This is a genomic window from Hymenobacter sp. HD11105 (genome assembly GCF_054051685.1).
Genome location: NZ_JBSWBR010000006.1, coordinates 114476 through 172146, shown reverse-complemented (window position 1 = coordinate 172146; position 57671 = coordinate 114476). Strand labels below are relative to the sequence as shown.

Sequence of the window (57671 nt, the reverse complement as noted above, 5' to 3'; positions counted from 1 at the left end):
TTTTAAGCGATACACAGAGCATAGTTTGCTTATTTCAATGTTTTTTTATGCGATTACGGCTGCATTTTTTCTAGGAATATTTTTAGTCAAAAATCGAATAGAGTTACTCGTCAGCTTTCCGTTTTTCGCTCTTCTATTTTCGTGGTATTTAAAAATAGGTCTCTTAGAGGATTCTCCAGTGCAAGGGTCGGAAAAGCTATATACCCACAAATGGTTTATGCTTTATGTGGTCTTATTCTCTTTACTTTTAATGGGGTTAATGTTCCTAGATATACCTTGGTTGCATCAACTACTCCAGGATCATTACAATCTAAATAAATAAGTTAATCTAGGTTTACGCGCACGCTATTTAGCGCATTTATGCTACTACTCGAACCTTTAGCGTTTACTCATAGCGCCCAGCAACTACAAAGAATTCAACAATTGCCATCTAGCTTCACGAATAAGAGGTACCAAAAGCTTGCACTTGTTGCAGTCATTGTACTAGGCATACTATTTCGCTTATTCCATTTCTTTCATAACCGTTCGCTGTTTATTGATGAGTTATATTTAGATGTAAATATAATAAAGATGACTTTCTGGGAGTTAGCAACTCTCCCTTTCGAATATGAGCAAAAGGCACCTATTGGCTATTTGTGGGCAGCCAAATTGTTTGTAATTTTATTTGGCAAGGGAGAAAAAGCATTACGCTCCTTTTCCCTCATCTGTGGCATAAGCTCTTTATTCTTATTTATACCCGTAGCGCGCTTTTATTTGAAATCATGGGGCGTAGTACTGGCCGTCGGCATCCTATCACTAGGCTGGACATTTATTTATCATTCAGTAGAGGCTAAGCAATATAGCACGGAGTTATTCGCGACTATACTAGCGTTATTTCTCTACATCCGATATCACAAAGCAACCGATGCTGTATCTCTTGTTAAATGGGGAATACTCGGGGGGGGTTTGTTGTGGTTTTCCTTTTCACTAATCTTTATATTAGCGGGGGTGGCTGGTGCTATCAGCTTGAATGCTTTGTTCACGAAGCAATGGAAGCGACTTCTTGTCTATATGCTTCCTTTTTCTTTATGGGCAATAAGTTTTTGCATTATTTATTATTTATTTATAAGTAAATACCAGCAATCTGGTTGGCTAATTGATTTTTTCAAAAAGATATACGACGGCTTTATGCCTTTACCCCCTACCTCCCTTTCAGATGTAGCTTGGTTTATTCGCACGCCGTATTCTATGCTTCACCATCCACTTGGCTTGCTATTAAATCTTGATGGGGATATAGCGACTTCGAATGCGCGCTATGTACTTAAGCTGGGTTGGCTTTCCGTGTTCTTCATAGCTCTTGGAATGTTTACGCTATTGAAAGAAAATAAGGTTAGACTCTTCATTTTGTTCTTACCAATAATCATTACTTTTTTAGCTTCTGGCTTTAAATTTTATCCGGTATATGGGCGCTTCGTTCTATTCCTTACTCCGCTGATTATTATATTTCTTGCAGTTGGAGTAGAGAGAATTAGTATATACTTTTATAATACAAGAGCGATTTACTGCTTAACAGGTGTATTTCTAAGTATAGTAGCAATTAATTCTATACGCCAGGTCATTACACCTTCTTTACTCAGCGGAGCCACTGAACGAGAAACCATACTTTATGTCAATGATAACTTCGAGGAGGGCGATGCAGTGTACATATTTTGGAATATGCGACATGCTTATGGCTATTACAAAGAAGCTTACAAATTAAAATATATAGCCACCCAGGCTAGTTATGTTAAAAACATCTCAACGAGTGCAGAAGATTACATAAAAAACTTATCTCAGGACTTCGAAAACTTTAGAGGAAAAAAAAGACTTTGGTTTGTCTATGACCCTAATAACGTTAATCATATTGGAGACTATGTTGGTCAGCCACAATGGTATCATGACAAAGACTTTCATGCTGAGCAATTAATAGAAAAAGAATTTTTCAAATTTGGCAAAAGGATAAAGCATATTTGCAACAAAAAAAATGGTTTGTCAATCTCGCTTTTTGAGCTAAGTGAACCTGAAGAAACTAAACCAGCTGAAAACAACAAATAGCTGAAAAACAAAAAATGAGAAGGGCAGCCTTGTATGGCTGCCCCTCTCATTTTTTTAATAGTAGTGACTCTAATCAACTACCCTTAGGGCTGAGCGTTACGAATGGAATGATTACTTCTTCCAGCGAAATACCTCCGTGCTGAAACGTGTCCTTATAATAGTTCACGTAGTAATTGTAGTTATTGGGGTATGCAAAGAAGTAGTCACCTAACGTGAAAACGTAAGCCGTGCTTACATTTTCGCGGGGCAGGAAGATGCGCTCCGGTTTGCGTACCACGTATACATCTTTCTCTGTGAAACCCAGATTTTTTCCGTGCTTGTAACGCAGGTTTGTATTTGTGTTTCGGTCGCCCACAATTTTGAAGGGGCGTTTTACTCGAATCGTGCCGTGGTCGGTGGTGATGATCAGTTTGCCTTTCTTATCCGCAATCTGCTGGAGCATTTCGTAAAGGGGCGAGTGCAAAAACCAGGAGCGCGTAAGCGAGCGGTACGCTGATTCGTCGCCGGCCAGCTCGCGAATCATGGCCATGTCGGTGCGGGCATGAGACAGCATATCTACAAAGTTGTAGACAATGACGTTGAGCTTATGGTTGTTATGCAGGTTGCTTATTTTTCCTAGTAAGTCCTTGCCCGCCTGCAGGTTAGTGACCTTGTTGTAGCTGAACTTATACTTCTGATTGGCCTTCTGAATCATGATTTCCATGAACTCGGCCTCGTTTAGGTTTTTTCCTTCGTCGTCGTCGTCCGTTACCCACAGGTTGGGATACTTCTTCTGGATGTCGCCGGGCATCATGCCCGAGAAGATGGCATTACGAGCATAGGCCGTGGTAGTAGGCAAAATGCTGTAGTACATTTCCTCGGTGTCCACGGTGAACATTTCAGCAATGATGGGCTCCAGAATCTTCCATTGATCGTAGCGAAGGTTGTCGATGAGGATAAAGTACACGGGCGTATCGCCGGTTTCTTTGAGCAGCGGAAATACGCGCTTTTGGAATAGCTCGTGCGACATCAGCGGAGCATCATCTACTTCCTTGTTTACCCACTCTTCATAGTTCTCCATGATGAACTTGGAGAAGTAGGTATTGGCCTCATCCTTCTGCATATTGAACACGTCGGCCATGCTCTTGCCTTCCGTTTCATCAATTTCTAACTCCCAGTATACTAGCTTTTTGTATACGTCGGCCCACTCTTGAGGAGAAAGACGGTCGCCGAGCTGCATGCCCAGTTGGCGGAAGTCACGCTGGTAGCCGGTGTTGGTACGCTCGCTCACTAAGCGCTTATTGTCCAGCACTTTCTTGACGGAAAGCAGAATCTGGTTGGGATTTACTGGTTTAATGAGGTAATCGGCAATTTTGGAGCCGATTGCCTCCTCCATAATGTGCTCTTCCTCGCTCTTGGTAATCATAATGACGGGCACCGTGGGACGGGCCGCCTTTATTTCGGACAGGGTTTCGAGGCCGGTGAGGCCGGGCATGTTCTCGTCGAGGAATACGATGTCAAAGCTTTGCTCAGCTACCTGCTCTATGGCATCGGCGCCGCTATTTACGGGCGTCACGTCGTAGCCGCGTTCTTTGAGAAAGAGAATATGAGGCTTGAGTAGATCTATTTCGTCGTCGGCCCAGAGGATGTTGTATCGTTGCATAAGGGTACTTAAGGGAAGTGTATCGCTTGAGTGACATAGACAGCAGAACTGCCTATAGGATTAACCAGAAGCCTGAGGCTCCCGACGACTAACGCCTTACAACTGAAGTTTCGTCAGTAGCTTTACTCCCAATCTGCCAAATTTGATTTTAAAAATTCAGACAACACTATTCTTTTGCCCCCCAGCTCATCTATAACGAAGGCCAAATGAGTTAGTTCTGGTTTCCGGAGACGTTCGCCCAGCCGGTAGCCAGCAACAACTCACGACGCATTTATTTTAGCCGAGCGGTAACTCAGAACTCGTCTGGGGGCATTTTCTGATCTCTGCCACGCGAAACTGCGGCTTCGCGGTCGGTCCACCATCCATCAACTACCCGTTGATGTACCTGCCCTGATGAACAAAAAAAAGATATTCAACGACCCGGTGTATGGCTTTGTAACAGTGCCTACCGAGTTACTGTTCGATTTGATAGAGCATCCGTATTTCCAACGTCTGCGCCGTATACAGCAGCTCGGACTCACGGGGTTTGTTTATCCGGGGGCCTTACACACGCGCTTTCATCACGCACTGGGGGCCATGCACTTGATGAGCATGGCGCTACGAACGCTCAAAGATAAAGGAGTACAAATCTCGGCGGCCGAGGGACAAGCGGCTTTAGCGGCAATTCTGCTGCACGATATCGGTCATGGCCCCCTCTCCCACGCTTTGGAAACGGCTATTTTTGATGAAGTGCCCCACGAACAGCTTTCTCTTTACTTGATGCAACGCTTGAACGCGGAGCACAACGGGGCGCTGGATCGGGCTATTGCCATTTTTCAGGGCAGCTACGCCCGGCCATTTTTTCACCAATTGGTGAGCAGCCAATTGGATATGGACCGGCTCGATTACCTGAATCGGGACTCCTTTTACACGGGTGTGCAGGAAGGAAGGCCTGGCGCTGACCGGCTTATCAAGATGTTGACGGTGGTAAACGAGCGCCTGGCGCTGGAGGAAAAGGCCATTTATTCGGTGGAGAATTTTCTGGTAAGCCGCCGCCTTATGTATTGGCAAGTGTATCTGCACAAAACGGTCACCAGCGCCGAGCAGATGGTTATTCGCATTGTGCAGCGGGCGCGCGACCTAGTTCGCACTGGTCACAAAGTGGAAGCCAGCGCCGATTTGCACTTCTTCCTCTCGAAGCCCGTCACGCTGCATGACTTTGAGAAAGACGATACCATTTTGCAACGCTTCGTGCAGCTCGACGACCATGACATTTGGGGCGCGGTTAAATGCTGGGCTACCCACCCCGACCGGGTGCTGAGCTACCTCTCGCGCAGTTTGCTCGACCGGCGCTTGTTTAAAATAATCTTGCAAACAGAACCGTTTGAAGAAGAGATGAAGGCAGGCGTAGTCGAATTAATTGCGGAACATTTCAATTTGCCCCCCAACGAGGCTAGCCAACTCATGCTTACCGGTCGCATCAGCAATAATGCCTACGACGCTGACGGTAAAGACACGATTGATGTATTAACTAAGTCGGGCCGAGTAGTGAACGTGGCTGAGGCCTCTGATTTGCCCAATATTCGGGCTTTGGGGCAAAGGGTAGAGAAACATTATATCTGTTATCCAAAAGAAATAGCGCAATGAGAAGCAGGTATTTGTTGGCTATTGGTGGGCATATGCCAGCCATATTACAGCACCAGCCTGCCTGCGCCGCGAGTGCCACCATTTCAAGCTCAACTATTCACCAACTGAATTTATCTATTTTTGCCCGATGGAATTTACTGTAGGCCAGATAGCCGAAGTACTGAGTGGCGCCGTTGAGGGCGACGCGACTCAGCGCATTGACCGGCTGGCAAAAATTGAAGAGGCACAAGCCGGTTCTCTGGCTTTCTTAGCTAATGCCAAGTACGAGCCTCATTTATATACCACCGGTGCCTCCGCAGTTATTGTGAGTCGGACGCAGGCCTTGCGGCAACCCGTGGCCTCGGCCCTTATCCGCGTCGATGATCCGTACTTGTGCTTTAGTCGCTTGCTCGAGTTTTATCAGCAGACAGCCCGCACCGGCCGGCGGGGCGTTGAGGAGCCCGCTTTTCTGGGCGCGAACTCTACAATTGGCGAAAATCATTACCGGGGGGCATTTTCCTACATCGGTGAGGGCTGCACCATCGGGCGCGATGTGCTAATTTTTCCGCATGCTACTATCGGCGACCGGTGCCGCATCGGCGACGGCACGATCATCTATGCAGGAGCTCATATTTATGCTGACACCGTTATTGGCGCCCGCTGTACTGTGCACGCGGGTGCGGTGATTGGTTCGGATGGCTTCGGATTTGCCCCCCAGCCTGACGGCTCGTACCGCACAATTCCGCAAATCGGCAACGTAGTACTGGAAGACAATGTGAGCGTTGGAGCCAATACCACTATCGACTGCGCTACGATGGGTTCAACGATTATCCGTGAGGGCAGCAAGATTGATAACTTGGTGCAGGTTGCTCACAACGTCGAAATTGGGCGTCATACAGTAGTGGCCGCTCAGACTGGCATTTCCGGCTCGACCAAAATCGGTGATTTCTGCGTGCTGGCTGGCCAGGCTGGGTTGGCTGGTCACCTGACTCTGGCAAACCGCACGACCGTAACGGCGCAATCGGGGGTTGGCAAGTCAATCAAGGAAGAAGGCCAGTTTTTGCAGGGCTCTCCGGCGTTCAACTTACGCGACAGCTTACGTGCCAACGCTATTTTTCGGCATCTGCCCGAAATAGCGCGTCGCCTTGATGCGCTGGAAAACAACGCAAGCGCGGCAGAAAAGTCCTAGCTTTGTCCCTCCAGATATCAGGTGCCAGTTGCTAGTAGTTGTGCTTAAGCAATAACTAGCTGCCGGACCGGGTTCCTCTTATTCTTGCATTTGATAGTGCCATCTTTCCAGCTTCTAGCTTTCCGCTTCTAGCTCCTCTAATGAACGACAAGCAACATACGATTAAGTCGCCGGTTACCGTGAGCGGCATTGGCCTGCATACTGGCGTAGTGGCAACAATGACCTTCTGCCCGGCTCCGGTCAACCACGGATACAAGTTTCAGCGCATCGATTTGCCCGGCAAGCCCATTGTGGACGCCGACGTAGACAACGTAGTAGACCTCTCACGCGGCACTACCATTGAGCAAAACGGCGCCCGTGTAAATACCGTGGAGCACACGCTGGCAGCCTTAGTTGGGTTGCAGATTGATAACGTCCTCATTCAGCTCGATGGCCCCGAGCCGCCCATCATGGATGGTTCTTCGTACGAGTTTATTAAGCCCTTGCAAGAAGCAGGTTTCGAAGAGCAGAATGCGCTGCGCAACTATTTCGAGATTCCAGAGAGCATTCGCTACGTAGACCATGCCCGCCACGTGGAACTGGCCGTGTTGCCCCTACACGACTACCGGGTAACGGTAATGGTGGATTACAACTCGCCAGTGTTGGGCTCCCAACACGCCACGCTTACTGATATTACCCATTTTGCCACCGAAATTGCTTCCTCCCGCACGTTTTGCTTTTTGCACGAGTTGGAAGCCCTTTACAAGCAAAACCTGATCAAAGGTGGCGACCTGAGTAACGCCATTGTGGTGGTAGACCGCGTGGTAAGCGAAACTGAGCTGCACGACCTGGCCGAAATGCTAGGTAAGCCCAAAGTGGCTGTTAAAAAAGAAGGCATTCTGAATAATGTCGATCTACGCTACAAAAACGAGCCAGCCCGCCACAAGCTACTTGACCTAGTAGGAGACCTGGCCTTAGTAGGTCGGCCGCTAAAAGGCCAGATTTTGGCAGCCCGGCCTGGCCACGCAGCCAACGTAGCTTTTGCTAAGAAGATCAAGAAGAAAATGATGGAGGTGGACTCCGCGCCGGTTCCTACCTACGACCCGAGCCGTGAGCCCGTGATGGACATCAACAAGATTTCCGCCACGCTCCCCCACCGCTACCCATTCCTGCTCATCGACAAGATCATTCACCTCGACGCGACTACCGTGACGAGTGTGAAGAATGTGACGATGAATGAGCAATTTTTTCAAGGTCACTTCCCCGGTAACCCTGTGATGCCTGGCGTCATTCAAATTGAGGCCATGGCTCAAACGGGCGGTATTCTGGTGTTGAACACAGTGAAAGACCCCGAGAACTACTGGACGTATTTTCTCGGAATTGAGAACTGCCGTTTTCGAAAAAGGGTAGTTCCCGGCGACACTATCATCTTCAAATGCCAGCTGCTTGCGCCCGTTAAGCGAGGTATCGCCAAGATGAGCGGCAAGGCATTTGTGAACGGTAAAGTAGTGATGGAGGCTGAAATGAGTGCCGCCATTGTTCGCAAAGATGCCTAGACTACAATTATCAGTTATCAATTACCATTTAACAGAGTTGGGCTTCACTAAAAGGACCGCAGATCAAGTTAAGTAGCATTGATAATTGTTAGATGTTAATTGCTAATTGAATCAAATGAACCAGCCCCTCGCCTATATTCATCCGGAGGCTAAAATTGCGCAGAATGTAGTAGTAGAGCCATTTACTACTATTGATAAGGACGTGGAGATTGGCGAGGGCACCTGGATAGGGCCCAATGTGACCATCATGCAAGGCGCCCGTATCGGTAAAAACTGCAAGATTTTTCCGGGTGCCGTTATTGCCGCTGTACCGCAGGATTTGAAGTTCGCGGGTGAGAAGACCACCGCGCACATCGGTGACAATACGGTGGTACGGGAGTGCGTAACCGTGAACCGCGGCACCGTGGACCGGCTACGGACGGTGGTAGGCGCTAACTGCCTGCTCATGGCTTATGTACACGTAGCTCACGATTGTATTGTGGGTGATAACTGTGTGCTGGCCAACTCCGTGCAGCTCGCGGGCCATGTGGAGATTGGTGATTATGCCATTGTGGGTGGCATGTCGGCGGTGCATCAGTTTGTAAAAGTTGGGCCACACACTATGATTTCGGGGGGCTCTCTGGTTCGTAAGGATGTGCCGCCTTTCGTGAAGGCCGGGCGTGAGCCGCTGACCTACAGCGGCATTAATTCCATTGGCTTGCGTCGGCGTGGCTACTCCGATGTTAAAATCGGGGAGATTCAGCAGCTCTACCGCCTGCTGTTTCTGAGCAAGCTCAACAATGCCGACGCCCTGGATAAAATAGAGTTGGAGCTTTTACCCTCGCCTGAGCGTGATGAGGTAGTTAACTTCGTGCGCAATTCCGGCCGCGGAGTTATCAAAGGCTATTCGCGCAGTAACAACGGCACTGATTACTAGCACTGTATGCAGATTCAGGCTACCGGGCTAGGCAAGCGTTTCAATCGCGACTGGATCTTTCGGAACCTGACTCATACTTTTCAACCGGGTACGGCCACGGCTATTCTGGGTCCAAATGGGGCGGGTAAAAGTACGCTGCTCAATACCCTGTCAGGCCAGCTTCTCCCGACCGATGGCACGCTGGCTTACACGCTGAAAGGCCGGGAAGTGGCGGTGGAGGATATACCTGCTCAATTAGCTTACTGCGCGCCTTATCTGGAGCTGATTGAGGAATTGACACTAAGCGAACTGCTGCACTTTCATACCCGTTTCAAGCCGCTTAAACCAGGCCTAACCAATAAGGCGTTGATTGAATTGCTTTACTTGGAGAAGTCTCGCCATAAGCTCGTGCGCGACTTTTCTTCCGGCATGAAACAGCGCCTCAAGTTGGGTTTGGCCCTTTATAGTGCAGCCCCTCTACTCCTATTGGACGAACCAACTACTAACCTCGACCGGACGGGCGTGGCTTGGTACCAGGAACATATACGAGCTACTGCAGCCGGACGATTGGTGCTCGTAAGTTCCAACGTAGCGGAGGAATACGACTTTTGTCAAGAGCAACTGGATGTAACGAGCTTCGGAGCTAAGGTGGCTCGATGAACCAAAAATTCTCTAAGGTTCAAGCATCCGTTGCCACTCCCAGTGTGGAGGACAAGCTCAACGTAAGTCTATTGGAAGCTGAGCGGTAGAAAAGTAAACAACGAAAAATACGGGCTTAGCGCCAACACAAAAACCATTCGGGCCGTATCTTCGCAGCCGCCCTGCGGTTTTTACAGACGACTTCAACTAGTTTTTTTCACCATCACCTGCCCTCACCCGGCCATGAGACAATACGACGACCTCGACGACGATTCGCTCGATGATGACGAGCTGGACAACTTCGCCAAAAGTGGCGGCCGCGCTGGTATTGGCAGTACTGAAGACCGCCTCAGTGCCAAGTATGCCGACTATCTGATGTGGCGCGACACCGGCTCCTCCCACGACGAGGCCCTAGACCTGGCCAGCATGACGGAGGAAGAATACACGGCCGCCGAAGCCGCCGAAGACCCGGACAGCAGCGGCTTTGCCTCGCTCGACGACGATGACGACTTCGATGTAGCCGACGACGATGATGACGATTTCAGCAGCAGCCGTTCTGGCCGCAGCGGCCGTCTGAGCGACGACGACGATTTTTAAGGACTAGGCTTGCTGAGAAGTAAGCACCTAAGTCATAGAAAAGCCCCCCAGAAATGTTTCTGGGGGGCTTTTCTATTGTTTACGGCTCTAAACAATGGCAGACTCTCTACTTATGATTTGTTGCCAAAAACCCGGCGTAGTAGCTCCGAGCCGCGGGCTATGGGATTCTCCCGAATGTTGGCTTCCTCCTGGGCTATGAGGGTAAAAAGTCCCCCAATAGCTTTGTCAGTAGCATATTGGTTCAGGTCGGTATTGACAGGCTGCACCAGCGGAATACGGTTGTAGCGCGTGGTCAGGTCGGTGTAGTAGCGGGTGGCATTCACTTTGTCCAAAGATTCCTGAATAACAGGCTTGAAGGCCGTAGTGAGTTGGGTAGTGGTGGTGCGACGCAAGTAATTGGTGGCTGCGTCCTTCTCGCCCGTCAGGATTCCCCACACGTCCTGAAAGGTCAGGCTTTTGATGGCTGCTAGGAAAATAGGCTTGGCGCTTTTGGCAGCATCCTCGGCCCCGCGGTTTAGGGATAGCTCAAACCGATCAACTTGTGAACCTAAGCCAATGGAACGCAAGGTGTTTGCCACGCGCTGCGCATCGGGCGGAAACGGAATGCGAATAAGCTTGTTGAGGTTGAAGCCATCTTGCTTGGAAGCTTGGTCGGCACCTTTGCTGATGCCTTGTACCAAGGCTTCCTTGAGGCCACGGGCTGCTTCATCCTGCGTGATGCGCCCGGTTGAGCCCTGGGTAGGAGTTTTGGTACTAGGAGTTGTCAAAACGCCCCCCAGCTTGGGTAAGCGAAATACCTGGGCCGAAGCGGCGACGTGCAAACCAAGCAGAGCAGTCAGCACAAGGGAATAGCGAATCTTTTTCATAACTCGGGGCGGCTAATATGAACCAGCTCATCGGGCTGGCGTACTGGCTAAGGCACAAACCGGACCAAACCATCCTATTTTTTCTTCCCTTATTCCCCTCTATGCAGCAGGTACCTAACGCAGAAATCATTACCATCGGCGACGAACTGCTCTACGGTCAGGTCGTGGACACTAATTCGGCCTTTATGGGCCAAGAGCTGGGCAAGCTGGGGATTCGAGTACGCCAGATTACGAGCGTCTCCGACCGAGCTGCCGAAATTGTGCTGGCCCTGGATGCGGCCCGCGAGCGAGCCGATGTGGTGCTGATTACTGGTGGCCTCGGCCCCACTAAAGACGATTTGACTAAGCATATTCTTACCGAGTACTTTCGCTCCGAGCTGGTGCTGCATGAGCCGTCTTTGCGCGATGTGGAGGGCATCTTTGCCCGCTTCAATCGGCCCATGCTGGAAGTAAACCGCCAGCAAGCTTACTTACCTGCTGCCTGCATCCCTATCCGTAATGCCGTGGGTACGGCGCCGGGCATGTGGTTCGAGGATCGGGACGTAGTATTTGTGTCGATGCCGGGCGTGCCGTTTGAGATGAAGCGCATGATGATCGACATCGTATTGCCCAAGCTAAAGGAGCATTTTCATACGGCTCCCATCGAGCATTTGGTAGTGCAGACGGTAGGCATTGGCGAGTCATTCTTGGCGGAGAAAATTGCGAATTGGGAAGACAGTTTGCCCCCCAACTTTAAGCTAGCTTATCTGCCCCACCTCGGTGCTGTGCGTCTGCGCCTGACCGCCACTGACGATGGCCTTCCCGACCTGCGCGGCCGCCTAGAGGCCCACTTGCCCCTGCTGCGGGAGCTTATTGGCGAGTACATTTTTGCCGTTGGTGAAGTACCCCTAGAAGCTGCAGTAGGTCAACTGCTAACTGAGCGCAACCTCACCATTGGTACAGCGGAGAGCTGCACGGGTGGCTACCTCGCGCACAAGCTGACCAGCGTGGCTGGTAGCTCACGCTACTTTCTGGGGGGCATTTTAGCATATCATAATGATATCAAAGTCAAGCAGCTAGGCGTAAGCAACGAAACCTTAGCTACACATGGTGCTGTGAGTGAAGCGACGGTACGTGAAATGGCCGAAGGCGCCCGCCGCCACCTCGGCGTGGATGTTGCCCTGGCCACCAGCGGCATTGCCGGACCCGGCGGTGGCACCCCCGAAAAGCCGGTGGGCACCGTCTGCATTGCTTACGCCGACGCCCACCAAACTGTAAGCAAACAGTTCACCTTTGACCGGGGCCGCCAGCTCAACATTGAGTACACTACCACGATTATTTTAAATCTACTGCGCCAGAGCCTGCCAAAATAACGACACGGTTGACTGCCACTAACGCCTAGCACATTCGCCTCGCAAGCACTCACGCTTCGGCTACTCGCTAAAACACCTACCTTTGAGGCGGCTTAGCGGGCGTCCACCCAGCGTATCATGGCGCGCGCTGAGCTAGTACTTTGATCTTCAACACCCAACAAACCCAACCCCCGACAACCGCATGGCACGAGTGGAAATGGTGATGCCCAAAATGGGCGAAAGCATTATGGAAGGCACCGTCCTGAAATGGCTCAAACAAGTAGGCGACGCAATTGAGCAGGACGAATCCGTACTGGAAGTAGCTACTGATAAAGTAGATACTGAAGTGCCCGCCATTCACGCCGGCATTTTGCAGGAGATTCTGGTACAGGAAGGCGAAGTGGTAGCCGTAGGTGCTCCCATCGCTATCGTCGAGACTGACGCCAGCGCTGCCACGTCGACCCCGGCAGCGCAAGCCGCTGCTTCTGAGTCAGTTTCTACCGCTGCTTCCGATAACGGCGAGGATATTTCAGCCGATGTTCCCCACTTGCCAGAGCCAGCCCAGGCTTCGGCCAACCAGACCTCGGCTCAGCCCCAGCAGGGTCGCTTTTATTCACCGCTGGTTCTGAGCATTGCGCGTCAGGAAGGTATTTCGATGGCTGACTTGGAATATTTGCCTGGCACCGGCAAGGAAAACCGCGTTACCAAGAAAGACATTCTGGATTATGTGGAAGGTGGCAAGAAGTCGTTGAGCCAAGCTGCTAACGCAACTGCTCCGGCTCAGCAAAATGCCCCCCAGCCCATACCAGCGCCCGCCGCACTGCCGCTCCAGACGCAGACAGCCGCTCAGCCCCAAGCTGCCCCCGCTGAAGCAGCCGCCAAGCCCACCAGCCCCCCTGCTAGCAAGCCAGCACCCTCAGTAAGCGGCAACCAGGAGTTGATCGAGATGGACCGCATGCGCAAGATGATTGCCCAGCGCATGGTCGACAGCAAGCGAATTGCCCCCCACGTTACGTCATTCGTGGAAGCCGATGTGACAGACATCGTAAACTGGCGCAACAAGCACAAGGACGCCTACAAAAAGCGCGAAGGCGAAAACCTGACCTACACGCCTATCCTGATTCAGGCCATTGCGCGCGCTATCCAGGACTTCCCCAACATCAACGTGTCGGTGGATGGGGACTACATCATTAAGAAGCGTGACATCAACATTGGCCTAGCCGTGGCGCTGCCCTCCGGCAACCTGATTGTACCCGTTATTCATAATGCTGACCAGCTGAACCTAAATGGGTTGAGCAAGAAGGTAAATGACCTAGCTAACCGCGCCCGCATTAACAAGCTGACACCTGGCGACCTGGAAGGCGGCACCTATACCGTATCCAACGTGGGCTCTTTCGGCAACGTAATGGGTACCCCTATCATCATGCAACCGCAGGTGGCTATCATGGCTTTGGGTGCCATCAAAAAGAAGCCAGCTGTGATTGAAACAGCCCAAGGTGATTTGATCGGTATTCGGCACTTCATGTTCTTATCGCACTCCTATGATCACCGCGTAGTTGATGGCTCTTTGGGCGGCATGTTCGTGCGCAAAGTGGCCGACTACCTAGAGCAGTTTGACCCTAACACCGTTATCTAACGCAACCCGCGGCACCTTTACCGCCGGCGCGGCTGCACTTGAATAAGCCCGTCTACTGGACGGGCTTTTCTTTTTCTTAATCAGCCAGTTATGAAAAATATACTTTCGCTCGTCGCCCTTATTATTTCATTAGGACTCATCATTTTTTTGTACCTGCAGCTAAGCTCCACTCAGGAGTCGTTGCGTCAGGCCGAGCAGCGCTACGCCGACTGTGAGAAGGTAACTTTTCAACTCCAAAATCAACTCACCACCCAGCAGCGCGCGGCGGAAGCCAAGTGATTTTCGCCTAGTTCGAGCATAAAAAAGCCCCCCAGAAATTTTCTGGGGGGCTTTTTTGCTGGCAAGATTTACGATTTGATTCCCAATAGCATCAGCATGAAAGCCTGCTGCCGGGCTACGTCACGGATAGACTTGAAGCGGCCCGAGGCACCGCCGTGACCAGCTGCCATATCGGTGTGCAAGAGCAGCAGATTATTATCGGTTTTCATGGTGCGAAGCTTGGCTACCCACTTGGCGGGCTCAAAGTACTGCACCTGAGAGTCGTGCAGGCCGGTGGTGACGAGCATATTGGGATACGGCTGCTTCTTCACGTTGTCGTAGGGCGAGTACGAGAGCATGTAGTCGTAATATTCTTTCTTGTTGGGGTTGCCCCACTCGTCGTACTCGCCGGTGGTGAGCGGGATAGTTTCATCGAGCATGGTGGTCACTACGTCCACAAAGGGCACGCCAGCCAGCACGCCTTTGTAGAGGTCGGGGCTCATGTTGACCACGGCGCCCATCAGGAGGCCGCCTGCGCTACCACCTTGGGCGAAAAGCTTGGCGGGCGAGGTATATTTCTGCTGAATCAGGAATTCGGAGCAGTCGATAAAGTCGGTGAAGGTGTTCTTCTTCTTCAGCAGTTTGCCGTCCTCGTACCACTGCCGACCCATTTCCTGTCCACCCCGAATGTGGCAGAGCGCATAGGCAAAGCCGCGGTTGAGCAGGCTCAGGCGAGCGGCACTGAAGGCAGCGTTGGAGGTGATGCCGTAGGATCCGTACGCGTATTGGAGCACGGGCGAGGTGCCGTCTTTCTTGAAGCCTTTTTTGTAAACGATTGAAATCGGCACCTTGGTACCGTCTTTGGCGGTGGCGTACACCCGCTCGGTCACGTAATCTTCCTTATTAAAGCCCCCCAGCACGGCCTGCTCCTTAAGCAAGGTCTTTTGCTTGGTGGTCATGTTGTAGTCGTACGTGGAGTTGGGCGTGGTGAGCGACGTGTAAGCGTAGCGCAGCACGGGCGTATCAAACTCGGGGTTTACGCTGATGTAGGCTGTGTAAGTTGGCTCGCCGAAGTTAATGTAGTGCTCCTCGCCTTTCCAGGGGCGAACCCGCAGCTGCAGCAGGCCCTCCTTACGCTCACTTAGCACCAGGAAATTCTTGAACAGCTCCATGCCCTCCAAAAACACGTCCTTCCGGTGCGGAATAACTTCTTTCCAAGCGGTTTTGGCCGTGTTGCTCACTGATGTTTCGAGCAGGCGGTAGTTAGGCGCACCAGCGTTGGAGCGGATATAAAACTTGTCACCAAAGTGCTCTACATCATACAGATGGTCTTTTTCGCGAGCCAAAAATACCTTAGGCGCAGCGGTCGGGTTGCTGGCCTCGATGTAGCGCAACTCCGAGGAAAGCGTGCTGCCCATACCGATAAAGATGTATTTATCAGACTTCGAGCGGCTAACGCCGAGACCAAAGGTGTTGTCCTTTTCCTCGTATACTAGCACGTCCTGCTTGGGGTCGGTACCTAGGGTGTGGCGGTACACCTGGTAAGGCAATAGCGTGGTGGGGTCTTTTTTGGCGTAGAAAAGCGTTTTGTTGTCGGCGGCCCACACGGCGTTGCCGCTGGTATTCACGATTTTCTCGGGGTAAAGCTTGCCCGTTTTTAGGTCCTTGAAGCGCAGCGTGTAGAGGCGGCGGCTTACCGTGTCGGCTCCGTAGGCCATTACCAGATTGTTGTCGCTCACCTCGTAGCCGCCAATCTGGAAGTAGGTTTTGTCTTTGCCTAATTCGTTGGCGTTGAGCAATATCTCTTCCGTGGCCTTCATGTCGCCCTTCTTGCGGCAATAGATGGGGTACTCGCTGCCGGCCTCGTAGCGGGTGTAGTAGTAGTAGCCCTTGTCGCGGTAGGGCACCGATTCGTCTTGCTCCTTTATGCGGCCCTTTATCTCATTGAACAACTTGTCTTCCAGTTCCTTGGCGGGCGCCATCTGCTTATCGAAGTAGGCATTTTCGGCATTGAGGTAGCTGATTACCTCGGGATTTTCACGCTCGTTGAGCCAGTAATAGTTATCGGTGCGGGTGCCGTGGGGCGAGGTAAGCTGCTTAGGTTTAATGGGCGCGAGGGGCGGCGTAGTCATGGAGTAAGTGGTAGGCTGGGTTTGGGCCTGCACTGCGCCCAACGACAGGACGCAGGCGCCGGCCAGCCATAGTAACGAGTGATTCATAGAGTGTTAGGCTAAGGTTGAGGGTTAGAACAAGCGAAAGATACAGAAATGGCTCCGCCTTAACTCTAGCACGAGTGCATAAATGGTATCGAGGGTAAAGCTCATAAAAAAGCAATACCAGCGCCTGGGCTGGTATTGCTTTTTGCTTGAGTAAGCATTAAATCCTCATAATCTGGGATTAACTACCCTAATACTTCCTAGGTGAGAGGATAATGGCTAAATTTTATTTACGCGTAAGCTTCCTACCCTTCCAGTAGCCGAAGTCAGGAGCACGTGGTACAGCCCGGCAGGAAGTTTCGACAAATCAAGTGTAGGGGTTGAGTTAGATATTTTTTCTTGCTGGCATAAGCGCCCCACGTTATCGTACACGCGCACGACTTCTTCTCTTGCTATCTCCCCTTCCAGATACACCATCCCAGTTGTAGGGTTAGGATAGGCGACCAGACCCGAGGCCTTCTTAATTGGGTTTCGGGAGGCCAAAACGGAGCTCGTGTAGCGTCGTATCATTGGTTGGTTTGGTAAGGACATGTCCGCTCGCTGTATACCTGCCCAAATTTCGTTAGGGCTAGCCGAATGCATTAATTTTATTGCTCCTCCCTGCATGTTGGTCTCGACATCCTGCCAGTTGGCTCCCCTGTCATAACTGATAGCGGTGCGGACGATAGCATTATTGTTGGCGAAGGGATACGTGAAGTCTGTGCTCAGGTAGGTGCCGGGTGCACCTGCTATGGCAATCATTGCAGCTATACCCGGCCGCCCTGTGAAAGCAACGTCTGTCCAAGATGCGCCACCGTCGGTGGTTCTAATCACCTTGGGCTCTACTCGATTACCGGTTGTTAGCGCATAAAAGTAAGATAAGCCGTGCGTTGCATTTTCGAAAGTAACGGCCCCCCTGCTGACGAAACTTGTCCAGGTTAATCCTTCATCGGTGGTGCGGAGCAGCATCTGTGGGCTCGTACTAGTCGACGACGTGGCTGTATTAAGCCACAAGTTAGGACCTATGCTCTGCTTATTACCAATATACTTGTGGCCGGCCACTAGGGGAGCATTGGGTATCAGCGTCCAGGTAAAGCCACTATCAATAGTGCGATAAATGGGCCACGTAGTTGTTCCCGACGCAACATTTCCTACGGCAATCCCGGTCGTAGCCGTAAAGAAGTGAATGGTAGAAAAGTAGACGGGCAAGCTAGCTGCCAAAGGCGCAAATCCCCCCGGCCCCGAGGTTGTATGGAGCAAGGTTTGGACGCCACTGGCCACATTATCTTGTAACATCCAAGCTGTTTGTCCATCTATTGCCGCCAAATCCCTGAAAGCTATACCCATCGGCGCAAGCCTAGAGGAGGAAAACCAAGTAGTTGCGGGCGCTTCTTGCCAACTCTGCCCATTATCAGCGGTACGAAACACCCGATCCTGATAATTACCTTGTCCCACACCAGCAGATTGGAGTTCCAATCCTACCCCCCATAGCACACCCGGTTGGGGGGCGGTCAAATACCTCATTTCGCCCGCAACATACTTGGCGTCGTAGGTGGGAGAACCGGGCGGCACCACCCAAAGGGACTGAGCAACGGCAGAATGTAGCGCTAAACTGGCAATGGTTAAAAGGCAGCATATAGTTTTTTTCATATTTAGAATAGATAAGAAACACACAAAGGAAAAGTCATTTATCTATATTTAACAATCTACAATATAGAATAAAGTATTTTATATTTACCTCTGAACAAAAAGCCCACCAGAGATGCTCTGGGGGGCTTTTTGGTATTGAAGCGCTCAGATTATAACGCTGCTAGGCTTTGCTCAAGCGCCGTTATCTTTCCTTCGGCATCGGCTTGCTTCTGCCGCTCGCGCTCCAGCACGTCGGGCTTAGCATTTTGCACAAACTTCTCGTTGCTGAGTTTCTTCATGACCGATTCCAGGAAGCCTCGGGCATATTCGATTTCCTTGGTCAGGCGCTCCCGCTCGGCGGCTAGGTCGATGTGGCCTTCTAGGGGAATAAAGAACTCGCCCGTGCCCAGCACGAAGCTCACGGCTCCAGCCGGGGCGGCGTCCACGAAGCTGATGTCGCTTAAGGCTCCCAATTTCCGAATAACCGCGTCGTAGTCGCTTAGCAACACTGTTTCCTCCGTTTTGGCCGCCAACGTCAGGGGCTTATTGGGGCCGATGCCTTTCTGGTTGCGCACGTTGCGGATGCCGGCTACCACTTCCAGCACCTTATCCATGCGGCTGAGGATGTTGGCGGCGTCGGTAAGCGGCTGGGGCTTGGGCCAGGCGGCCACGCACACGTACTCCTTCTCGCCCCGCTCGCCTAGCTCATGCCATATTTCTTCGGTGATGAAGGGCATGAAGGGGTGCATGAGCTTAAGCAGCGTTTCGAGATAAGCCGTGGTCAGGCGTAACGTCTCTGGATCGATGGGCGCCTGGTAAGCCGGCTTGATCATTTCCAGATATATGGAGCAGAAGTCATCCCACACGAGCTTGTACACTGTCATCAGCGCATCCGACATACGGAACTTGGAGAAGTGCTCATCCAGCTCGATCTGGGCGCTTTGCAGCTTGGCCCCAAACCACTCAACGGCCTTTTCATTTGCAAAGGGCAACTCATGATTCACTTCCCAGCCCTGGGTGAGGCGGAAGGCGTTCCAGAGCTTGTTGGTGAAGTTGCGGCCCTGCTCCACGAGTCGAATATCGAAGAGTAAGTCGTTGCCGGCTGGCGAGCTGAACAGCATGCCCGTGCGCACGCCATCAGCGCCGTACTGGGCAATGAGGTCCAGCGGATCGGGCGAGTTGCCAAGCTGCTTACTCATCTTGCGGCCCTGGTCGTCGCGCACGATGCCGGTGAGGTAAACGTTGCGAAACGGTACCTCTTTGCGGTATTCCAGGCCAGCCATGATCATGCGGGCCACCCAGAAGAACAGAATTTCGGGGGCCGTTACGAGGTCGTCGGTTGGGTAGAAATAACTGATGTCCGGGTTGTCCGGATCTTTAAAGCCATCGAACACAGAAATGGGCCACAGCCATGACGAGAACCAGGTATCAAGCACGTCTTCATCCTGGCGTAAGTCACTGATTTGCAAATCGACATTACCACTCTGCTCACGCGCCGCTTCAAGTGCTTCTGTTTCCGATAGAGCTACCACAAAGGAGCCGTCAGGTAGGTAGTAAGCGGGGATACGTTGCCCCCACCACAGCTGCCGCGAGATGCACCAGTCACGCACGTTTTCCATCCACACCCGATACATGTTCTTGAACTTGGGCGGATGTAGCTTGATTTCGTCGCTTTCGACTACGGCTAGCGCCATAGCCGCCATGTGGTCCATTTTGCAGAACCACTGCATGCTCAGGCGCGGCTCGATTACAGCGCCGGTACGCTCTGAGGTCTGAAGCACGCTAGCGTATTCCTCGATTTTATCGAGCAAGCCAGCGGCCTGTAAATCTTTGGCTATTTGTTTGCGGGCGGCGAAGCGGTCTTGACCCACGTAGAGCACAGCTTTCTCATTCAACGAACCATCGTCGTTGAGGATATCTATAACGGGCAGCTTGTGCTTCACGCCTAGCTCATAGTCATTCAGGTCGTGAGCGGGCGTCACTTTCAGGGCGCCGGTGCCAAAGTCAATGGCTACGTACTCGTCCAGAATAATGGGAACCTCGCGGCCCAATAAAGGAATGCTGACCTGCGCCCCATGCAGATGCTTGTAGCGCTCGTCGTTGGGGTTTACGGCCACGGCTACGTCGGCCATAATGGTCTCGGGACGCGAGGTAGCCACGGTCAAAAACTGGCCCACCTGCCCTACTACTGGGTAGCGCAGGTGGTACATTTTGGCCTGGGTATCTTTGGCAATTACTTCCTCATCGGAAATAGCAGTGCGGCTCTGGGGGTCCCAGTTTACCATGCGGATGCCACGGTAGATCTGTCCTTTCTGATAGAGGTCTACGAATACGCGCAGCACGGCGTCGGTGAGCTCGGGCTCCATGGTGAAACGGGTGCGGTCCCAGTCGCAGGAGGCGCCTAGCTTCTTGAGTTGCTCCAGGATAATGCCGCCGTACTTTTCTTTCCATTCCCAGGCGTGAGCCAGGAACTCCTCGCGAGTAAGGTCGCGTTTGTCGATGCCCTTCTCCTTAAGCAGGGCTACTACTTTAGCTTCGGTGGCAATGGAGGCGTGGTCGGTACCGGGCACCCAGCAGGCTTCTTTGCCCTGCATGCGGGCCCGGCGCACTAATACGTCCTGAATGGTATTGTTGAGCATGTGGCCCATGTGCAGCACGCCCGTCACGTTAGGTGGCGGAATCACAACGGAGTAGGCAGGCTTGCGCGGATTGGGCTTGGCTTTGAAAAAGCCTTGCTCCTGCCAACGCTCATACCATTTGGCTTCTACGTCGGCGGGAGTATAGGTTTTGGCGATTGACATGGGCAGCAGGGGCAAATTCGGTTCTAAACGAAGACAAAAGTAGGCAATTCAAGCCGGCAAATGGCCTTCTTTAGCCTTAGCTGCAACGGCTAAAAGCGAATGAGCTCGTCATCCATTCTCTTCTATTATTTCATCGCCGTTATTGGCCTTACCTTTGCGCGACGACCAAAAACTACTTCCTAGGTTTAATGCCATAGGTCGTTTTTTTAAATTATTTTTATCTTTTCATTCACACTTCTCCCTCCGTCGGCATGGCCGCATTATTCTCTTTTCGCAAAGCACCTAAAGTTGCTATCTCAGCACCGGAGTCGGCTATTTTGCCCCCCACGGCTTCGTTGCGGATTGGTATGGGCCAATTGCTGGTAGAAGGCGGCGAGCCAGCCCGCAACTTGGAACGTGCCGCCCGTATGATTGGTGAGGCAGCCCAACAAGGCTGTGAACTCGTATTGCTGCCCGAAACGCTGGACTTCGCCTGGACGCACCCCAGCGCCCTACTGGAGGCTCAGCCCATCCCCGGCCCCTTCAGCGACCAGCTCTGCCAGCAGGCCATCTATCACAAAATTTACGTGTGTGCCGGCCTTACTGAGCGCTTGAATGGTCGTAACTACAACGCGGCCATTCTCATTAATCCCGAAGGCGAAATATTAGTTAAATATCACAAAATCAACTTACTGACCGTTGAACAGCCGTTCTACGCTGTGGGTCAGATGCTAAATGTGGTAGATACGCCCCTGGGTAAAATTGGTGTGAACATTTGCGCCGACAACTTCCTAGATGGCTTGCCTATTGGTCATACACTGGCCCGTATGGGGGCCGAATTCATTCTCTCTCCTTCGTCCTGGACCGTCGATTACTCGCTCACGGAAGAAAACGACCCGTACCGAGAAAAATGGGTGAAGCCATTCTCTATTTTGGCCCGCCTGTATAATGTGGTGGTAGTCGGTACGACTTCGGTGGGATATATTGTAGGTGGGCCATATGAGGGTAAGAAAAGTGTCGGCTGCTCCTTGGCCGTCGATGCCAATGGCGTGCGGGCTCAGGGCACCTTCAATGAATTTGCCGGCGAGCTGGTAGTAGCCGATCTGCCCCGCCCAATCCGGACGGAGCAGGGTACGGCCATTGGCGAAATGCTACAGCGCAAAGGTTACCAATTTGACACTCTGCTGTAGTTAACACGTAATGCTTTTTATATGGTGGAGGGACCTAAGCAAAAAAGCCCCCTTACCCTTTTGTAGTACCTCTTGTTTGTTCGCTTGCCTACTCCGATCTGTTCCACTAACAACACACCAATGCCCGTAACCGAGTCAGCGGCGGCGCGCAGCCCCATTTGGCAACCACAAGCGCCGCAGCAGCGCTGTACTCGCTGCATTATGGATACCACGGTGCCTGGCATCAGGTTCGATAGTAGTGGCGAGTGCAGCTTCTGCGCCCTGCACGACAAGCTCGATCAGGCTTTTCCCCTTGGGGAAGCCGGCCGCCTACAAGTACAGAAGCTGGCCGATGATATAAAGCAAACTGGGAAAGGCAAGAAATACGACTGCGTGCTGGGCGTAAGCGGCGGCCGCGACAGCAGCTACACGCTTTGGTACTGCGTCACGAAGCTAAAGCTACGCCCGCTGGCCGTGCACTTCAACGATGGCTTTGGTAACCCAGTAGCGGGCGAAAACATGGTAAAAGCCTGCCGCAAACTAGGTGTAGAGCTGCGCACTATTACCTCCGACTGGCGCGAATCCAAGGACCTCAAAATTGCCTTCCTCAAAGCTTCTACGCCCGATATGGAGGAAGGCACCGATCTAGGCATCGCTACAGCTTTGTATGGCGTAGCAGCTAAGGAGGGTATTCAACGCATCGTCATTGGCCAGAGCTTTCGAACAGAAGGAATTTGCCCCCTGTCGTGGAATTACCTGGACGGGCGCTACCTCAAAGCGGTACACAAGCGCTTCGGAACAGTACCCTTGCGCCCCTGGTCGCCCACAGATCCGGGCTTCAATCTGGATTTGAAAGAAATGTTTTATTACGCCTTCGTGCGACGCATCAAGACCGTGACGCTGCTCTATCACGTGGATTACGTGCGGGCCGACGTAGACGAGTTACTAGCCCGCGAGCTGGACTGGGTTAACCCCGGCGCTCACTACTTCGACGACCTCTACCAAAGCGTCATTTACTACCTGAACCGCACCAAGTTTAACATTGATCGGCGCTTGTTCAACTACTCGGCCCTCATCCGCTCGGGGCAAATGAGCCGCGAAAAAGCCTTGGAACGCACCGCCGAAATCAACTCCATCGAGGATCAGCGCGTGATTGACCTTTGCATCAAGCGCCTAGGCCTGACCCGGGCGGAATTCGACCAGATTGTAGCTGCTCCGCCCAAAACCTTCCGCGATTATCCCAACAACTACTCCCTCATCCGGCGGCTGCGCTGGCCGATCAAAGTGCTCAGCCAGCTCAATCTAATTCCTGAGTCGGCCTACGATAAATACTTCAACTGTGGTGCCTAAGAACGTAGATGAGTGCGGGTGCGCGATTCAAGAGCGCGTTGTCATTACTCAAAAAGCCCCCCAGAACTCTTCTAGGGGGCTTTTTGAGTAATTAAAGTTCATACTAAATGGCAATAGCCAAAAAGTATGTTCTACAGTAAGTTTAAGCGGTCAGGTGCAGCCACTCTTTCTTTCTGAGCAATTCCTCTTGGGTTTCACGCAGGTCGGGGTCGTCAACGCAGCAATCGACGGGGCACACGGCGGCGCACTGAGGTTCTTCGTGGAAGCCCACACACTCGGTGCACTTATCCGACACGATGTAGTAATACTCATCTGAAACGGGCGTTTGGGGCGCCGTTGCCACTACTACGGCACCGCCGTCCACTTCTACCTCTTTCAGCGAAGTGCCATCGGCCCAGCGCCATTGGGCACCACCTTCGTAAATGGCGTTGTTGGGGCATTCAGGTTCGCAGGCACCACAGTTGATGCACTCGTCGGTTATCATTATGGCCATAGCCGAAGTCGTCTGGTTTTTGGGTACTAGTAATTGAACAGATATGCTTACGCAAAGATGCCCTCCAAAAGTTGATCTGGGTGCGCAAAAGTAGAAACTAACCTTGTTTTAATTTTGAATGTTCAGCTTTGAGGGTTTATTAACGAAAATTTCCCCCTCTAGGCCCTAGCCCAGCGTGGCCCAATTTGTCCAGAGTCGTACGATCTATGTCGTTACTGATACCTGCATACCCGTTGGGTTTTCCAACGATAGTGGTCTTACAAACCGCTCGGCGGACTTTGTAGAACCACTTAACCACTCATCAACTAGAAATCTATCCAAGATGAATCATAATGAACGTTTAGCCGCTTTTGTTGCGCTGGGCCAGCGCCTGCGCAATCTTACCGACGACGAAAAAGCCGACCTGTTCAGCCGGGCCCGCAATAACAACTCTTGGTTTGATGCGCCCAATGTAGCGGCAGCTTTAGAGGGAATTGTGACGATGCTCGACGAGAACACGCTCAGCGCATGGGCCAGCCGTTACTCCACCGAGCCCACCACCCCGCGCCAGGTGGGCGTGGTAATGGCGGGCAATATTCCGTTGGTGGGCTTCCACGATTTGCTGTGCGTGCTGCTCAGTGGACATTTGCTACTAGCTAAACCTAGCTCAGATGATAAGTACCTGATGCACTGGATTGTGGACGAGCTGACGCGCATCGATTCCCGGCTGTGCGAGCGCATCACCTTCGTTGAGCGCCTCAATGATGCTGATGCATTCATTGCCACCGGTTCCGATAACACAGGCCGCTACTTTGAGTATTATTTCCGCCATAAACCTCACCTGATTCGCCGCAACCGCACGAGTCTAGGCATCCTTACGGGTCAGGAAACCCCGGAGGAACTAGCCGCTCTGGGCGCCGATATTTTTCAGTACTATGGCCTGGGCTGCCGTAACGTATCGAAGTTAATGGTGCCCAAAGACTACCGCTTTGATAAGCTGCTGGACAACCTCCAGCCTTGGGAGCGAGTGCTAGAGCAGAACCGCTATCAGAACAACTACGACTACAACAAGAGCATTCTGCTAGTAAACCGTGTGCCCCATTTCGACAACGGCTTTGTCCTGCTTACCGAAAGCGCCCAGCTCGTGTCGCCCATCTCGGTGGTCCATTACGGCACTTACACCGACAACACTGACCTTCAGCAGCAGCTAGCCCAAGTAGCAGAGCAAACACAGTGTTTAGTGTCGGCTGGGGGGCAATTTCCGGGCAGTTTCCCTTTTGGCCAAGCGCAATGCCCCAGCGTAAGCGACTACGCCGATGGTGTGGACACGATGGCCTTTTTGGGGAATTTGGGATAAGCTTGTATATAGGTTCTTAGTCCCTCCCAGGGTAGCTAAGCTAGCTGCGTGGGCATATATGGTGATGTCGGTAAATCTTGCCATGGAGGAAACTATGCTTAGAACTCAAATAACAGCTTGCAGACAGCTTCTTATGTAAGGACACTTCTATGCAAACGATAGTCAACTCTCGTTTTGAACGAGAAAAAGCCCCCCAGAACATTTCTGGGGGGCTTTTTTACAAATAATGAAGTTGACTTACACTCGATCCAGCGTTTTCGCAATCAAATCATTCATCGTTTGCTCGGCGTTAGTAGCGAATTCACCGGTAGCGCGGTTGGCCACGATGGCGTTGAGCGACACTATCTCGTGGCCCAGCATGCGGCCTAGAGCGTAGTAGCCAGCGGTTTCCATTTCGAAGTTGGTAAGGCGGAATTCGCCCTCGGCACTTTCGTAGCGGAAGTTCTGGAACTGTTTAATCAAGTCGGCTTGGCGCAAATCGAGGCGGAGCACCCGGCCTTGTGGGCCATAGAAGCCAGGGCACGTAAGCGTATTGCCGGCTACCATGCCGGCGCCAATCTGCTCCCGAATCAGGTCGTGGCCGCGCACGCAGTACGGACGATAATCCAACTGCAACGCTTGCTGAATGCCGGCGCCTACCTCTACCTCCAGCCCGGTTTCTACCAAAGGGTAAAACTGCATCAGCGCGTCGAGACCTACGGCGTGCTCGGTTACTAAGTGCGCACCCAATGGAATATCGGGCTGCAAAGCGCCGCTGGTGCCCACGCGCACGATGCGCAGCGCAATGCGCTCTTCCACGGGGCGGGGCTCGCGGGTTACAAAGTCAATATTGACCAAAGCATCCAACTCATTGAGCACAATATCAATGTTATCGGTGCCGATGCCCGTCGAAATGACCGCCAGGCGCTTGCCCTTGTAGTACCCAACGTGGGTTACAAACTCGCGCTTGTTAATCTGCGTTTCGATGGAATCGAAGTGCTGGCTGACAAGGGCCACACGATCCGGGTCGCCGACGGTGATAATGGTTTCGGAAATATGATCGGGCAGCAGGTTGAGGTGATAAATGCTGCCGTCGCGGTTCAGGATGAGTTCGGAGTCGGGAATAGGCATAGAGGGAGAGATTAGAGGGTGGCGCGAAGGCGGCAAATTAGCCATAACCTGTTACGCAACGCCTCAACCATAGTTTGGCGCGGGTGCTATTGAGCAGTCGAGGTACAACTGATTCGGGCCTTCACTCGTTGGAATGAAGATACATCCACCAATCCTGCGCCCTATGAGCACCACCCAGATTCAGGGAAAAGATTTTTATGATAGTGTCCTGCAGTTCTACGATCAGGCGGCCCAGTTCTCCAAACTTGACCCCGGCATCATCAGCCAGATTCGAGCCTGCAACAGCATTTATAAAGTAAACTTCCCGGTCGAGGTCGACGGGCACGTGCAGGTGTTCGAGGGAATTCGGGTGCAGCATAGCCACCACAAGCTCCCCAGCAAAGGCGGTATTCGCTACAGCATGTACGTAGACGAAGAGGAGGTAATGGCCCTGGCCACCCTCATGACGTTCAAGTGCGCGCTGGTTGATGTGCCGTTTGGCGGGGCCAAAGGGGGCGTAAAAATCAATCCGCGTACCAGCTCCGTCGAAACCTTGGAGAAAGTAACGCGGCGCTACGCCAGCGAATTAATCAAGAAAAACCTGATCGGGCCAGGCATGGATGTACCAGCCCCCGACTATGGCACCGGCAGCCGCGAAATGGCTTGGATTGCAGATACCTATCTGGCCTTCAAGTTTGGTGATACCAATGCTTTAGGCTGCGTAACAGGTAAACCCGTAGGCCAAGGTGGTATCCGGGGCCGGACCGAAGCCACCGGCCTAGGAGTATTCTTCGGCTTACGCGAGCTATTGGCCGATGAAGAAATGTTGAAAAAGCTGGGACTAACCAGCGGCATGGCCGGCAAGCGCATCATCGTACAGGGTCTGGGCAATGTGGGTTACTATGCGGCGCACTTCTGCGAGCAGGAAAACGCTATCATTACGGGTATTGCTGAGCGTGAGGGGGGTATTTTCAACCCCAATGGGCTTGATGTGGCTGATGTGTTCAAGCATCGCACGGAGAGTGGCTCTATTTTGAATTACCCCGGCGCACAAAACATTGAAGACAGCACCCAACTACTGGAATATGAGTGCGATGTGCTGCTACCCGCCGCCCTCGAAAACCAGATTCACGAAGGCAACGCAGCCCGCATCAAAGCCAAGATTATTGCTGAGGGCGCTAACGGCCCTACGACTAAAGCGGCTGAGAAAATCTTAATTGAGCGGGGTATAGTGATTCTACCTGATCTGTACCTCAACGCGGGTGGCGTCACGGTATCCTATTTTGAGTGGCTGAAAAACCTTTCAAATGTACGTTTCGGGCGCATGGGCAAACGGGCGGAAGAAGCTTCTTTGGGGCGCCTCGTATCTACCATTGAGCAGACGACGGGCAAGAGCATTAGTGCCCAGGAACGTAAGCTTATCATTCAGGGCGCCGATGAAATCAGCCTCGTACGTTCCGGCCTAGAAGACACGATGATTGTAGCCTACCACGAAATCAGGGAAGTAATGCACCAAATCAATGGCATTCAAGACCTACGTACAGCGGCCTTCTACAGTGCCATTGAGAAGGTGGGTGTGAGCTATCAGGCATTGGGCATTTTCCCTTGAGCCTTTTTTTATTGCTCAAAAACCACAAAAAAGCCTCCCAACGCAATGCTGGGGGGCTTTTTTGTGGCCTCACTAACCTGTACGCCTACAAAGCAGGCGCGCGGTACGATATGAAGCCCTGCTCGGGGCGGTAGTTGTTGCTCAATTTCGGATACGTGCCGGTTCCATCGTAAGCGCGCTTATCAGGATGCGTTTGGCAAGTAGTGGAGCAGGCGCCCTCAAGTTGCTGGCCGCAATTTTCGCAGAGGGCGAGGTGGGCGTTGCAGTGCGGATTGGCGCAGTTCACAAGCCGGTCGGAAGGCGCGTGGCAATGGTGGCAATAAGAAATTACCGTAGGGTTGACGCGGTTCACGTCCACGGCCACGCGGTTATCGAAGACGTAGCACTTGCCGTCAAAATCTTCGCCGCCTTCTTCGATGCCGTACTTAATGATGCCGCCATGCAGTTGGTACACGTTCTCGAAGCCTTGCTCTAGCAGATAAGCGCTGGCTTTTTCGCACTTCACGCCGCCAGTGCAGTAGGTCAGGATCTTCTTGTCTTTAAACTCTTTGAGCCGTTCCACCCGCTCGGGGAAGTCGCGAAAGTTCTCCATGTCCAGCGTCACGGCATTCTTGAAGCGACCCACGTTGTATTCGTAGTCAGAACGCACGTCGACCACTACTACATCGTCACGGTCCTTGAGCTCTTTGAATTCCTGGGGTGATAGGTGCTGACCGGTGCGCTCATGCGGCCGCACGTGGCGCAGACTGCTGTGCACAATTTCAGGCTTCACGCGCACGTGCAACTTTTGAAAAGTGTGCGCCGGAGCCTCATCTACCTTAAACTCCAGGGCCGCAAAGCGCGAATCAGCCTTTACGATGCGCATATACTCTTCACAGTCAGCCGCTAGGCCCGATACGGTGCCATTAAGCCCCTCCACTGCGACAATAATTCGGCCCAGCAGCTTCAAACGCAGACACAGCCGGTGATGTTCCTCGCGGAACTCCTCCGGATTCTCAATCGGTGAATAGCAGTAGTAAAGCAGAACGCGGTAATCCATCTTTGTTTGATAAAGAATCAGGAATGAGGATAGAAGAAGTAAATGCTTCTGGTTTGCTTCCAGTTCAGAAACAAAGCCTTATCGCCTGATTCTTCACTTCTCATTCTTCATTGATAATTACACCTTCGCGGCTGGGTTGCCAAACACAGTCTGGTTGGCGGGCACATCAGCCACCACTACCGACCCCGCCCCAATACGTGCTTTAGCCCCAATCTTCACACCGGCCACCACGATAGAACCCGGACCAATAAAAGCCTGCTCCGCTACCACAGCGCCCGCATTGACGATGGCTCCGGCGCCTACTTGTACGAAATCAGCCAACTCTACCTGCACGTCGATCACGGCGTTGGCCCCAATCAAGCAGCTATTGCCCATCTTACTGTTGCTAGATACCACCGCGCCGGCTCCAATAAGGTTGCCATGGCCCAACCACGCCTGCTCCGATACGCTGGCGCGGGAGTGAATAGCATTCACGGGGACTACCTCGTACTCATCGCGGAGCATATTAGTGAGGCTGCGGCGACTGGCCGTATCTTCAGTGGCTACGAATACTTCGCACTTTTTGCCCAGAAGCTTAAGCAGTTCCTTGTCGTCGGTGTTGCCCATTACAGGCACGTTGTTTAACTCGGTGTTTTGCAGCTTTGCGTCGTCGTCGAGTAGGCAATACACGACTACGTCGTTGCTTTGGAAGGCATCAAGTGCAGTAGCGCCCAGACTTTGAGCACCTAATATGATTACGGGATTTTCCATGCGAAGCGAAAATGCCCCCCAGGGGCAATTTTGTCTAAAATGCAAAGATACACCCTCCCGCGAGCGGGGCCAAGTTTCGAATAGCATTGTCCTAGAATGCCGCAGAACTCTCAGTATACAGCAAATACTACCCTACTGCTGACCTAAGCCCAGCCGCTGCAGCCACCGAGCAGCGTAGTCATTTTGCAGGAGCAAGAACACTAAGAAAGGTAGAAGTACTGCCCGGTAGCGGTTTAAGGTTCCTAAGTTAGGTGTACTCAGGCCTAAAAGCGCGGCCAAAGCCAGACAATACACAACTAGTACAACTACCAACGCAAACGGCAGATGGCCTGGCCGCCCACGTATCAATGCCACGAGGGCTACACTTATTAGGATCAGTAAAGCTATATTTTCCAGCCCGGCCAACACGTAGATGAATTGCTTATCCTCCCAAATGTAGGGACGAGTAATCGTGTTGATAATGGCTTGGGGCGTATAGCTCACTATGCTAGGCAATGTAGGCTTAAGGTCGGCGTACTCGATGTGGGGGCGCTGTTGTGACGCGCGCAACATCTGGTAATAATTATTGCTGAGTTGGTTGGTAAACTTATTTAGCCGGAGAACAGGTATAACTTCCGCCGCCAGCCGGGTACCACTCACTAGTACTGTAGCAATAATAATGAGCTGAATCACACGCTGGCGGGCTCCTCCAAAGTGCTGCGTTACTCTTACCACAATAAGGCTAGCTAAGCCTGCTAATAGCAGACCAGCAAAAAAGAACCGCATTTTGAAGTGTAAGAGTGCCAGCAAAAGGCCCCCCATAAGTGACCCTATCCGTATCGGTTTCCCGCTGCTGTAAAGCCACCCTATTACTAACGCTGTGAGCCAGGCGCCACTACCAACTAATACACTTTCCTTGGTGCTGCCCGCCGACCAATACACCACCGAGGGCCATGCCAACCAAGCTACCACCGCCGCCCCAGTCTGAGCCTTGGGAAATACTTCCCCTACGGTGCGTATCAATTGCCAACTGCCCACAAAACTAAAAAGCGTTAGATACACACCATTCAGCCACCAACTGCCTAATGAAGCCAGATTCAGCGCAGATAAAAGCTTAATTAAAAAGAAGGTATTTGAGAACCCATGGTATATCAGATGCGACTTACCAAAGAGAAACTCTTCTCCTGCAAGAGTACTTAACCAGGCACTAGGGTCAGTCCAAAACTGAGCAGTTAGCTGCTCACCCCAGTACTGGGAAAAATTAGAATCATCAGTGTAGCGCAAGTATGAGAAGGTGCTAGCCAAAACCTTAAGCGCTAAGGTGGGAAGCAGCACTCGGCCTAGCCTTGGTACTTGAACCTGCCGCCAGAGCCAGGGCAGCAGCACCAGCAACAAAGCAGCGTTTAGGGTTACGGCTACAAAAATTTTCACTTGGGGGGCAAATTATGCTGCAATATCCGGCTGCCGACAGCGCATTGCAAACAGCGACGCGGTTGGCAGTAGCCGTAGTGCAAACCCAGAAGTCCTTGCGAGTCGGCAGCCGTCCGATGGTCGAAGGCCAGCGCTTCGTAGGGCGCCGTCAGATGGTTGCGCTCAGCGGGTAGCTGTTCTAACAAAGTCAACGCCTCTTCTACCAACTCGGGCTGGCCCACGTAGCGGGCATATGCCACGCGCAAAGGCACCACCACATTGATGATCAGCAAATGTACACTACTCCGCCCCAGCGCTGCTACCTTACCCAGGCTGCCCGGCCGATAATGAGTTTGCCAATAAGCCGATACCGGCGCGCGAAAAAACTGCTCCAATGCCGCTACGCTAGCCGCCGTGAGCAGGGCCTCAAACAAGGCTGAGCGGGCATGCAATAAGGCCGCTAACTGAGCTATGCGTACTGTAGGAAAATTTGCGGGCCGTAGGCGCAGAAAGTTCCAGGCGTGAGCAGGCAAAGCCTTATCAGCCAACTCGTACTTATGACGCAAAAACTCATACTCACGGCGCAAATCGGCAAGGTAAGCATCGCTGGGGGGCAAATCAGCAGCCGACGGTAGCAATCCAGCCTGCCCAAAGAGCAAGGCTTCCGTTTGGCGCTGATCGTGGCGGTGGCGGCGCAGGATGTTCAGGGGCAGGGCCTTGGCTAAGCGGGCCAAAGGCTCACTGTTTTTCTTAAACCCAAACGCGGCAGCTAGCGCGTGATACGTGGTGGCTTCCCAATCGCCCCCTAAATGCTGGTGCTGGGTTTCTAACAGAGCCGCTTTTTGCTCCACCCTTTCCAGCAAGGCCCGACCCAGCATCATCGTGCGCGTAATACTCGGCACCAACGGCAAAAAAGGTGCGCATGGTACGGCTATAGTATCCAAATTGCCCCCCAGCGCGGCGTAAGTAGTCAATAAGGCCTCAGTCAGTCGTGGCGCCAGAGTCAGCGACGGAATAGTAGAGCCATTCGTGCGCAGCACCGGCTGGTCGGCGGCGTACACGACGTGCAGGACCACCTGGTCATATTTGGGGTCAGCTTGATGCTGGTGACGCTGCCAGTCGGAGGCCCGCAGATGAATCTCTACCGCCCCGTTCCACTCCACCTCCCCTATTTGCACGCGCGCATTTAGGAAGTCGGGGCCAGCATCGGTGTTGTGGTGGCCGGGACGTAGCACCGTCAGCTTCTCGCCCTGATCCGTTTGCAGATCAGCTTTATCAAAGTATTGATGTTGCCAGACATAATGGAGTAATTCTTCTTTCATCCTAACGAAGCGCTGCGAGTATAGATATAGCAAAGCAGGAATGTTGCCAACCCAGTCCTGTATCTACTGTAATATGGTGCGGCGCCGTCTGCAAAAACCAAGCACTTCTTTGCGCTGGGCCATAAAAAAGCCCGCTTCCACCAGAAGTGAAAGCGGGCTATTAACGATGAGACGAGGCTTAGCGCAGGTCAATCACCTTTACACCTTTGTACTTCGTTTTATCAAAGTTGAAAGTGGTAGCGTCAATTGGAGGATTGGCTTGAAACTTACGAATGGTCACCGTTGTGCGGCTGCCGTTCTTTTTGAACATCTTCCAACTTTTCAACGACTGATCGGCCTTGCTAACCGATAAACGTACTTTAAAGACGGGGTTGTTCTTATCCTCCGGCGCTAGCTCAATGATATCTACAGCCTCACCCGCTTCCTTACCTTCCTGCACGTAGGTGTACTTGTAGCCTTTTTTGTAAAGGGTATAAATCTGCGCGGGCGAAATCTCCCCTTCTTCGGGCTCGTAGTCGGAGATATTCACCTCATTCTCGTCCTTCATGTATGTCCACATAGTCTGGCCGTTGTTGATGATCTCCTGACCACTCAACTTCAGCCGAAACTTCTGTCCACTCACGGTAATGTCGCCGGTCATATTTTCCTTAACCTTAGCCGCATCGTTTTCAAGGGATTGGGTAAAGGTAGCTTTGAATGCTTTCAGCGCTTGATACTTAGCGCTCATCTGATCGAGAATCTTACCAGCCTTAGGGTCCTGCTGCGCGGGAGTGGCGGCAACCAGCGTAACCGAAAACGCCAGCAGAGCGATAACTTTTTTCATTTGAAGGGGAAAGGAAATTGCTGTTGCAAAGTGGGTGCTCAGAGCAAACAAGTCAGCCCGCCGACATGAAAACGGAACAAAAGCGTATTCCGGTTCTTAGGACTGTATTTGAAGCTTTAAGCGCGATTTTCTAAGATTTGTTCAGGTTATTCAATAATTGCTCCAAACTGTACTCATCCGGAATTAATACCTCTCGGGCTTTGCTACCCTCAAAGGGTCCTACGACGCCGGCGTGCTCAAGTTGGTCGATGAGGCGGCCGGCGCGGTTATAGCCCAGCTTCAGGCGGCGCTGCAACAGCGAAGTGCTGCCCTGCTGATGAGTTACAATGACGCGGGCAGCTTCCTCAAACATACTGTCGCGGGATGCGGGGTCGAACTCCTCGCTGCTTCCGCCCGTGTCGCCTTCAGCACCAGGCACTTCGGGTAGCGCGTAGGCCTCAGGGTAGCCTTGCTGCTCACCAACAAAGTCGCACAGACGATCAACCTCGGGTGTATCAATAAAGGCGCACTGCACCCGAATCAGGTCAGAGCCGGCAGAAAACAACATATCACCTTGACCCACCAACTGATCGGCGCCGCCGGTATCTAGAATGGTGCGGGAGTCGATTTTGGAGGTCACTTTAAATGAAATCCGGCATGGAAAGTTGGCCTTGATAATACCCGTAATTACGTTTACCGAAGGCCGCTGGGTAGCTACAATGAGGTGAATACCAATAGCGCGGGCCAGCTGAGCCAAGCGGGCAATGGGTGTCTCGACTTCCTTGCCAGCTGTCATCATCAAGTCGGCGAGCTCATCAATAACTAATACAATAAAGGGCATGAAGCGGTGCCCCTTCTTAGGGTTAAGGCGACGCTCTACAAACTTGCGGTTGTACTCCTTTAGGTTACGGCAGCCGGCATCTTTGAGCAGATCGTAGCGCCGGTCCATTTCCATACACAGGGAGTTGAGCGTGTTCACCACCTTTTTAGTATCGGTGATGATGGCCTCCTCGGTGTCTGGCAGTTTAGCTAGAAAGTGACGCTCAATTTTATTGAAGATGCTCAATTCCACCTTTTTCGGATCGACGAGCACGAACTTCAATTGCGAGGGGTGGCGCTTATAAAGCAGTGAAGCCAGAATCACGTTCAAGCCCACCGACTTACCCTGGCCTGTGGCACCGGCCATGAGCAAGTGAGGCATTTTGGCCAAATCGGCCACAAAAACCTCATTTGTAATGGTGCGACCAAAGGCAATGGGCAAGTCCATTTCACTGGTGCGAAACTTCTCGTGGCCCAGCACCGATCGGATGCTCACCATCTCCTTTTTAGTGTTCGGCACCTCAATACCAATCGTGCCTTTGCCTGGAATGGGCGCAATGATACGGATACCTAATGCGGCCAAGCTCAGGGCAATATCATCCTCCAGGCTCTTGATTTTGGAGATTCGCACCCCAGCATCAGGTACAATTTCATACAGCGTAACTGTAGGCCCGATAGTAGCCTTAATACTGGCGATGTTGATGCCGTAGTGGCCCAGCGTCTCCACGATGCGGTCTTTGTTGTCTTCTAGTTCTTCCTTGCTCACTTGGGCCTTAGCAGCGCCGTAGTCATTGAGCAGTTCTAGGGTCGGATACTGGTAGCGCGACAGGTCGAGGGTGGGGTCGTAATTCTCGGTGCCTTCGGCGAAGAAATCATCATCGTCGGCCACGGTGATGGCCATGGGGGGCATTTCGGCCGAAGTAGCCGGGTCCAACGTGAGAGGCGGCGTAGTCGCGGCAGGTGTAGTGCCATCGGCCAAGTCAGCTAGCGAAAGTGGCGTGGGCACGCGGCTGCTCACAGGCGCTACCTCCACATCTGTTGGGGTCTCGACGGAAAAGCTTGGACCACTACTCACACTCGCCGCAGCGGCCAGCCCAGTACCCACTGTGGCGGCACTAGGCAGTACTGATAAGGGCAGCGACGCCCCGGCGGGCGGGGTAATGCTGAACGTTGGCGACGCCACTGGGCCGGTAGGTGCAGGAATATCATCCTCCATTTCGTCTTCCTCCTCCCCTACTGATGTGGTGAAATGGGGGGCAATTTCTTCTACTGGCTCGGGTTGGCTGGCTGGCTTGGTCCGACGCAGAGTCATCTGGGGGGCAATATCGGCCTCCTCTTCCCCGTCCAGGGAAGCAGTCGGGTCAGCGCCATGGTTTACACCCAAGCCGGTCCGACCATACAGGTCTTGCCCATCACGAGCTGCGGCTAAGTCGGTAGCGCCTTCTGCTTCGGTGGCCGTGCCCATGTTCAGGCTCGTCACGTTGAAGAAGAAGACCACAAAGGAGATCAATAGGAAAGCCAGCAGCAGCACTGTACCCCATCCAATAAGGCTATCGAGCCAAGAAGCTACCTCGTAGCCGATGCCTCCGCTCAGAAAATCGAGGGTGTGGGCTAGAGCCGGGTCGGCATCGGGTGTTTGCAAGGTGAGTACCACATAGCCCAGCATAGCGCTCAGCCACAACATGGAAAACAGGCACAAAGCCACCACGTAGCTCAGCGAGACGCCCAAGCCGGCCCGCCGAAACACGATTTTGTAGCCCAAAAAGAACACAATGGGAATGACAGCAAAGGCCGCCACGCCAAAACCTTGATAAATAAGCACCTGCGCAGCCATAGCACCCAGCAAGCCCAGCCAATTGCCGGATTCTTGCCCCGCTTCCTTTACGGGCGTAGTGCTCAGACTACCAACAACGCTTTGGTCGGCATGGCCCGTGAAGACAAAAGACACGAACGCAATGGTGAGGTAGATCGACCCAAGCAGGAAGAAGAAACCGAGGAAAAGCTGAAAGCGCCGGTCGCGCACAAAGCCAAAAATGCCCCCCAGCGAAGGCAGCTTCGGCCACTGCCGCGGTACTTTTGGCGCCTTGGGAGCCGACTTAACAGAGGCTGCTTTTGGGCCTGAGTCGGTGCGGCGGGTGTTTTCGCGGGGAGCTGGAGTGGGCTCGGGGGCCGCGGGGCGCGCAGCTGGTCGGGCCGCCGGGCGCGGCTCGTTGCCACGGGTCGGGGGCGGAGTGGTTTGTTTATATGTATTCTTTGCCATGCTTACGCACCAAAAGGCCAATGTGTGGGAGGTTGTGGGCGGTAGTGCAGCGGCTAAGGGTGGCAAGGCACCCGCGAAGCCAGCACCTCACGCCTGGTAAAGATACACTTGCCCGCCCGCAGTCCTAACTGAAAATTTGCCCCCCAGCCCACTCTATTGCCGAAATAAGCTGGGTGCAAAAGGGTTAGCCAGTTAGAAATGAGCAGCGACTTGTGCCCACTATCCGGTGTATTTTCTTCCAGATTCCTTATCGAGGAATGTAAAATAGCCAAGCACACCCTACCCCCGCGAGGCTTATATTCTAGCTTCGCGGATGAAACTCGGTGATGACCTGCTTCAGATAATCGCGGTCGAGGTGAGTATAGATTTCGGTGGTCGTGATGCTTTCGTGACCTAGCATTTCCTGCACAGCGCGTAAGTCAGCTCCGCCTTCTATCAGGTGAGTGGCAAAGCTGTGGCGGAAGGTATGGGGGCTAATCGTTTTGCGAATACCAGCTGACGCCGCTAGGGCTTTGATGATGTTAAAAATCATCACTCGCGACAATTTTGCCCCCCGACGGTTCAAAAACACGATGTCCTCGTGGCCGCGCTCAATATCAAGGTGGCAGCGCACGCCGCTGAGGTAAAGGTTCAGGTACTTGAGGGCATCACGGCCAATGGGCACCAAGCGCTCCTTGTTGCCTTTGCCCGTTACGCGCACAAAGCCCTGATCAGCATAGAGATTAGAGAGTCGCAGTTCCGTCAGCTCCGACACGCGCAGGCCCGAGGAATACAGCACTTCTAAAATGGCGCGGTTGCGGGTGCCTTCGTTCGTGCTCACATCTACTGCGTCGAGCAACTGAGTTACTTCTTCGTAAGCGAGCGTATCAGGCAGCTTGCGGCCGATTTTTGGCGCCTCCAGCGTGTCCGTCGGGTCCAGGAGCAGCATATCTTCCATAATTAGGAAGCTGTAGAAGGCCTTGATGCCCGATAAGGTGCGCGCTTGGGAGGTGGCTCCCAGGCCCAACTCGCCCAGCCAGCCCAGAAAATCGCGCAGAATTCGGGTCGTGACCTGTTCTGGATTGGCACCCAAGCGCGTGATTTCCAGGTATTGCCGCAGTTTGCCCACGTCGCGTACGTAGGCTTCCACGCTATTGCCCGACAATGATTTTTCGAGCTGCAGATAGCCTTCGAACTGCTTAATGCTGACGGACCAATTCATGCTGAAAGGTAGGAGGAAACAAAACCTAGAAGCGGTAAAGGTCGGAGAACTTGGTCGAAAACCAGGGTTATGAGTTGATACTAGATTTGCATGGGCTGATTCTGGCAATGTTGCCGACCTTTGCGCTCCTGGCTTTTCACTTCTAGCTCCCGCTCCCTTGAAAATCATCATCATCAACGGCCCTAACCTAAACCTGCTCGGCCGCCGCGAGCCAGGCATTTATGGAAATCGGTCTTTCGAAGACTTTCTTCCCGACCTGCACGAGGCCTTTCCGGCCATCCAGCTGGAATACTTCCAATCGAGCCATGAAGGCGAGCTGATAGACAAGCTCCACGAAGTTGGCTTCACCTACCACGGCATTGTGCTCAACGCTGGCGGCTACACCCACACCAGCGTTGCCCTCGCCGACGCGGTCGCCGCCATCAATACCCCCGTGGTTGAGGTGCACTTGTCCAACTTAGCGGCCCGGGAGGAGTTTCGCCAGAAAAGTCTACTCGGCAAGCACTGCGTAGGTACTATTACGGGCTTTAAACTCGACAGCTACCGGCTGGCGCTGCACTATTTTGAAGGTCTGCGGCCCAAGCGGGTGGGCTTTAAGGTATAGCGGCAAATGCGTTAGTCGCTGGGGGGCTTTTTTCAGTCTTTGCTCCTTCTATAAGGTACTGCTTCAGCAAAAACCGACGTTCATTCCCCTGCGGCAAGAGTCGGCCAAACCCCGCTCCTGCTACCTTTGTCTTCTCAACCAGCAACCACCAACTGAATGTATACTTTCAATCCCGGCCCATCGGCCGTGTATCCGGCCGTGCGCCAGTACCTTACCGATGCCTTCGATGAAGGCTGGCTTTCAGCTCCGCACCGCGGCGAGCGTTTCACGGGCCTGGTACGTCAAACCGTTACCGACCTTCGCGCCAAGCTCAATATTCCCCAAGACTACACCGTATTCTTCCTCAGCTCGGCTACCGAGTGCTGGGAAGTGCTCACCCAAAGCCTGACGCCCACCAAAAGCTTTCACTTATATAATGGTGCCTTCGGCGAAAAGTGGCTCGACTATGCCCGCGCCCTGCGTCCCGCCTCCAGTGGCCGGTCCTTTGGCATCGATGAATTGCCGGATGTACACACCCTACCCTTCGGCGACGACACTGACCTGGTATGTCTTACTCAGAACGAAACCTCCAATGCTACTCAGCTGCGCGATGGGTTCATTCTGAACGTATTCAACCGCCTGGGCAATGCCTTGCTGGCCATTGATGCTACCTCGTCGCTGGGGGGCATTCAGCTGAAATATATCAAGGCCGACATCTGGTTTGCCTCGGTGCAAAAAGCCTTTGGCTTGCCAGCCGGCCTGGCCGTCATGGTACTTTCACCCCGGGCAGTGGCGCGGTTTCGCCACCTCAACGAGCGCGCCCACTACAACAGCCTCACGGCTCAGTACGAGAAAATGCTCAACTGGCAAACCAACTACACGCCCAACGTGCTGGGCATTTACCTTCTGAGCCGCGTTCTCCAGGACCGCGCCCCCATCAAAGCCGTGCACCAGCACCTCCAGGACCGCGCCACCAAGCTCTACGACTTCTTCGAAAATGCCACCCAACTTAGCCCCCTGGTACAAAACCCCGAAACGCGTTCCACAACGGTCGTTGGTTTGCAAGGCCCCCCAGCCCTGATTGACGAGGTAAAGCGCAGCGCATTAGCGCAAGGCTTGCAGCTAGGTAATGGCTACGGCACATGGAAGGCCAATACCCTCCGAATTGCCAACTTCCCAGCGATTCCCGATGCGGCCTACGAAAAGCTAGTCCAGTTTTTCGCCAAGGACTTCGCCTAAAACTAATAAGTGAATAGCTGAATGACTGATTAACAATTGCTCACTCATTCAGCTATCCACTTATTTACTTATTACTTATGTTTTCGCTGAAGGAAATTCTTTCTGTTACGCTCACCCTTTTTGCCGTCATTGATATTCTGGGCTCCATCCCCATCATCATCCAAATTCGACAGCGAGAAGGAAAGGTGCATTCCGAAAAAGCGACGTTGGTGGCCGGGGTTCTCATGGTCGTGTTCCTATTCTTAGGCCAAAGTATTCTCTCTCTTTTCGGGGTTGATTTTCAATCCTTCGCATTGGCCGGTGCCATCATCATTTTCCTTATCGGTATGGAAATGATTCTGGGCATCGAGCTTTTCCGCAATGATCCGCTGGCTTCTTCCGGCTCCATCGTGCCTCTAGCTTTTCCCCTCATTGTCGGTGCAGGTACGATGACCACTTTGCTCTCCTTGCGGGCCGCTTACTCCCTGCCCAACGTCTTGGTAGGCATTGCTTTGAATCTGGTCTTCGTGTATGGAGTGCTAAAGAGCAGCGCCTGGATTGAGCGCAAACTCGGCAAAGCGGGCGAAGACATTTTGCGCCGCGTATTCGGCGTAATTCTGCTGGCCATTGCCATCAAGCTCTTTAAAGCCAACTTTTAAGTGAATGGGGCAGGAACCGGTTACTAGCTACCCGCTCCTTCTGCATTTTCCCCTATATGATCTATTTATTCACGGACGGCTCTTCCCGCGGCAACCCCGGCCCGGGCGGCTATGGCGCTATTCTCCGCTTTGGCCCCCACGAGAAGGAGCTAACTCAAGGTTTCCGCCTTACTACCAATAACCGCATGGAACTGCTGGCAGTTATTGTGGGCCTAGAGGCCGTTACGCGCCCCGAGCTACCCATCACCGTAGTCACCGACTCCAAATATGTCGTTGATGCTGTTGAAAAGCGCTGGGTATTCGGTTGGGCTGTGAAGCCTGATTTTGGCAAAAAGGCTAACGAAGACCTCTGGCGTCGTTTCCTTAAAGTATACAAGCAGCGCACCGTGCAGTTTCGCTGGGTGCGCGGCCACAACGGCCACCCTGAGAATGAGCGCTGCGACCAGCTAGCAGTGTACAGTGCCACCCAAGGTCCACTAGTGGCTGATGAAGGCTACGAGTTGATTGAAGCGAAAAGATAGACGCCTCTGTATACACGGTTAATCGCTCCCTTTTTATGTATTTATTATACTGCTCACAGCAGTTAGCTAATTAGTGAAACCGCCGTATTATGCACCATTAACCGGCGTAAGAGCAGTCGCTGCCCTTATGGTATATCTGCATCATTATAATCCGGGCAAACCCATTTTTAATAGCCTTCTTGTGCATAATATAGTGCACGAGTTTCATGTTGGCGTAACTATATTTTTTACACTTAGTGGCTTTCTAGTCGCGAGCAGGTATTTAAACGAAGCCAGGTTTTCGTTAGTGTACATATTACGTTATTTCGCGAATCGTTTTGCCAGAATTTATCCCCTATATTTTATATTAACGTGCACTGCTCTCCTTTATACTTCCAATGAATTAGGTAATAGTTGGTTTTTCCTGTATGCTATAATTATGAATTTATTAATGCTCAAAGGATTTTCCCTTGAGTACTTACCTACTGGTATTCCCCAAGCTTGGTCGTTAACGGTGGAAGAGTGCTTCTACGCTTTTGCAATTTTCTTTTTTATCTGTCTTAACAGCAACAAGAGGCACCGGGTAGCTATGTGGCTAGCGGTCATCGTGCTCATTCCAATGACGGGAGTTTTATTAGTAGAAATCTGCCACCGATCCAAACTTCCTCTTCTTGAGAACTTAGCTTTTACTGCATCCTATAGCTTCTTTGGCCGTTTTAGTGAGTTCTTATTTGGCGTTGGACTAGCAATTGTATTACAGCGAGCAAAATACATTCATCGTATTCCTATGCTTACCTATACAGGAGTGATATTATTTGCTTTTGGTATATATACATTGATGCAAATTAAGAATTTTTATCACGTCAATTACGGCACTAGTCACCCACTTGGGGTTATAGTAAACAACCTTTATTTACCAGTAGGTATATGCATCATTATTACTGGTTTAATTCAGGAGCGCACTATAATATCGACTATTCTTGCTAGCAAATTTTTCTCTATACTTGGACGCAGCTCTTATGCACTCTATTTAATTCATATCAGCTTTATCCAAGTTGTATTACTTTCGTTTTTCAATATAAAAACGATACTAGGCGCCCTAGCAATGCTTGTATCATTATTAGTAATAGCATTGGCACTTCATTATTTCATTGAAGAGCCCACAAATAGAAAAATCCGATTAATTGCTTCCCGTTGGCTAACTCCTACTTCCAGTTCAAGCACTTTCGCATCGAGCAAGGCGACTGCGCGATGAAGGTTTGCACTGACGCTTGTGTGCTCGGTGCTTCAGCCAATTTGAGGCCTGCTACTCGCTTGCTGGACATTGGTACCGGCACGGGCCTGCTAGCGCTAATAGCTGCGCAGCGCAACCCCGAGGGGCACATCGAAGCCATCGAAATAGATTCTGTGGCGGCAGGCCAAGCCAATGCGAATGTGGCGGCCAGTCCTTGGGCCGACCGTGTGCGGGTACATGGCCTAAGTTTGCAACAGTACCGTGCTACCCAGCCTGCACCCTTTGATCATATACTTTGCAATCCGCCGTTCTTTCGCAGTTCCCTGCGCTCGCCCAACGCGGCTCGTACTACGGCAAGGCACGCCGCCTCCGATACCCTTTCCTTTGAGGAAATAGTCGAATTCGCGGCCCACTACCTAACTGTAGCCGGCCAGATGACCGTGCTGCTGCCGCCGCCTGAGATGCAGCAGTTCGAGCAAATTGCCGCGCTGGGGGGCATTTTTGCGCACAGTCGTCTTTGTCTGCACCACCGAGCAGGCAGCAGGGCCACCCGTTATATCACCACTTTCGGCCGCCAGGTAAGCTCAGTTCAGGAAGACAGCTTATACATCTATGCCGCCGATTCGCAGTACACTGAAGAGTTTCAGGCCCTGCTGCGCGATTTCTATCTAGCTTTCTAGTCTTTCGCCAGCTAATATGCTTTAAAGCGAGCAGCACTTCAGGATGCCTCAAAAGCAGGGTTACTGTGGCTTTTGTAGAAAGTGCTGTCAGCTAGCTTATAACCGGCATTAGGCTCTCATCTTCCTGAAATACAATGCCGTAGTCAGCGGCTAGCTCGGCCAAAATAGGTTCATATAGGTCAGCGTGCGTAGGAATAACGACGCCCCGGTGTGGCACCAAGCCACGGGTCAAGCGCCGGACGGCCATGCCCAGGGGCAAACCTACGGTCTTGGCCATGGCGGTATGTACGCCATCATCGCCGGACACCACTAACGAAGATGTCCGCTGGTGCAACTGTCCATTCAATTCAAAGTCGAAGAGGTGCTGCATTACAATCAGGTCGTAGTCGCCGGGCTGGAGGCGCCATTTGTCGCTGAGCAGGTGTTCGAGCAGTTGGGCGGGAGTGGCATTGGACAGGCCCACGGGTCGGTCACTGAATATTCCCAGCCAATTCAGCCGCTGCATTTCTTCACCTGCGGGGTTTAATCCTAGATAGTCAGCAAACTGAGCTTCCAAATTGCCCCCCAGTCCATTGGCTATGGGCAAGTAGGCGGCAATTAGCTCTTGCCAGCGCCAATCGGCGGTGTTGCCCAAGCGTACAGTGTCATCGGTGAGACCTAGACGCACCAGCGCGTGCCAGGCAGCGCAATAGCCGGGCCGGCGCAGGGTGCCGCGCAGTATGGTGGGAATAGAGTCGAGGCCGTAGGGCGCGCGGTAGCTAAGCGAGTCGCGGTTAGCGTAACCTTCAAACTGCCCATAGCCAGGTACTTCCAGCGTTTCTAAGCGGCCAAAAAGCTGTTGGTAGGGAATAAAGCGCGGACGGCCGTTTTCGAGATATTTTGCTGTGCTTTGACCAGCCAATACCACGTTGCGCGGGTTCCAAGTGAATTTGTAGCGCCACGGGTTGTCGCCTTCCGACTCCGGCGTGAGCAGTCCCCCGCAGTATGATTTGAATGACACTAATTGTCCCCCACGCGCCCGAATTTCTTCCAATGCCTGCATAGCCGACATATGGTCGAGGCCAGGGTCGAGGCCACACTCCATGAGTAAGGTTACGCCGGCAGCCTGCGCTTCAGCATCGAGCGCCCGAATGTCGTCGGTGGCATAGCTGGCAGTAGCTAGGTGTCGCCGATGACGCAGACAAGCGCGAGCTACTACTAGGTGAAACGTTGCAGGCAACATGGAAATAACTACGTCGGCAGCCGCTACTAGCTTATCCAGTAAGACCTCATCCTGAATATCAAAGGGCACGGCGCGGGCATACTTTGTGTGGGGGGCCAGTACAGGAGCTAAATGAGCGGGCTGCACGTCGGCCACAATGATCTGCCAGTTTTCGGTAGGCGCGTGTCGCAACAGGTAGTCAATCAGCGAGGAAGCCGAACGTCCGGCCCCTAGTAGCAGGAGGTTTTTCAAAAGAGACTGAGTTAGTAAGGACAACTGATACTGGGGGGCAAATTGCGCATTGTTCCGTAAATACCCTGTTGAGTGGAGCAGAAAAGCCGCTTTTCTCCTGTGCTCTCTCCTACATTGGTCGCAGCCCCGGCTACTACCGCGTTTCTCATATTGCGTAAACTCAACTTTGCACGCCTGGCTGTAGCCACTCTATAGTGAAAGAATTCTGCTAGCTAAGGGAGAAATGTCTTACATTCACCGCCCCTTCTCCTCCCGGGGCCGCCTGGTGGGTGATGGAACGCTGTTTTTCCCTACTCCCACCTATGGCTCACCCCTTTCACCTGACTATTACTGTGGATGTGCTGGCTTCCGAAGCGGAGCTAACACCTGCCGAAGCCACTGCCTGGCAAGCCGCCCGCGCTGCTACCGACCACGCCTACGCTCCTTATTCTCACTTTCATGTTGGTGCGGCGCTACTGCTAGACGACGGTACCGTTTTCCGGGGCAGTAACCAAGAAAATGCTGCTTACCCATCGGGCTTGTGCGCCGAGCGCACGGCCTTATTCGGCTTAGCTGTTAGCCAGCCTGAGCGCCACGTGACGTATATGGCCGTGGCAGCCCGTCCGGCCCACGGCGATTTTACGCTGGCGATGCCCTGCGGGGCGTGCCGGCAGGTAATGACCGAATACGAGAACCGCCAAGCGCAGCCGATTCCTCTGCTCCTACCCGGCCCCGATGGCACTATTTACCGCTTCCGCACGCTGGCCGATTTGCTGCCTTTTCAGTTTTCAGCCAACGATCTGCCCGGTCGTTCGAGCTAACCAAGAGTTCGGTGTATATCACTCAAAAAAAGCGATTTGGCGTGCTGCAATGAGTTTTGCAACACGACAAATCGCCTTTTTGACAAGTTATAAATTCCCTATTCACTACCGCTTATCATGTCTTCAGCCCAAGAATACCACTTACACGTAACGCGTTCGGCGCGGTATTATCAGCTAGGTGAGCTTTCGGTACGCACCCGGCATGTGTGGTTTGTGTGCCATGGATATGGGCAGTTGGCTGCCTATTTTATTCGTCACTTCGCTGTTTTAACTAATGCCGATGAAGCGACAGTGGTAATTGCGCCTGAGGGCCTTTCCCGCTTCTATTTGCAGGGCAACGGGAGCCGAGTGGGCGCTTCGTGGATGACCAAGGAAGACCGCTTGGTCGAAATTGACGACTATGTGACCTACTTAAACCAACTGGCGGCTCTCACACTGGAAAAATGCCCCCCAGACGTGAATATCACCGTACTGGGCTTCTCTCAGGGCGCCGCCACGGTAAGCCGCTGGCTGGCCCGCGCCCGCTTTCGACCCTCACGCCTGATCCTGTGGGCTGGGGCTTTCCCCGACGACATGGATTTTGCCGTGGCTACGCACCTGTTGCAGGAGTTGCCCGTAGTGCTGGTGTGCGGCGACCAAGATGAGTTTATTAAGGAGGCCGATTTGGAGAAGCAGCAAGATTTTCTGCGTCGTTTAGGCGTAGAGCCCATTCTGCGGCACTTTGCTGGCAAGCACGAACTTAATGCCACTGTGCTTCGCGACTTACATTCCTAACGCGATAATCAGCATGAATTCCCCGACGGACTATCCAGTGCTCAACTGGTATTGAAGATATCAGCAACCCTGCGTGTGGTTGAATAGCCGTTAAGTCAGCATACTTGGCGCAATTAGCAGTAGCGTTAAGGAAGCACAAGTGTGCTCAGTTGCTTTTATGCGATAAACGGGAATTTATTAGCTGTAATACAGATGGTTAGACGATCATCCGCAACTAATTACAATTGCATGGTTTGATATTATTTTAAGAAATACCTAGACTCAGGCAATTTAATACATAGGAGTAAGAGTATTATTTTTCCTATTATTAGCCGGCTCGCTACTTGTATATGCGCCTATGCGATGCTAGCTCATCGCCTGACTTATGCAGAGATGGTCATTACTTTATCGACGTTATTCAGCAATCTTATACCCTGCTTCTGTGCGCAAGTCTATTCTCATATGGATAGTATTCTTGAGTTGGGCACTGGCGGCTTTTAGTTCGGCAGCCCGCGCCGCGCCACTCCCCCCTCGGCAACTTGCTGACACACTGTATTTGCGGGAGTCGAATGGGGCGCATCTATCCGAAACGTATCGGTACTACACTGAGCCATTTTCGGCGCCGGCCATTCCTACGCATGCCGATAGTTTATTTCGGGCTGGCAAGTTTCAACAAGGTCCCTGGCACCGTACCCTTAACCTAGGCTTTGGACATAGGCGCCTGTGGCTGCGATTGGCCGTCGTAAATACCTTGCCCCGACAGGCCCGATTTTTATGGAGCCTTTACAATTACACCGATAGCGCTACCCTCTATTATCGGCGAGTTGGCAACGAGCAATTTGTACGAGTCGCGGCGGCGTCATCTCAAGTGCCCGCTGTTCAGCGCCAATTTCCATCGCGGGCTTTGTGTTTGCCCTTCACGCTGGAAGCGGGTGAGCAAGCCGAACTTTACCTGCGCATTGATCATCATGCGGGTGCCCTCTACATGCCTACCGATGTGACTACCACAGAGGACTTTCTGGCTTGGGAAACCAACTATGTCTTCTTTAAACGCTGGATCTGGCTACTGGGCTTTTATCTGGGTAGCGCTGTCTTCAATTTGGTGCTGTTCGGATTTCTGCGCGACCGAATCCATCTCTGGTACGTGGCCTACGTGCTGTTCACTACCACGTTTCTCCTGATGGAGGATGGGCTGGATGCCCTCATATTGTCAGAAGGGCCATACCGCTTGCTGTGGAGAATTGGTCAGTTCAACTTTATGCTACTGGCCGCTGTTTGCGGGCTGCACATTCTCCAGCTTTTTTTACGCCTGCGCAGAGAATGGCCACGGCTTCACCGCTTAGGCACCGTGCTGGCAACGCTTTCAACGTTGTTTGTGGTCGTATACGCTCTAGTATACCCAACCGTAACCCGCACAGGCGGCCAGGGATTAATGTTGCTGAATGCCGGACGCGAGTTACTATTGGTGGCCATTTTTGCTTACGGCTGGGTAGCGCTGTTCAAGGTACTACGCTCGCCCAGCCGCCGGCTAGCCGTTTATTATGGCTTAACCTATTTATTTTTCTTTGGCGGCTTCGTCATGTTCTGGTTTAATCATGTCGGCTTGACTACTCTTCATTTGGTTGAGCCGAATGCTTTGGCTTGGGGACTGTTTTTGGAATTGCTAGCCTTGAGTATGCTGCTTACAGGCCGATTTCGCCACACCCTACGGCAGAACGCCCGTTTGCGCATTCGCCAATTACGCCTTCATAACGAGATGGGAGCCCGCCTGATTGCAGCTCAGGAAGAGGAACGGGAGCACTTAGCTCGTGAGCTGCACGATGCCCTCGGACCTAATCTCATGGCCTTGCACTTGGCCTGGCAGGGACCGGCTATCCGTGAGGCCTTGGCTTCCTCCCCAGAAGCTAGCTCGGCTGCTCGCCATACTGAGTTGCTATTGCGGCATCTGCGCGACGAAGTACGCACGCTGAGCCACGCCCTATTACCCGCCGAGCCAGGACTAGGTGGCCTGAGCGACTCCATAAATAACTTGGGGGCGCTACTCAATATTTACGGCAACCCAGCGGTGCGCACCCATTGCGATTCGGGCCTCGACTCCTTGCCTCAGCCTTTGCAAACGGCAGCCTACCGTATTGCTGCCGAGCTTCTCAACAATGCTGTACGCCATGCCCGGGCAACTCAAATAGTGGTGCAGCTGCTACGCCATCCAGATACTTTGGAAATAATGGTGAAAGACAACGGCCAAGGGTTCGAAACCTCGGACAACAGCACGGGCATCGGTTTACGGGGTGTGCGAGCCCGCACCGACTACTTGGGTGGCCGCATTCAAATTGATAGCTCGACCAACGGTACTTGCATTGTAGTATGGTTGCCTTGCTAAACGGCGTTATCAGCTAAACTTCTAGCTAAAAAGCCCCCACGCTCCCGTAGTGGAAGGCGTGGGGGCTTTTTAGCTAGAAGTTTAGCTTATCAAAGCGCTACTACTCTTTTCGCATCGTTGTAGCCGATGCTTGGGCGGCGGGCAAGATGAGCACTTCCGCAATATTTACGTGAGTTGGACGAGTAACCATAAACTGAATAACCTCGGCAATATCTTCAGCCCGCAACGGTTCATAGCCCTGATACACTGCCGTGGCGCGCGCCACATCGCCCTTGAAGCGCACCTTGGAAAACTCTGTTTCTACCGCGCCCGGATTCACTTCGGCTACGCGAATGTGGTGAGGCAACAAGTCCAAACGCATACCCTTCGTGAGGGCGGCGACGGCGGCCTTAGAGGCGCAGTACACATTGCCATTGGCGTAGATTTCTTGCCCAGCAATGGAGCCAATATTTACAATGTGGCCCTTTTGGGCCTTAATCATGCTCGGCATAACGGCCCGGCTCACGTAGAGCAAGCCTTTTACATTGCCATCCAGCATTTGGTCCCAATCTTCGGGGTCGCCTTCCTGAATAGGAGCTATACCGTGCGCGTTGCCGGCATTGTTCACTAGCACTTCAATCTGCTGAAAGCTGAGGGGCAAACTAGCCACCGCCGCCTCCGTTGCTGCCCGGTCGCGCACATCAAACGTGAGTATGTGCACGGGCGTAGGAGCCAGCTGTTGCGCTAGTTCATCTAGCCGCTCGCGGCGGCGCCCCGTCACGACAAGCTGAAACCCGGCTTGTGCCAGGGCCACGGCCGTAGCCCAGCCTATACCCGATGAAGCTCCCGTAATAAAAGCAGTTTTCATTTCTAACTATTGTTGTTGTGAAGAGATTATGCTTGCAAAAATGCCCCCCAGAGCACGAAACTTGGCGCTGGGGGGCATTTTAAAGCGGGCTGTTTTACTCAAACGTGAGAAACAGAGTAACGGTATGAGCACGCATCCGCTGTAAGCTACGGCTGTACACATCGGGGGTGGGCTGCAACAAATTGGTTAGACCATGCGAAAAGCGCAGTTCCGGAGCGAATTTAAACAGAGGGTAAAATAGGTCGAGTCCAACTCCATATTCGATGGCAATGTCGCTGTTGTCGGCCCGAAGCAGGTTGCGCTCTGGGTCCTTGCGGCGGTTGCCCACGTTGAAGCTGGGCTTCACGCCGCCCACTACATAGACTCGCGTGTTGCGCCGCCGGTCCGATTTAAACTTTAATAGCAGTGGAAAATCCAGTTGAGTAGAGCCTATCTCCTGCGTTTCGATTGAATCAGAGGTATACAGTGGCTTAAACTCTATACGGCGAGTGAGGAAGCTTACGCCTGGCGTAAAGCGCAGGTTAAAATGATTAGCTAAGCGCACATCACCCACAAAACCCACCGAAAAGCCCGGGCTAATGATAGAATTAGCTGTTACGCCTTGGGCCCTCACATAGGTTTCGGATTGCTCAATTCGGTAGCTGGAAAAATTAGGAGCAACGTAGAACCCCGGATGAAACCACCGATTATCGTAATCGGGGAGGTTATCGACGTTTATTGATTTAACAACTCCTTTCTTGCTGACGTTAGCGCGAGTCTTTTTTTGCGCCTGTGCGCCCAATGGCAGCAGCAACAGAAAGGCCCCGAGCAGACCTAAATAAACTATTTTTGAGCTGTGTAAATGGAGCTTATGCCGAACGTGAGGGGTTGCCATGCAGGATTTTTGAAACCGACCTGTGCCAAAATAGCCAGGAAATCAGGACCATCGGGAAAAGCCTGCACCGATTCGGGCAGGTAGGTATAAGCCGCGCGGTCTTTGGAAATAAGCTTACCAAAAACCGGCAATACGCGGCGAAAATAGAAATTATATGCTTGCTTGAGTGGGAAAGCAGTGGGTTTAGAGAACTCCAAAATCACCATTTTGCCCCCTGGCCGCAATACCCGCTGCATTTCAGCGAGACCTTGCTTAAGGTTTTCAAAATTACGCACTCCAAACGAAGCCGTCACCGCGTCGAAGTGATTATCTGGAAAAGGCAGGCTTTCAGAATCACCTAACTCTAGTTGAATTCGGTGTGAAAGACCTTTGTCAAGCAGCTTACGACGTCCCACGGCCAACATGCCCTCCGAAATATCTACGCCTGTTACTTGCGTTTCGGGTGATAGACGTAAGCTCTCGATGGCAAAGTCGGCAGTACCCGTGGCAATATCCAGAATACGCATGGGGCGCAGATCTTTCAACTGATTCACTGCCTTACGCCGCCAATAGATATCGGTACCAGCACTCAGGAAATGATTCAGAAAGTCATACTTGCCAGCAATGCTGTTAAACATCTGGGCTACCTGCGACTTCTTGCCGGCAGCATCGTCTTTATAGGGTACAACGGTCATGGGGTTCTAGGGCGAACAACGAGTAATGGGGAGCAAAATTGCTCAAACATAACGCGCTGGGGGGCATTATGTTGAAAAAAAAACGGGTCGGGCAATGTGCCCGACCCGTTTTTCAAAGGTATTTGAAGCCGCTTAGTTGTTGTCGGTCTTCACTTTGGTTTTTCCAGAGGCGTCTTTCACCTTCGAGTCGATTTCGCCGTTTTTGGCTTTTGTCTTCGACTCTTCTCCGTTTGGAGACTCCGTTTTGATCTTTACCTTTTCGTCGTCAACTTTCGTTTTGACCATGGTGCCATCAGCCATTTTCACCTTGGCTTTGCCGTCGGGCAATGCTGTGCTCATAGGAGCAGCCGAAGTAGTAGCCGATGAAGAAGTTGGGCTTGAAGTGGCACCCGAGCCTGTGCTAGTGCTGCTGTTACCGGTGTTTAAAGCAGGAGCAGGCTCGCCCTCACGCTGAATCACGCGGAACTCTACGCGGCGGTTAAGCTGCATGTTCTCGGGTGTATCATTTGGTGCGGCCGGACGACGCTCACCGTAGCTAGCCGTTACGAGGCGAGCATCAGAAATGCCTTTGCGCAATAAATACTTATAAGCGGCTGTCGAGCGATTATCACCAAGGGTCATGTTGTACTCATCCGTGTTGCGTGAGTCGCAGTGGCCTTCCACAGAGATATTCACACCAGGATTAGCCTTCAGGATTTGAGCCACGCGGTCCAACTCCTGGATCGACTCGGGACGCAATGCGTACTTATCCGTTTCGAAGTAGATCTTCTTGAAAGCGTATACGTTTGAGCTGTCAACGTAAGGTACGTAGAAGTTCTTCTCGACTATCGACGAATCGGTAACCGCTACTGGTACGGTAAACTCCTCCGTGATAATGTTCTTACCATCTACCGACACAGCCACCTGGTAAGGACGACCTGACAGTACACTTACCTGATAATCACCCGTGCCGGGCTTTGTAACGTCGCGGTAGCTAAGAGCAGTTTGGTCGGCCTGTGTACCACTGAACACCAATTCAGCGCCTGGAATAACGGTGCTATCGCGTAGGCTGAATACCTTACCCCTGATAGTAGCGTTCTTAATGTAGTTGATGGTGTAAATGTCCTTCTCACCGTAACCACCAATACGGTAGCTCGATAGGTAGGCATATGTACCATCTGGGCTCAAACGATAGTAAGTATCGTCATCGGGCGTATTAACGGGGTAGCCCATATTTTCAGGGCGGCCCCACTTCCGACCGATAGAGTCGTAAGTAGACTTAAAGATATCATAGCCACCCATTGTGTTCAGACCGCGGGAGCTGAAGTACAGGGTTTTGCCATCTTTGCTTAAATAAGGGCTATCATCATCATACTTGGTGTTGATTCCGGTTAGTGGCTTTGCCTTACCCCAGTCGCCACCAGGCGTACGGGTAGAAACATAGATATCCAGCGTGTTATCCTCTGAGTATTTCGCCGTGGAGAAGTACAGAGTTAAGCCATCGGGCGTAATGAAGGCGTCACCTTCGTAGGCGCTCGAGTTGATATTGCTGTTAAGCTTTTTCGGAGGAGTCCAGTCTCCACCTACTTTTTCTGAGAAGAAGAAGTCGCCATTCTGGTCCTGACGATACATCAGCATCTTAGTGTCATTATCGTACACCTGAATGGATGCGTCGTGGCCTTTGCCATTAAGAACACCGCTGAGAGAGCGGGGTTTCTCCCATTCGTCGTCACCGATACGCTTAGCTTCGAAAATATCTTCGAAGTATTCGCCGTCAGAGGCTAGGTTGCCACCTTTCTTTGAGTTAGCGTTGCCGGCTCCGGTTACGTTTTCACCTCGTGATGTGAAAAGCAGAATCTTGTCGTCGCTCGAAATAACGGGGCTGTGCTCGGAGTGAACCGTGTTGATTGTCGGCCCTAAGTTTTTGACGAATATATCCTTAGGAGTGCTGAACTGCACCTTAGCGTTTTTGCTGTGCTGAATAAGTTGAGCCAGCTCTGCTTTGCGCGTGTCCTTTGCCTTCAACGTAGCATTATAGGCCTGATAGTGAGTGATAGCCTCATCAAAATTGTAGTTGAGGTGATCTACGCGGCCCAACCAATACTCTACGTCCTTTGAAACCTTAGGCTTCAGACGCTGAGCTTTATAGATATAGTCGCTAGCTTTTTCCTTGTCGAAAGACATGTATGAAACACCTGCCCGAAACAGGGCTTGGGCGTTGTTTGGCTCAGCTGCCAAGACCTGTTCATAATAAGGAATAGAGGCGCGGTAATTCTCTTGCGAGAAAAACTTATTCGCCGTCTTTAGCTGCTTGCGTGTGCCCTGAGCCATTGCAGGCTGAGCTACTGCGGCAGCTAGAGCGAAAGCGCAAGAAGCTTTTAATAAACTTCTGACTAAGTTATCCATTGGTGAAGGGTTTTAATACTAAGGAGTGCAGGGAGTAAAAAGTAGCAAAAGGCACTTAGCGTACGAGCAGGGTCTTTTGGGCAAATTGCCCCTTATACTTAGATGAAATATCAAGGTTCATGTTCACCCTTTTTTTCAACGCTTGTTTAGGATAAAAACCAAGAAGCCGAATTAATAAACAAGCATAATTCTATCCAAAATGCCGGAACTTGGCGGCAAAGATAGAAATTTTATAATACGACCTTCTTCTCATCCTATCTTATTAAAAAATTCTTCTTTGAGTTGTAAATCTTAATAAGTAGCTGCTGCCAATATATATCCATATGGAATAAATAACGCAGAAATTTCACGGGCTTTATCAGAGTAAAAAGCAGTCCTACGTCGCGAACTTCACGCTGACTGGCCCTTTCCCGTACCTTTGCAACTCCAACAGAGTCGATAAAGTCATGCTAATTCGCGAAGCTAAATTTCTTACAAGTAACTCACGCGTAGACCAGTGCCCGCCGCCTACCCTACCCGAATATGCATTTATTGGCCGCTCGAATGTTGGTAAATCATCGCTGATTAATATGCTGACCGGGCAAAAAGGATTGGCTAAAACTTCCTCATCGCCAGGTAAAACGCAATTGATAAATCATTTTCTTATCAATGATGAATGGTACCTCGTCGATTTGCCAGGCTATGGCTACGCTAAAGTCAGCAAAGAGGCGCGGGCAACCTGGAGCAAGATGATCGGGTATTATATGCGGCAACGCGAAAACCTGTCCTGCGTATTCGTGCTGATCGATTCTCGCCACCCCCCTTTGGCTCCCGATCTTGAGTTCATAGATATGTTGGGTAAGGAAGGCGTACCCTTTGTGCTCGTGTTTACAAAGGCCGACAAGCAGTCGGGCTCCCGGACCCACCAGAATGTGACGACATATACCCAAAAGCTCAGCGAGACGTGGGATGAATTGCCGCGTTATTTCGTTACGTCGGCGGAGGAAAAAACGGGCCGTGAGGAAGTTCTGGCCTTTATTGCTGAGGTGAACAAGCAAGTCGCCCAGGCCCCCGACAATCCGTAATTTGGCGCTGTAATTGCCTTGTTCCGCTGGTATCATTCGAAGTTATTCTCTGCTTTTTCCATGAAAAAAACATCCCTCGTTTTTCTAATTGCTGTACTGTGTGGCGTAGCTCCAGCTTTTGCGCAGACGCCAGAAGCTAAGCCAGCGGCAGCCGGCGTTGGCAAAGCTATTCCGGTAGCCGACTATTACGAAGGCGGCCAGGGAGCCATGTACGCCTTCATTGAGAAGAATATTAACTACCCGGTGCTAGCCCGCCGCAATCGTATTCAGGGCACTTGCATTGTGAGCTTTACGCTGAACACAGACGGTACCATGACGGGCATCAAGCTGGTGAAGGGTGCCGGTGGCGGACTGGGCGAAGAAGCCTTGCGCGTAGTGCGCCTGCTCAAGTTCAACAAGCCCGATTACGCGATTCTGACTAGCTTGCCCGTTGTATTTCGCTTGTCGGCCAATAAGCCGGCCGGCACTGAGTAACCTTCCCTTTCCATCCCAACTGTTTTTTTATGCCCTACGACCTGAAGGAAATTGCCGCCATTAGCGGAATGCCGGGTCTTTATCGCCTCGTGCGCCCAACCCGCAACGGCGTCATTGTTGAATCGCTCGACGAGAAGGCTGCTCGCTCGGTGGCTTCGGCCCGCAACAAGGTTTCCCTCTTGCAGGAGATTTCGATCTACACTCAAGACTACGACCAGACGGTGCCGCTGACGGAGGTATTCGACCGTATTTATCAACAGTACGGTACTAGCTTGCCCGTTACAAACAAAACCGAAGACCGTGATTTGGCGTCGTTCATGGAAGCCATCATGCCGGATTATGACCGTCAGCGAGTGTACATGTCTGACATCAAAAAGCTCGTAACGTGGTATCACGCAGTAAGCAGCCGCCTCGATTATTCGGCACCTTCTACAGAGGAGGAAACCAGTGAGGTAGAGGGTAGTGAGCCAGGATCAGCGGAGGCGGAGCCTAATGGCAATAAAAAAAAGGTAGCGACTAAAGTCTCTGATGAAGCCGGTACCCAGCAAGAAACTCCCGCTGCTGACGAGGCGCTGAGCACTGCCGGTATCATTCCAGCCGACGAGGAATCGAGTGAGGCAACTAATCTGGAAGCTGCTACTAGCTCCAAAGCGGCTAAAAAAGACAAGAAGGCAGAATAGCTTCTCTGCTTTTCCATAAAGTAAAAAAGCCCCCCAGAATTACTCTGGGGGGCTTTTTTACTTTACGGAAAAGCAGATTTTATAAAAGTACTTCCCTTAATGGATGGATAGCGGAGCCGGAGCTTGCTCTTCTTGGGCCAGGAATTCTTCGGCCTTCTCTACCAGTTCCGTAGAGCCGATAAACAGCGGGCACCGCTCGTGCAGGTCCGAAGGTCTAATTTCCATGGTGCGTACGCGGCCATTACTTGCCTTACCGCCAGCTTGCTCCACGATGAAGGCCAAGGTATTGCACTCATATAATAAGCGCAGCTTGCCTTGAGGGGATTTTTTGGTGGCCGGATAAATATAAATACCGCCTTTGAGTAGGTTGCGGTGGAAATCGGCCACAAGCGAGCCGATATAGCGCGCCGAGAAGTTTTGCTCTTTGCAGTGCGCTACGAACGCCTTTACGCCGGGCGAAAACGAGTCGGAGCTGCCTTCATTAATCGAGTAGATTGACCCCGTTTTGGGGGACACAATATTAGGGTGCGACAGGAAAAACTCTCCTAAAGAGGGCTCGTAGGTGAAGCCATTCACGCCGTTGCCGGTAGTATATACCAGCATGGTGCTCGAGCCGTAAATCACGTAGCCGGCTGCAACCTGCTGGGTGCCAGGCTGCAAGCAATCTTGCTCCGTACCATCGGTGCCGGTAGGCGACATGCGCCGATAAATACTGAAGATGGTGCCGATAGAAACGTTGACGTCGATATTGGATGAACCATCTAGCGGGTCAATAGCCACGACGTACTTGCCTTGAGTATTGCCCGTTTGAATCATCTCATCGTCTTCTTCCGACACGATGGTGCAAACCTCGCCGCCGTTGCGCAACGCCCTAATAAAGCGAATGTTGGCTATTACGTCGAGCTTTTGCTGGTCTTCGCCTTGCACATTGCGGTTGCCATAGGCCCCGGCAATGTCGATCAGGCCCGAACGATTGATTTCGCGGTTTACGATTTTGGCCGCCAGGGCAATGTCGCGTAGCAGCTGCGAAAGCTCTCCCGTAGCATAGGGAAAGTCTTCCTGCTTGCGCATAATGAAGCGGTCGAGGGTGGCGCCGACCGGAAGAGCGAGTTTATTATGATCCATAGTGGGTGGAAATGTGAGCTGAGGGTCTGGAGTACAAAACTAACGGATTTGCGTTGTCCGCGATGCGTCAATTCTCGGCTAATGGGTATCCGCCGGTACAATTCGCAACAGTAAAGTGCAGTCCGTACTTTTGGCCCATGCAGGAAACGCATCGTTTGAGAGTCTACAAATTTGGGGGTGCCTCGGTGCGCAATGCTGCCGCCATTCGAAATCTGGCGCGCATTGTGGGCGAAAATGCCCCTCACGAACGCCTGCTCATCGTGGTGTCGGCCATGGGCAAGACGACGAATGCGCTGGAAGACATATTCCAGCGGGCCCACGCGGGACAAGACTATAATGCCCCGCTCGCGGCACTCCGTGACTTTCACCGAGGCGTAGCGCTAGAGCTGCAATTAGCGATTGGGGGGCAAAATTTAGCTGCCGAGGCCACGGAAAGTCAGTTTGAAAGCCTCCTCACCCAACTCAGCCACCAGCTCACAACCCTTACCCCCGACGAATACGACCGGCAGTACGACCAGATAGTCAGCTATGGTGAGCTACTGGCTACCAGCATTGTAGCCCAGGCCCTAGGCGCGCACTGGCTTGATTGTCGGCCCCTCATCCGCACCGACCACACATGGCGAGAGGGCCGCCTCGACTGGCCGACTACAGAGTATAATGTACGAGCCGAGGTGCCACCTCTACTACTTGCGGGTCCGGTGGTGACCCAAGGCTTTTTGGGAGGTACGGCCAGCGGTGCCACCACCACGCTGGGCCGCGAAGGCTCCGATTACACGGCCGCTATTTTCGCTTACTGCCTGCAAGCGGAGTCGGTTACCATTTGGAAAGATGTGGCCGGACTACTCAACGCCGACCCCAAAATTTTCGCTGACACGGTGCGCTACCCCGAAATCAGCTACCAGGAAACCATCGAGATGGCTTACTATGGAGCTTCAGTAATTCACCCCAAAACCATTAAGCCCTTGGCCGTGCGGCGCATTCCGTTGTATGTAAAGTCATTCTTAAACCCTAGGGCCGAGGGTACGCGCATTGGCGACTGTCGGCATGCAGCGTTGGCCCCGGCTTTTATTCGCAAAACTGACCAGTGCCTGATTTCTTTTGAATCCAAAGACCTCACGTTTATTTCGGAGGAAAACCTGGAGGTAATTTTTGGCGCCCTGGCGCAGGTGCGCCTCAAGATTCATCTTATGCAGAACTCGGCCATTTCCTTTTCTGTCTGCACCGATTTTTCGGCTTACCGTCTCGAAAAGCTGTTGGCTCAGCTGCGCGACCAATTCACGATTCATTATAACACCGGGCTTGAGCTGTACACCATCAAAAACTACGACGCGGCCAGCATTCAGCGCCTTACAGCGGGCCGTGAGCTGCTGCTGGAGCAGCGAAGCCGGCTTACGTTTCAGTTCGTATCCAGGGGCGGCGCCAGTGATTTCGTGAAATAGCCCCCAGATACCCTTTTCTGCTCCGACGATAACTGTATAAGCAGCACTCATCTTTCCACCCTACCCTTCATATACCAATGGAATTCATAACCGTTACGCCCGCCGCACGTCCTCAGGTGGCGCTTATTCAACTCAATCGGCCGAAAGAGTTGAACGCCCTAAATCTGCAGCTGATGCAGGAAGTGGCCGCGGCGCTGAAAGAACTGAGTGCCGACGACTCAGTGCGCGTAATTGTGCTGACGGGCAGCGACCGGGCGTTTGCCGCCGGTGCCGACATCAAGCAAATGGCGGGGCGCACGGCAATTGATATGCTCACCATCGATCAGTTCAGCACCTGGGACCAGATTCGGA

At 52.3% G+C, this 57671-nt stretch carries 49 protein-coding genes (2 of these 49 running past the window's edge); 29 read left to right on the top strand and 20 right to left on the bottom strand.

The features are described from left to right. On the top strand, nucleotides 1-322 hold the end of the coding sequence (locus ACW9KT_RS17540) for a UbiA family prenyltransferase (RefSeq protein WP_457082764.1). The gene continues 716 nt to the left of window position 1, outside the view; 322 of the gene's 1038 nt are visible here — the last part of the coding sequence; the start codon falls outside the window, past its left edge; it ends in the stop codon at nucleotides 320-322. Between the two features lie 38 nt (nucleotides 323-360). After that, the gene (locus tag ACW9KT_RS17535) at nucleotides 361-2073 is read left to right on the top strand and encodes a hypothetical protein (RefSeq protein ID WP_457082762.1); all 1713 of its coding nucleotides are present in this window, start codon (nucleotides 361-363) and stop codon (nucleotides 2071-2073) included. A gap of 73 nt (nucleotides 2074-2146) precedes the next feature. On the opposite strand, the gene porX is transcribed toward ACW9KT_RS17535, so the two are convergent. Next, entirely contained in the window at nucleotides 2147-3715 is a 1569-nt protein-coding gene (porX, locus tag ACW9KT_RS17530) for a T9SS response regulator signal transducer PorX (RefSeq protein WP_457082760.1), read from the bottom strand. 393 nt (nucleotides 3716-4108) lie between these two features. Here porX and ACW9KT_RS17525 point away from each other — a divergent pair, with 393 nt between their 5' ends. The 6 genes from ACW9KT_RS17525 to ACW9KT_RS17500 all read left to right on the top strand — a co-directional run bounded on the left by ACW9KT_RS17525 (nucleotide 4109) and on the right by ACW9KT_RS17500 (nucleotide 10175). After that, nucleotides 4109-5341: an HD domain-containing protein gene (locus tag ACW9KT_RS17525; protein WP_457082758.1), complete on the top strand. Its 1233-nt coding sequence runs from the start codon at nucleotides 4109-4111 to the stop codon at nucleotides 5339-5341. A gap of 127 nt (nucleotides 5342-5468) precedes the next feature. Next, the gene (lpxD, locus tag ACW9KT_RS17520; RefSeq protein ID WP_457082756.1) at nucleotides 5469-6509 is read left to right on the top strand and encodes a UDP-3-O-(3-hydroxymyristoyl)glucosamine N-acyltransferase; all 1041 of its coding nucleotides are present in this window, start codon (nucleotides 5469-5471) and stop codon (nucleotides 6507-6509) included. A gap of 140 nt (nucleotides 6510-6649) precedes the next feature. After that, complete coding sequence (locus tag ACW9KT_RS17515; RefSeq protein ID WP_457082754.1) at nucleotides 6650-8044, top strand: bifunctional UDP-3-O-[3-hydroxymyristoyl] N-acetylglucosamine deacetylase/3-hydroxyacyl-ACP dehydratase; 1395 nt, start codon at nucleotides 6650-6652, stop codon at nucleotides 8042-8044. A 115-nt stretch (nucleotides 8045-8159) separates the two neighbouring features. Continuing rightward, nucleotides 8160-8960 (top strand): acyl-ACP--UDP-N-acetylglucosamine O-acyltransferase, encoded by an 801-nt coding sequence (lpxA, locus tag ACW9KT_RS17510; RefSeq protein WP_457082752.1) that lies wholly within the window; start codon nucleotides 8160-8162, stop codon nucleotides 8958-8960. Between the two features lie 6 nt (nucleotides 8961-8966). Continuing rightward, nucleotides 8967-9599 (top strand): ABC transporter ATP-binding protein, encoded by a 633-nt coding sequence (locus ACW9KT_RS17505; RefSeq protein WP_457082750.1) that lies wholly within the window; start codon nucleotides 8967-8969, stop codon nucleotides 9597-9599. A 222-nt stretch (nucleotides 9600-9821) separates the two neighbouring features. Then, a complete protein-coding gene (locus ACW9KT_RS17500; protein ID WP_457082748.1) occupies nucleotides 9822-10175 on the top strand; it encodes a hypothetical protein in 354 nt (117 codons plus the stop codon). Nucleotides 10176-10285: 110 nt separating this feature from the next. Here ACW9KT_RS17500 and ACW9KT_RS17495 read toward each other — a convergent pair whose 3' ends face one another. Beyond that, complete coding sequence (locus ACW9KT_RS17495; protein ID WP_457082746.1) at nucleotides 10286-11041, bottom strand: DUF4197 domain-containing protein; 756 nt, start codon at nucleotides 11039-11041, stop codon at nucleotides 10286-10288. A gap of 101 nt (nucleotides 11042-11142) precedes the next feature. On the opposite strand from ACW9KT_RS17495, the gene ACW9KT_RS17490 reads away from it, so the two are divergent. The 3 genes from ACW9KT_RS17490 to ACW9KT_RS17480 all read left to right on the top strand — a co-directional run bounded on the left by ACW9KT_RS17490 (nucleotide 11143) and on the right by ACW9KT_RS17480 (nucleotide 14287). Next, on the top strand, nucleotides 11143-12393 hold the full coding sequence (locus ACW9KT_RS17490; RefSeq protein ID WP_457082744.1) for a competence/damage-inducible protein A: 1251 nt from the start codon (nucleotides 11143-11145) through the stop codon (nucleotides 12391-12393). 181 nt (nucleotides 12394-12574) lie between these two features. Continuing rightward, nucleotides 12575-14008, top strand: coding sequence for a dihydrolipoamide acetyltransferase family protein (locus ACW9KT_RS17485; protein ID WP_457082742.1), 1434 nt, complete (start codon nucleotides 12575-12577; stop codon nucleotides 14006-14008). A gap of 90 nt (nucleotides 14009-14098) precedes the next feature. Then, complete coding sequence (locus tag ACW9KT_RS17480; protein ID WP_457082740.1) at nucleotides 14099-14287, top strand: hypothetical protein; 189 nt, start codon at nucleotides 14099-14101, stop codon at nucleotides 14285-14287. 68 nt (nucleotides 14288-14355) lie between these two features. On the opposite strand, the gene ACW9KT_RS17475 is transcribed toward ACW9KT_RS17480, so the two are convergent. From ACW9KT_RS17475 to ACW9KT_RS17465, 3 genes are all read right to left on the bottom strand, one after another. After that, nucleotides 14356-16398, bottom strand: coding sequence for a S9 family peptidase (locus ACW9KT_RS17475; protein WP_457082874.1), 2043 nt, complete (start codon nucleotides 16396-16398; stop codon nucleotides 14356-14358). A 303-nt stretch (nucleotides 16399-16701) separates the two neighbouring features. Further along, nucleotides 16702-18111 (bottom strand): T9SS type A sorting domain-containing protein, encoded by a 1410-nt coding sequence (locus ACW9KT_RS17470; RefSeq protein ID WP_457082738.1) that lies wholly within the window; start codon nucleotides 18109-18111, stop codon nucleotides 16702-16704. 149 nt (nucleotides 18112-18260) lie between these two features. Next, nucleotides 18261-20891 carry a valine--tRNA ligase gene (locus ACW9KT_RS17465; RefSeq protein ID WP_457082736.1) on the bottom strand — a complete coding sequence of 877 codons (2631 nt, stop codon included), beginning with the start codon at nucleotides 20889-20891 and terminating at the stop codon, nucleotides 18261-18263. Nucleotides 20892-21142: 251 nt separating this feature from the next. Here ACW9KT_RS17465 and ACW9KT_RS17460 point away from each other — a divergent pair, with 251 nt between their 5' ends. Together ACW9KT_RS17460 and ACW9KT_RS17455 are read left to right on the top strand one after the other, a co-directional pair. Further along, nucleotides 21143-22060 carry a carbon-nitrogen hydrolase family protein gene (locus ACW9KT_RS17460; RefSeq protein WP_457082734.1) on the top strand — a complete coding sequence of 306 codons (918 nt, stop codon included), beginning with the start codon at nucleotides 21143-21145 and terminating at the stop codon, nucleotides 22058-22060. 120 nt (nucleotides 22061-22180) lie between these two features. After that, nucleotides 22181-23389: an N-acetyl sugar amidotransferase gene (locus tag ACW9KT_RS17455; protein ID WP_457082732.1), complete on the top strand. Its 1209-nt coding sequence runs from the start codon at nucleotides 22181-22183 to the stop codon at nucleotides 23387-23389. Between the two features lie 142 nt (nucleotides 23390-23531). On the opposite strand, the gene ACW9KT_RS17450 is transcribed toward ACW9KT_RS17455, so the two are convergent. Further along, nucleotides 23532-23882 (bottom strand): 4Fe-4S dicluster domain-containing protein, encoded by a 351-nt coding sequence (locus ACW9KT_RS17450; RefSeq protein WP_457082730.1) that lies wholly within the window; start codon nucleotides 23880-23882, stop codon nucleotides 23532-23534. Between the two features lie 322 nt (nucleotides 23883-24204). Between ACW9KT_RS17450 and ACW9KT_RS17445 the strand changes: the two genes are divergently transcribed. After that, on the top strand, nucleotides 24205-25218 hold the full coding sequence (locus ACW9KT_RS17445) for an acyl-CoA reductase (RefSeq protein ID WP_457082728.1): 1014 nt from the start codon (nucleotides 24205-24207) through the stop codon (nucleotides 25216-25218). A 237-nt stretch (nucleotides 25219-25455) separates the two neighbouring features. On the opposite strand, the gene ACW9KT_RS17440 is transcribed toward ACW9KT_RS17445, so the two are convergent. Further along, complete coding sequence (locus tag ACW9KT_RS17440) at nucleotides 25456-26328, bottom strand: nucleoside phosphorylase (protein WP_457082726.1); 873 nt, start codon at nucleotides 26326-26328, stop codon at nucleotides 25456-25458. A gap of 163 nt (nucleotides 26329-26491) precedes the next feature. Here ACW9KT_RS17440 and ACW9KT_RS17435 point away from each other — a divergent pair, with 163 nt between their 5' ends. Next, nucleotides 26492-27916 carry a Glu/Leu/Phe/Val family dehydrogenase gene (locus ACW9KT_RS17435; protein WP_457082724.1) on the top strand — a complete coding sequence of 475 codons (1425 nt, stop codon included), beginning with the start codon at nucleotides 26492-26494 and terminating at the stop codon, nucleotides 27914-27916. A gap of 85 nt (nucleotides 27917-28001) precedes the next feature. Here the strand turns inward: ACW9KT_RS17435 and trhO are convergent, their stop codons facing one another. The 7 genes from trhO to xerD all read right to left on the bottom strand — a co-directional run bounded on the left by trhO (nucleotide 28002) and on the right by xerD (nucleotide 37498). Continuing rightward, nucleotides 28002-28955 carry an oxygen-dependent tRNA uridine(34) hydroxylase TrhO gene (trhO, locus tag ACW9KT_RS17430; protein WP_457082722.1) on the bottom strand — a complete coding sequence of 318 codons (954 nt, stop codon included), beginning with the start codon at nucleotides 28953-28955 and terminating at the stop codon, nucleotides 28002-28004. Nucleotides 28956-29072: 117 nt separating this feature from the next. Then, entirely contained in the window at nucleotides 29073-29705 is a 633-nt protein-coding gene (locus ACW9KT_RS17425; protein WP_457082720.1) for a NeuD/PglB/VioB family sugar acetyltransferase, read from the bottom strand. A gap of 132 nt (nucleotides 29706-29837) precedes the next feature. Continuing rightward, the gene (locus tag ACW9KT_RS17420) at nucleotides 29838-30470 is read right to left on the bottom strand and encodes a hypothetical protein (RefSeq protein ID WP_457082718.1); all 633 of its coding nucleotides are present in this window, start codon (nucleotides 30468-30470) and stop codon (nucleotides 29838-29840) included. 641 nt (nucleotides 30471-31111) lie between these two features. Next, nucleotides 31112-32416 carry a DUF2851 family protein gene (locus tag ACW9KT_RS17415; protein ID WP_457082716.1) on the bottom strand — a complete coding sequence of 435 codons (1305 nt, stop codon included), beginning with the start codon at nucleotides 32414-32416 and terminating at the stop codon, nucleotides 31112-31114. Between the two features lie 178 nt (nucleotides 32417-32594). After that, complete coding sequence (locus ACW9KT_RS17410) at nucleotides 32595-33239, bottom strand: LolA family protein (protein WP_457082714.1); 645 nt, start codon at nucleotides 33237-33239, stop codon at nucleotides 32595-32597. A 130-nt stretch (nucleotides 33240-33369) separates the two neighbouring features. Then, a complete protein-coding gene (locus tag ACW9KT_RS17405; RefSeq protein ID WP_457082712.1) occupies nucleotides 33370-36297 on the bottom strand; it encodes a DNA translocase FtsK in 2928 nt (975 codons plus the stop codon). Nucleotides 36298-36598: 301 nt separating this feature from the next. Beyond that, on the bottom strand, nucleotides 36599-37498 hold the full coding sequence (xerD, locus tag ACW9KT_RS17400; RefSeq protein ID WP_457082710.1) for a site-specific tyrosine recombinase XerD: 900 nt from the start codon (nucleotides 37496-37498) through the stop codon (nucleotides 36599-36601). Nucleotides 37499-37655: 157 nt separating this feature from the next. On the opposite strand from xerD, the gene aroQ reads away from it, so the two are divergent. From aroQ to ACW9KT_RS17370, 6 genes are all read left to right on the top strand, one after another. Then, the gene (aroQ, locus tag ACW9KT_RS17395) at nucleotides 37656-38102 is read left to right on the top strand and encodes a type II 3-dehydroquinate dehydratase (protein ID WP_457082708.1); all 447 of its coding nucleotides are present in this window, start codon (nucleotides 37656-37658) and stop codon (nucleotides 38100-38102) included. A gap of 156 nt (nucleotides 38103-38258) precedes the next feature. Beyond that, on the top strand, nucleotides 38259-39320 hold the full coding sequence (locus ACW9KT_RS17390) for an aminotransferase class V-fold PLP-dependent enzyme (protein WP_457082706.1): 1062 nt from the start codon (nucleotides 38259-38261) through the stop codon (nucleotides 39318-39320). 77 nt (nucleotides 39321-39397) lie between these two features. Then, entirely contained in the window at nucleotides 39398-39958 is a 561-nt protein-coding gene (locus ACW9KT_RS17385; protein WP_457082704.1) for a MarC family protein, read from the top strand. Between the two features lie 56 nt (nucleotides 39959-40014). Further along, complete coding sequence (gene rnhA, locus ACW9KT_RS17380; RefSeq protein ID WP_457082702.1) at nucleotides 40015-40479, top strand: ribonuclease HI; 465 nt, start codon at nucleotides 40015-40017, stop codon at nucleotides 40477-40479. Between the two features lie 73 nt (nucleotides 40480-40552). After that, nucleotides 40553-41713, top strand: a complete 1161-nt coding sequence (locus tag ACW9KT_RS17375) for an acyltransferase family protein (protein ID WP_457082700.1) — start codon at nucleotides 40553-40555, stop codon at nucleotides 41711-41713. Then, the gene (locus tag ACW9KT_RS17370) at nucleotides 41653-42372 is read left to right on the top strand and encodes a tRNA1(Val) (adenine(37)-N6)-methyltransferase (RefSeq protein WP_457082698.1); all 720 of its coding nucleotides are present in this window, start codon (nucleotides 41653-41655) and stop codon (nucleotides 42370-42372) included. The genes ACW9KT_RS17375 and ACW9KT_RS17370 overlap by 61 nt, the downstream gene beginning before the upstream one ends. A 91-nt stretch (nucleotides 42373-42463) precedes the next feature. Here the strand turns inward: ACW9KT_RS17370 and ACW9KT_RS17365 are convergent, their stop codons facing one another. Further along, nucleotides 42464-43825 (bottom strand): saccharopine dehydrogenase family protein, encoded by a 1362-nt coding sequence (locus ACW9KT_RS17365; RefSeq protein WP_457082696.1) that lies wholly within the window; start codon nucleotides 43823-43825, stop codon nucleotides 42464-42466. A gap of 302 nt (nucleotides 43826-44127) precedes the next feature. Here ACW9KT_RS17365 and cdd point away from each other — a divergent pair, with 302 nt between their 5' ends. The 3 genes from cdd (at nucleotide 44128) to ACW9KT_RS17350 (ending at nucleotide 47758) form a co-directional block, all read left to right on the top strand. After that, a complete protein-coding gene (gene cdd / locus ACW9KT_RS17360) occupies nucleotides 44128-44625 on the top strand; it encodes a cytidine deaminase (RefSeq protein WP_457082694.1) in 498 nt (165 codons plus the stop codon). 117 nt (nucleotides 44626-44742) lie between these two features. Continuing rightward, complete coding sequence (locus tag ACW9KT_RS17355; RefSeq protein WP_457082692.1) at nucleotides 44743-45399, top strand: alpha/beta hydrolase; 657 nt, start codon at nucleotides 44743-44745, stop codon at nucleotides 45397-45399. A gap of 421 nt (nucleotides 45400-45820) precedes the next feature. After that, nucleotides 45821-47758, top strand: coding sequence for a sensor histidine kinase (locus ACW9KT_RS17350; protein ID WP_457082690.1), 1938 nt, complete (start codon nucleotides 45821-45823; stop codon nucleotides 47756-47758). A 100-nt stretch (nucleotides 47759-47858) separates the two neighbouring features. Here the strand turns inward: ACW9KT_RS17350 and ACW9KT_RS17345 are convergent, their stop codons facing one another. The 4 genes from ACW9KT_RS17345 to ACW9KT_RS17330 all read right to left on the bottom strand — a co-directional run bounded on the left by ACW9KT_RS17345 (nucleotide 47859) and on the right by ACW9KT_RS17330 (nucleotide 52538). Further along, on the bottom strand, nucleotides 47859-48605 hold the full coding sequence (locus ACW9KT_RS17345) for an SDR family NAD(P)-dependent oxidoreductase (RefSeq protein ID WP_457082688.1): 747 nt from the start codon (nucleotides 48603-48605) through the stop codon (nucleotides 47859-47861). Nucleotides 48606-48699: 94 nt separating this feature from the next. After that, complete coding sequence (gene porT / locus ACW9KT_RS17340; protein ID WP_457082686.1) at nucleotides 48700-49398, bottom strand: type IX secretion/gliding motility protein PorT/SprT; 699 nt, start codon at nucleotides 49396-49398, stop codon at nucleotides 48700-48702. 29 nt (nucleotides 49399-49427) lie between these two features. Beyond that, on the bottom strand, nucleotides 49428-50153 hold the full coding sequence (gene ubiE, locus ACW9KT_RS17335) for a bifunctional demethylmenaquinone methyltransferase/2-methoxy-6-polyprenyl-1,4-benzoquinol methylase UbiE (protein WP_457082684.1): 726 nt from the start codon (nucleotides 50151-50153) through the stop codon (nucleotides 49428-49430). Between the two features lie 132 nt (nucleotides 50154-50285). Next, entirely contained in the window at nucleotides 50286-52538 is a 2253-nt protein-coding gene (locus ACW9KT_RS17330) for an OmpA family protein (protein ID WP_457082682.1), read from the bottom strand. A gap of 446 nt (nucleotides 52539-52984) precedes the next feature. Here ACW9KT_RS17330 and yihA point away from each other — a divergent pair, with 446 nt between their 5' ends. The 3 genes from yihA to ACW9KT_RS17315 are packed head-to-tail and all read left to right on the top strand — an operon-like array spanning nucleotide 52985 to nucleotide 54756. After that, nucleotides 52985-53602: a ribosome biogenesis GTP-binding protein YihA/YsxC gene (gene yihA, locus ACW9KT_RS17325; RefSeq protein ID WP_457082680.1), complete on the top strand. Its 618-nt coding sequence runs from the start codon at nucleotides 52985-52987 to the stop codon at nucleotides 53600-53602. 60 nt (nucleotides 53603-53662) lie between these two features. Beyond that, nucleotides 53663-54076 carry a TonB family protein gene (locus tag ACW9KT_RS17320; protein ID WP_457082678.1) on the top strand — a complete coding sequence of 138 codons (414 nt, stop codon included), beginning with the start codon at nucleotides 53663-53665 and terminating at the stop codon, nucleotides 54074-54076. Between the two features lie 29 nt (nucleotides 54077-54105). Further along, the gene (locus ACW9KT_RS17315) at nucleotides 54106-54756 is read left to right on the top strand and encodes a DUF5606 family protein (RefSeq protein ID WP_457082676.1); all 651 of its coding nucleotides are present in this window, start codon (nucleotides 54106-54108) and stop codon (nucleotides 54754-54756) included. Between the two features lie 96 nt (nucleotides 54757-54852). Here ACW9KT_RS17315 and fbp read toward each other — a convergent pair whose 3' ends face one another. Continuing rightward, entirely contained in the window at nucleotides 54853-55881 is a 1029-nt protein-coding gene (gene fbp / locus ACW9KT_RS17310; protein WP_457082674.1) for a class 1 fructose-bisphosphatase, read from the bottom strand. A 137-nt stretch (nucleotides 55882-56018) separates the two neighbouring features. On the opposite strand from fbp, the gene ACW9KT_RS17305 reads away from it, so the two are divergent. Both ACW9KT_RS17305 and ACW9KT_RS17300 read left to right on the top strand, forming a co-directional pair. Beyond that, a complete protein-coding gene (locus tag ACW9KT_RS17305) occupies nucleotides 56019-57320 on the top strand; it encodes an aspartate kinase (protein ID WP_457082672.1) in 1302 nt (433 codons plus the stop codon). Nucleotides 57321-57397: 77 nt separating this feature from the next. Then, nucleotides 57398-57671, top strand: the 5' end (the start) of a protein-coding gene (locus tag ACW9KT_RS17300; protein ID WP_457082670.1) for an enoyl-CoA hydratase-related protein. It continues 500 nt past the right edge of the window; only the first 274 of its 774 coding nucleotides appear in the window; it begins with the start codon at nucleotides 57398-57400; its stop codon lies off the right edge, out of view.

Excerpts from the sequence above, each read along its gene's own strand:
- ACW9KT_RS17535 (WP_457082762.1), top strand. The coding sequence starts at position 361 with ATGCTACTACTCGAACCTTTAGCGTTTACTCATAGCGCCCAGCAACTA.
- porX (WP_457082760.1), bottom strand. The coding sequence starts at position 3,715 with ATGCAACGATACAACATCCTCTGGGCCGACGACGAAATAGATCTACTC.
- ACW9KT_RS17525 (WP_457082758.1), top strand. The coding sequence starts at position 4,109 with ATGAACAAAAAAAAGATATTCAACGACCCGGTGTATGGCTTTGTAACA.
- lpxD (WP_457082756.1), top strand. The coding sequence starts at position 5,469 with ATGGAATTTACTGTAGGCCAGATAGCCGAAGTACTGAGTGGCGCCGTT.
- ACW9KT_RS17515 (WP_457082754.1), top strand. The coding sequence starts at position 6,650 with ATGAACGACAAGCAACATACGATTAAGTCGCCGGTTACCGTGAGCGGC.
- lpxA (WP_457082752.1), top strand. The coding sequence starts at position 8,160 with ATGAACCAGCCCCTCGCCTATATTCATCCGGAGGCTAAAATTGCGCAG.
- ACW9KT_RS17505 (WP_457082750.1), top strand. The coding sequence starts at position 8,967 with ATGCAGATTCAGGCTACCGGGCTAGGCAAGCGTTTCAATCGCGACTGG.
- ACW9KT_RS17500 (WP_457082748.1), top strand. The coding sequence starts at position 9,822 with ATGAGACAATACGACGACCTCGACGACGATTCGCTCGATGATGACGAG.
- ACW9KT_RS17495 (WP_457082746.1), bottom strand. The coding sequence starts at position 11,041 with ATGAAAAAGATTCGCTATTCCCTTGTGCTGACTGCTCTGCTTGGTTTG.
- ACW9KT_RS17490 (WP_457082744.1), top strand. The coding sequence starts at position 11,143 with ATGCAGCAGGTACCTAACGCAGAAATCATTACCATCGGCGACGAACTG.
- ACW9KT_RS17485 (WP_457082742.1), top strand. The coding sequence starts at position 12,575 with ATGGCACGAGTGGAAATGGTGATGCCCAAAATGGGCGAAAGCATTATG.
- ACW9KT_RS17480 (WP_457082740.1), top strand. The coding sequence starts at position 14,099 with ATGAAAAATATACTTTCGCTCGTCGCCCTTATTATTTCATTAGGACTC.
- ACW9KT_RS17475 (WP_457082874.1), bottom strand. The coding sequence starts at position 16,398 with ATGACTACGCCGCCCCTCGCGCCCATTAAACCTAAGCAGCTTACCTCG.
- ACW9KT_RS17470 (WP_457082738.1), bottom strand. The coding sequence starts at position 18,111 with ATGAAAAAAACTATATGCTGCCTTTTAACCATTGCCAGTTTAGCGCTA.
- ACW9KT_RS17465 (WP_457082736.1), bottom strand. The coding sequence starts at position 20,891 with ATGTCAATCGCCAAAACCTATACTCCCGCCGACGTAGAAGCCAAATGG.
- ACW9KT_RS17460 (WP_457082734.1), top strand. The coding sequence starts at position 21,143 with ATGGCCGCATTATTCTCTTTTCGCAAAGCACCTAAAGTTGCTATCTCA.
- ACW9KT_RS17455 (WP_457082732.1), top strand. The coding sequence starts at position 22,181 with ATGCCCGTAACCGAGTCAGCGGCGGCGCGCAGCCCCATTTGGCAACCA.
- ACW9KT_RS17450 (WP_457082730.1), bottom strand. The coding sequence starts at position 23,882 with ATGGCCATAATGATAACCGACGAGTGCATCAACTGTGGTGCCTGCGAA.
- ACW9KT_RS17445 (WP_457082728.1), top strand. The coding sequence starts at position 24,205 with ATGAATCATAATGAACGTTTAGCCGCTTTTGTTGCGCTGGGCCAGCGC.
- ACW9KT_RS17440 (WP_457082726.1), bottom strand. The coding sequence starts at position 26,328 with ATGCCTATTCCCGACTCCGAACTCATCCTGAACCGCGACGGCAGCATT.
- ACW9KT_RS17435 (WP_457082724.1), top strand. The coding sequence starts at position 26,492 with ATGAGCACCACCCAGATTCAGGGAAAAGATTTTTATGATAGTGTCCTG.
- trhO (WP_457082722.1), bottom strand. The coding sequence starts at position 28,955 with ATGGATTACCGCGTTCTGCTTTACTACTGCTATTCACCGATTGAGAAT.
- ACW9KT_RS17425 (WP_457082720.1), bottom strand. The coding sequence starts at position 29,705 with ATGGAAAATCCCGTAATCATATTAGGTGCTCAAAGTCTGGGCGCTACT.
- ACW9KT_RS17420 (WP_457082718.1), bottom strand. The coding sequence starts at position 30,470 with ATGCGGTTCTTTTTTGCTGGTCTGCTATTAGCAGGCTTAGCTAGCCTT.
- ACW9KT_RS17415 (WP_457082716.1), bottom strand. The coding sequence starts at position 32,416 with ATGAAAGAAGAATTACTCCATTATGTCTGGCAACATCAATACTTTGAT.
- ACW9KT_RS17410 (WP_457082714.1), bottom strand. The coding sequence starts at position 33,239 with ATGAAAAAAGTTATCGCTCTGCTGGCGTTTTCGGTTACGCTGGTTGCC.
- ACW9KT_RS17405 (WP_457082712.1), bottom strand. The coding sequence starts at position 36,297 with ATGGCAAAGAATACATATAAACAAACCACTCCGCCCCCGACCCGTGGC.
- xerD (WP_457082710.1), bottom strand. The coding sequence starts at position 37,498 with ATGAATTGGTCCGTCAGCATTAAGCAGTTCGAAGGCTATCTGCAGCTC.
- ACW9KT_RS17390 (WP_457082706.1), top strand. The coding sequence starts at position 38,259 with ATGTATACTTTCAATCCCGGCCCATCGGCCGTGTATCCGGCCGTGCGC.
- ACW9KT_RS17385 (WP_457082704.1), top strand. The coding sequence starts at position 39,398 with ATGTTTTCGCTGAAGGAAATTCTTTCTGTTACGCTCACCCTTTTTGCC.
- rnhA (WP_457082702.1), top strand. The coding sequence starts at position 40,015 with ATGATCTATTTATTCACGGACGGCTCTTCCCGCGGCAACCCCGGCCCG.
- cdd (WP_457082694.1), top strand. The coding sequence starts at position 44,128 with ATGGCTCACCCCTTTCACCTGACTATTACTGTGGATGTGCTGGCTTCC.
- ACW9KT_RS17355 (WP_457082692.1), top strand. The coding sequence starts at position 44,743 with ATGTCTTCAGCCCAAGAATACCACTTACACGTAACGCGTTCGGCGCGG.
- ACW9KT_RS17345 (WP_457082688.1), bottom strand. The coding sequence starts at position 48,605 with ATGAAAACTGCTTTTATTACGGGAGCTTCATCGGGTATAGGCTGGGCT.
- ubiE (WP_457082684.1), bottom strand. The coding sequence starts at position 50,153 with ATGACCGTTGTACCCTATAAAGACGATGCTGCCGGCAAGAAGTCGCAG.
- ACW9KT_RS17330 (WP_457082682.1), bottom strand. The coding sequence starts at position 52,538 with ATGGATAACTTAGTCAGAAGTTTATTAAAAGCTTCTTGCGCTTTCGCT.
- yihA (WP_457082680.1), top strand. The coding sequence starts at position 52,985 with ATGCTAATTCGCGAAGCTAAATTTCTTACAAGTAACTCACGCGTAGAC.
- ACW9KT_RS17320 (WP_457082678.1), top strand. The coding sequence starts at position 53,663 with ATGAAAAAAACATCCCTCGTTTTTCTAATTGCTGTACTGTGTGGCGTA.
- ACW9KT_RS17315 (WP_457082676.1), top strand. The coding sequence starts at position 54,106 with ATGCCCTACGACCTGAAGGAAATTGCCGCCATTAGCGGAATGCCGGGT.
- fbp (WP_457082674.1), bottom strand. The coding sequence starts at position 55,881 with ATGGATCATAATAAACTCGCTCTTCCGGTCGGCGCCACCCTCGACCGC.
- ACW9KT_RS17305 (WP_457082672.1), top strand. The coding sequence starts at position 56,019 with ATGCAGGAAACGCATCGTTTGAGAGTCTACAAATTTGGGGGTGCCTCG.